We start from the raw sequence: 57,671 nt of genomic DNA, 5'->3' as shown, positions 1-57,671 counted from the left end.
GGGAGGCCCAGCACACCGACCAGGGCTTTGGCCTGGGGCACACGCTGCACACCAATCAGCATAAGTTTTCGGGCATTCTCAACGGCATTGACCCAGAGGTGTGGAATCCGGAGAGCGATCGCTACATTCCCCATCACTACGGTCTGACCACCTTTGAGGATAAGGCGCTAAATAAGAAGGAACTGCGCGATCGCCTACTGCTGAGCCAGAGCGATAAACCCCTGGTGGCCTTCATTGGCCGTTTGGATGATCAAAAGGGCGTCCATCTCGTCCACCACGCCATGTACTACGCCCTGGAGCGGGGGGCACAGTTTGTGCTGCTGGGCTCGGCCACCGAGAAGAGCATCAACGACTGGTTCTGGCACGAAAAACTCTTCCTCAACGACAACCCCGACGTGCACCTCGAATTGAGTTTTAACGAAGAGCTGGCCCACCTAATCTACGCCGGGGCCGACATGATTGTGGTGCCCAGCAACTTTGAGCCCTGCGGCCTTACTCAGATGATCGGCCTGCGGTACGGCACTGTGCCCGTTGTGCGCGGTGTGGGCGGCCTGGTAAACACCGTCTTTGATTGGGACTATGACACCCTACATGGGCCGGAGGAGCGCAACGGCTTTGTCTTCTTCCAAAATGACACGGTGGCGCTTGAGTCGGCGATGAACCGCGCCTTTGACGTTTGGAACCAGGAGCCCGCGATTTTCAAGCAAATTGCTCAGCAGGGCATGGCCTACGACTTTTCGTGGAATCATCCGGGGCAGGCCTACGTCGACCTGTATGAGTACGTGCGCCATAAGTAGCGTAGACTACAAAGGCTCCTTCAAGCGGCATTGAATTGACGGTTGCTTGACGGATGTAAAGCTGATGTGTGGCAGCCCTGCTGACCTTAGCGATCGCCCTGCGGAAATGGGCAAGCTTGGGGATAGGTCTACCACTCAGCGCCCTAAACGGTGCCTGTTGAATGAATGTCTGCTGGATCTGACGCCACCCTACCTCAGCTCACTCGCGCCAAGCTCCTCCGCGGTCAGGGAGATGCCCTCTACGCCATCGGTCGTCATAGCGAGGCTTTGTCGCGGTTTCAGGCCGTGCTTACCCTTGACGACACCGACTATGAGGTGTGGACTCTGCACGGTTTTTGTCTGGCTGCCCTAAAGCAGTTTGAGGCCTCAATCGAAAGCTTTAACCAGGCGATCGCCCGCAGCCCCGACTACGGCTTGGCCTGGCACGGCAAGGGGCACGCCCTGGCCCGGCTCAGCCATTTTGAAGAAGCCGTTACCCACCTAGAGCGAGCGGTTAAGCTCAGCCCCGGCGACAACAAAGCCTGGTATAACCTCGGAACTGCCCAAAACCAGCTGCGCCGCTACCGCGATGCCGTCACCAGCTTTGAGCACAGCCTCAAACTCAGCCCCCAAGACCACCGGGCTCGCTATAACCAGGGGGTCGCCCTCTGCGGCCTGCACCGCTACGAAGACGCCCTTCAGGTGCTCCACCAGGCTCTGGGTCAGAAGCCCGATGCCCACTATATCTGGAACCAGCAGGGTACAGTGCTGATTCAAATGGGGCGCTATAGCGAGGCCATTCAAAGTTTTGATATTTCCCTCAGCCACCAGACCCACAACCCCAACGCCTGGTATGGCAAGGCCCGTGCCTATGCTATGGCCGGCGACCTAGAGCAAACCCTCAAAAACCTCTACCGCACCTTTGTCCTCAGCCCCTACATGTATCGGGTGATGGTGCAAATTGACGCCCATTTCGACACTATGCGCCACCACCCCCGCTTTAAACGGCTCGTGGATGGAGCCCAATAAGCCGCGCAGAATAGTCAGCCGTGGCAGTAACCCTGTACGCTTAGCGCTCTGGATCGGGGTGCTATAGTGGCCTGCGGACAATTACAGGACAGGCAAGGCGATGGGGCAAACACCGTCAACATCAGCCACCGGCGGCACGGTGGCTCTACGAGGGGCGCTATTAGACTGCGTAGGCGATCCTTTTTACGCCCCTGAAGCTCAAGCCATGCGGTATATCCCCGATGGGCTGCTAGTGGTGCAGGACGGTTACATTGCAGCCCTGGGTTCCTACGAGGAGTTGGCTCCGACTCTGGGCAATATCCCCATCCGCAACTACACCGGCAAGCTGATTACTCCCGGCTTTATCGATACCCACATTCATTACCCCCAAACGGGCATGATCGCCGCCTACGGCGAGCAGCTGCTGGAGTGGCTGAATCGCTACACCTTTCCAACTGAGGGCAAGTTCGTGGATGCTGACTATGCGCGATCGGTGGCCGAGTTGTTCCTCGATGAATTGCTCAAAAACGGTACGACTACCGCTCTGGTATTTGCGGCCGTGTTTCCCCAGTCGGTGGATGCATTTTTTGAAGCTGCCGAGGGCCGCCATCTGCGCATGATCAGCGGCAAGGTGATGATGGATCGCAACGCTCCCGACTATCTCTGCGATACGGCTCAGTCCTCCTACGATGAGTCGAAGGCGCTGATTGAGAAATGGCATAACCGGGGGCGGCTGCTCTACGCCGTCACCCCTCGGTTTGCGGCTACCTCTACCGAAGCCCAGCTGAAGCTAGCGGCCCAGCTGCTCGATGAATTTCCCGACGTCTACTTACATACCCATCTATCTGAAAATGTCAGCGAAGTGGCCTGGATTCAAGCGATGTTTCCCCAGTATTTGGGCTACTTAGATGTCTATGACCAGACCGGGCTGGTGCGGGAGCGATCGCTATTTGCCCACGGGGTGCAGCTTACCGATGCGGAGTTTCAGCGGCTCTCCGAGGCTAAGGCAGCAATTTCCTTCTGCCCGACCTCTAACCTGTTTCTCGGCAGCGGCCTGTTTCGCATCGAGCAGGCCAAAAACCCTGAGCACCCGGTCAAATTAGGCTTGGGTACCGACGTGGGCGCAGGGACTAGCTTTTCCATGCTGCAAACCACCAACGAGGCCTACAAGGTCGCCCAGCTGCGCGGGCAGAAGCTTTCAGCCTTTAAGGCGTTGTTTCTCGCTACCCTAGGCGGAGCCAGGGCGCTGTGTCTGGAGGACAAACTGGGCAGCTTTGACCCTGGCAAAGAGGCCGATTTTGTGGTGCTTGACCCCCAGGCTACATCCCTGCTGGCGCTGCGCAATGAAAAAGGAATCCCTGAAACCCTGGAGGAACTGGCAGATGTGCTGTTCTCGCTAGTGATTATGGGGAGCGATCGCGCCGTCACCGCTACCTACATCATGGGAAAGTGTGCTTACAGCAGTAGCGCCAGCCAAGGTTAAGCATCTCTGACTCTCCAAGCGGGAGGGGCACTGTAGTTACAGCATTTAACGGTTCAGCTGAACGGTTGTAAGCCCTTTTCCGCTACGTGAAGCATTTAGAAAGTTGCTCCAGCTCAATTGTTAGACAGCGCCTATCAACTGCAAAATCTCAGTACAAGTTTCCTCAGGCGTTTTTGCTTTCGTGTATACCGTAAACTTTGCAAGCTTATAGTTTGAGGGATGTTTTACAAAATGTTCGTTAATGTTAAGGCTGCCGTCAGGTGCATACCCATTGCGCTCATTCAAAATCTGTACTGATTCATCTAAATCTGACGACGGCAGCAAAAGAATAACATTGGAGTAAGCCGCTAAGATTCGCTGAACTTTTTGGAACAGAAGATTGTCCTTGTATACAGAATGACCAGCCCCAAAGTCAATGACGCAATTCCTGTGCTCTGACAGTAATCGCTCTACTGCATGGGCTTCAAAAGGTTTCCAATATTGATAGATTCCCCAAAAGCCTTCGATTTCTCGTTTGTGTCTTGCTAGGTCTTCATCGTATCCAATCTCTTTGTAATAGTTCCATCAATATTCGTCCATGGAGCATTGGACCAAGCCAAGCTGATTGGCCAAAAGCAATCCAACCGTGGATTTGCCAACACCTATAGGGCCAATCAGGATAATGTCTGTTGACATGACTCTTTTAAATAGTAGTCTGCTTGAGCATTCGTGTCGGCAACGACAATATCAACGGGAGCAATAGGTGAAGTGAAACAACACCCATTTCGTCAGGTCATCGCTCTATAACTCCGAGTCTCCCTGTACCCCCTGAATAATCCGCGATAGCTCACTCTTTTCATCCACCGCGATTCGGGTGGGCGAGCCGCTGATAATCCGCTCCAGGTTGCGGAAGGAGTCTTTGATATCTGGCCCCTGGCTGTTGATGGTGTACTCACGAATGCCCTTGTCGTGCCACGAGCCGCGCATTTTAAACACGTTGATCGCGCGCGACAGCTCGCCGCGCACCTCGACGTATTGCAGCATCAAAATCGTGTCGGTAATGGTCGAAATATGGGACTCAGTAATTGAGTGCAGCCCCATGAACTGCTCGGTGGTGTTGGTGAAAAAGCCCGTGATCTCCTCCTGTTTGGCAAAGCCTGTCACCCCAATCACAAACTGCCGGAAGGAGTTGTTGCTAACGCCGCGATCGAGGGCTGACAGCGAGTCGATCGCCACCCGCGACGGCTTGAACTGCGAAATCTCGGTCTTAATAATTTGCAGGTGGTCTTCTAAGCCCGCCGACTCGGGGTAGGCGCAGATGATTTTCAGCAGCCCCTGCTCCTCCATCGCCTCAAAGTCGACCCCCCAGGAGTAGGCGTTGCGGGAGAGCTGGGCACGCGACTCCTCGTAGGCAAACAGGATCGCTCGTTCGCCGCTCTTGCAGCCGTCCACTAAGAACTTGCTCACCAGCAGAGTCTTGCCCGTGCCCGTGGCTCCGGTCGCTAAAATGATGGAATCCTTGAAGAAGCCGCCACCACACATTTCGTCTAGGGTAGGTACCCCCGACGACACCCGCGCGTTGGAGGATCGCTGGGTTAGCTGCATCGCTCCCAGTGGGAAGATGTTGACGCCGCCGTTGGTGATGGTAAACGGGTACTCCCCCTTCATGTGGGTGGTGCCCCGCAGCTTGAGAATCTCGATAGTGCGACGGCGGCGCTCCCCCTCTAGGGCGTTGCGCACGATCACCACGTTGTCTGAGACAAACTCCTCAACACCAAAGCGTGCCACCGGGCCGTACTCATCGAGGCGCTCGGTGGTCATCACCGTAGTCACGCCCATCAGCTTTAGGCGGGCCACCAGCCGGAAGATCTCCCGCCGCACCACCGAGGCGGCATCGTACTGCTGAAACACCGCCGTTACCGAGTCGATGGAGACCCGCCGCGCCTTGTACTTGCGAATGGCGTACTGAATGCGCTCAATCAGTGCCGATAGGTCAAAGTTGCCCACCACATCCTGACCTTCGGGATCGGGGGAGGCGTCGAGGATAAACAGCTTGCCGTCGTCCACTAGGCGCTGCAAGTCCCAGCCAAAGCTGTAGGCATTTTGAATGATGTCTTCGGGGGATTCTTCGAAGGTGACAAACACCCCCGGCTCGTCAAACTCCGTGATGCCGTTGTAGATAAACTGCACCGCAAACAGGGTCTTACCGGTACCCGAGGTGCCGCTTACCAAGGTCGATCGCCCCGCCGGCATGCCTCCGTGACTGATGTCATCGAAACCTTCAATCAGGGTACGGATTTTTCGTACACCAGCCGGATGGGCGGAGGGCTGCAAATCAGTCTGGTCAGAATCTGTCATGGGAGATCGATAACGTCATGGGCAGAAAACTGCCCTTAATAAATTACAGGACATCTTACTGAGGATTAAGCATACCCCGAACCAGTTGTCCTACCGGATTTAAGCGAGTTGGGCACCAAAAATTTAGAGTTACCTCACGGGTCGCCGGGGGCGGAGCACAGCTGGTGATGTCTTCCAGCTGCTGAAGGCTAGAGCCGCTGGTTGACGGGCGTGGTGCTAGCCATAGATGTCGTCTTCGCGCAGCTCATCGTAGAGCAAGTCGAGGCCAATCAGCACGCGCTCGCGGTCCGACAGGTCGCCGATAATTTTGCGCACCGGCGGCGGCAGGATCTTGGCCAGGGTGGGAGTCGCCAAGATTTTGTCCTCCTCGGCTAGCTGGGGATTTTTCAGCACGTCGATCACCTTGAGGGCATAGACACCCTGAAACTCTTCCTCAAGAATGTTGTTGAGGGTTTTGAGGGCGCGAATGGAGTTGGGGGTATTGCCCGCGACGTAAAGCTTAAGGATGTAAGTCTTTTTGATGGAGCTCATAGAACCCTCTGGGCTAAACAGGAACAAGCATGATTGTATCGAGAGTTTTTGGGGCAAGGACCGCGATCGCCCTAGGGTTCACGGGGGATCGATCGCCGGTACATTTCGCACAGGTGGGCAATGACATCGATCAGGGTGAGGCGGTAGTCTAGCAAGATCTCTTCACTGCGCCCCTCTAGCTTGAGCTGTTTTGAAAAGTGATCCATCAGCTCCATATGAATTTCAACGATTTGAGCTACGGAAATATCGGCCATGAATGCCTGATCGACAAAGTCGTCGATCAGCTGATTGAGGTTGATTTTGGCATCCTTGGCAAAATAGCCTAAGACAATAGTGCGGTAGTCGGTCTTGAGCTGGCCCAAAAACGCCGTGCGGTCATCGGGGCTCATGTGGCGCAGAAAAGAGCTGGGGCTGCGTTTGTAATAGACTCCTAGGTATCCTAACCGGGCTTTAAGTTTTTCTGTCAAGCGATGTTGCTGGGCGCTGAGACTATGGGAGAGACCGCCAGCACTATTAGCGGCGGTTGGCGACGCAGCCTTGGGATTGGGCAGCCGTAAAAATCCTTGGATAGCGTTCTGAATGACTTGGTCAAGCTGGGGTAAGGCATCGACAGCGCGGTGTACTAAGGCTCCGGGGTAGGGCTCAGTCCCGGCAATAGGTACCGCGTTAGTCTCAAGCGACGGATCATCGCTGGAGTTTGGCAGATCGATTAGCACCACCACCGGCAGCGTCAGCCCTAGCTGCATCAGCGCCGGACGCAGAGCCTGTTGCCAAACCTCGCCATCGACCACCAAGCAATCGGGTAGATCGGGGCGACTCTGAAGCCAGTCTAGGACGTCACCGAGCACAGCCGTTTGATGCACCACGTAACGGCTAGGATCCAGACTTAACTCGGGACCTTGCTCGACCTGATCACCATGGGTCAGGATACAAATTTGAAGGGGAGCAACCAAGGGGCGACAGGGGTAAGCGGGATAGGAAAATGCCTGGAACCACGTTCAGGGCCAAACAGCCAGAACCCATTTGGCCAGAACGTACTACACCGGCCTAGGAGATATCAGGATATTGTCAATTGTAAAGGGTGGTTGTCAGAATACAGCCTGCCCCCTAAACCTGGAAGCAAACCCCTTGGGGAATAAGCCCATGGCGCTGCCGCCCCTCGACCATGTTTTGAGCCCTGTTCCGGCCTACGGTCTGACGACTCCCTTGGGCAAAATTGCCGATGACCTAGGGCAGTTAGGGGCAGTAACCCCTAGCCATATTGTTGTGGTCAACGACGAACAGCAGCCCTTAGGGGCGATCGCCGTCGGGCAACTGTGGGCGATCAGCCAGGGCACTTGGCTAGATAGGTCGAGGGAGACCGCTACCCTACAGCTGGCCGACTGCCAACCTTGGCTAGAACCCGTGGTTGAAATAATGGCCAGTGAGTGGGGCGATCGCGACACTAGCACCCGGCTTAGGTCTCTGGCCCTAGAAGCGACTGCTGCTATTTGGGTGGGCATCAGCACCGATGGTCAGTATTTGGGGGTGCTCGACTCCGCTAAGCTCATGGCCTGGCTGGCAGAACCCGAATCAGAGGGGGTCTCAGAGACCGGCGATCGCCCTGCCGCGCCGCTGGGGCTAGAACCGCAGGCCTGGGTGCTGGAACTCAGCCATGCCCTGAAGACCCCGATGACGACCCTGCTAGGGCTATCGACCCTGCTGCTCGACAGTCGGGTGGGGTTGCTCAGCGATCGCCAGTTTCGCTATGTCAGCCTGATGCGGCAGGCCATTCGTAAGCTGATGAGCCTGATCAACCTGCTGCTCGACTGGATGCGGCTCGAGTCTGGGCAGCTGAGTCTGAGCACCCAGCGCGTATACCTCCAGCCCTTGGCCAATGAGCTACTGCCTAGTTTTTTCAGCGCCCAGTCTGAGGGCGGCGGGGCAGTGGCCGCCTGGGCCGATGACTTTACGGTAAATTTAGCGATCGCGAAGGGCTGGGTACAGGCCGATCCCCTGCGCTTGCGACAGAGTCTTCACTATGGCCTAGGCTACCTAATTGCCTACGGTGCTACACCCAGCGGGCTGGTGATTGAGCCCTGGGGACCGTGGCTGGGAATCACTCTATGGAGTTCAACCTTCATCGTTGACCCTGGCCCACCCCTGGGAACAACAGTCGCCCCAGGCCTCGAAATTCAGCTTATCCCCCAGTCGTTAGAGGGGTTGGGGCTTACCCTGGCCCGTCGCTTCACTCAGCTCCAGGGCGGTGAACTTAGCGGCTTCAGTGCCCCTACCTGGGGCAGTCGCATTACGCTACTACTGCCCCAGACGGGGGTACCCCATGGGGGCGAAACCACGCTTATCCTGCTGGCTAGCGCCAGCCAACCCGTGATTGACCAGGTCTACGGCAATCTGCAGGGCAGCCCCTACCGCTTAGCGGTGGCCCTCTGCTGCCAAACCCTGGCGGCTATGCAAACTCGCCTTGCCCCCTGTTGTACGCTGATCCATTGGGAAGGGCTGGCCGACGCTCCGATCGACACGGCAGCTCAGATGACTCTGCTGCAGAACTTGGAGATCCCTGGAGCAGTGGCTCTGCGATCATCCCCAGAGGTCTTTGGCATCGCCACTTCTAACGCCACGACGCCAAAGACGCTGTACCTGGAAACCCTGGCTCAGAGGTTGCGGCCTACCCTCGATCAAATTTGCCTGGGGCCATCACCGTCGCTACCCCTGCCGGACGGGCTGACTATGCTTTTGCTGTGCCCGGCGGGAGGGGACAGCGCGCTGACTCCCCTAGTGCACACCTGGCTACAGCGCTACCACTGTCGCCTGTTGCAGGTAGACGATCTGCAACAGGCCAGCTTGCTCAGCCGGGTCTGGCAACCCAAGGCCGTAATTTTGGATGGGAAGGTACCGGTCTCTACCTCCTACCTTCAGGCTCTGGCCCGCCATCCAGACCTGGCCCGCCTGCCCCTAGTTGCCCTGACGTCCCTGCCTGAGTGGGATGCTGCGGCCCTGGGGCTATCCCTAGTGCTCTGCCCAGAGGTGCTAACCCAGCCGCCCGCCCAGGCGGTGGTGAGTTTAATGCGGGCGATCGCCCATGTCCACCTGGCCCCCGAAGGTTGATCAAAAGCAGTTAATTTTGGCCTGCGGTGGCCAAATTGCGCGTGCAGTATAGTTGAGCAACACTCTTAAGCGCGACTTTGGGCATATTGAAACCACTGCCATGGGCACTAAAACCGCCAAGCCAAGCCAATGACCTATGCACGACCCCGAGATCCATCGCGTTAACTCCGTAGTTTCTCCTCCATCGGTCGGCTCTTTCGCCTCCAACCCTGCCCTCTACTGGCTTACCCTGGCACTGCTGAATTTTCCTCACAAGGATGGGCAAACTGCTTTTCTGGCGCTGCCTTCAGGCATAGCGGCCCCTCAGCGGCTAATCGATGTGATGCCGGGTATTGTGTTTCAGGCCGATGGCGATGCTGGCTGGTCGATGCGCTACCTCAGCGCTGGCTGCCATGCCTTGACCGGATACCAGCCCGAAGAGCTGCTCAGCCCAGACTATCCAACGTCGTACAACACCATTACCCACGCTGCTGATCTGCCCCGAGTATTGGCAAAAATTCAGCAGGCGGTCAATTTAGGCCAGGCCTATGAGGTGGAGTACCGCATCCACACCCGCAGCGGCGAGGAGAAATGGGTTTGGGAGAAGGGATCGTCCATCGTTGATAGACAGGGCCAGGTCAACGGCATTGAAGGGTTTATTACTGACATCACCCCGCTGAAACAGTCGGAGGCGGCCCTGCGCCAGGTGGAGCAAGCCTTAAAAGCGCGGGAAGATCTGCTGGAGCTGGTGCTAGACAGTATTCCTCAACCTCTGTTTTGGAAGAACAGCCAGGGACGTTATCTGGGCTGCAACCAGGCTTTTGCCACCGCCATGGGGCTGACGTCACCGCTTGATATCCTGGGGAGCACCGACACCGCTCTGCCCTACCTAAACGCGGAGGAAGCCGCCTACCGAGCCGCCCGCGATCGCGTCGTGATGGCCGAGGGCGTCGCTGATCTCCAGACAATTGAGCCCCAAACCTATCCCGATGGTCGCCAAGGTTGGGTGAACTGTAGCCGTCTGCCTATGCGCGATGCCGATGGCACCGTGATGGGGGTGCTCTGCACCTTCGAGGACGTAACGGCGCAGCTTGCCTCCCAGCAAGCTCTCAAACGGCGAGAACAAACCCTGGCGACCCTAGCTGAGATTCAGCGCCTGCTGCTGGCCTGGCAGTGGGATTGGCAAGAACCCTCTATTTTGGCGATTTTTGCGGCCCTAGGAGAGCTAGCTGGCGCTAGCCGGGTCTACTATTACGAGCTGCAAGGAAGCCAGGGCAACTCCCCTTTTCTGCGCCAGCGGGTAGAGTGGTCGGCCCCGGGCATTGGGTCTACCGCTGGCGACTCCCGGTTTCAAACCCTGCCTTTAGACCCCTTCTTTAGCGATTGGCACGCCCAGCTGCGGCAGCAGCAGACTATCAACCAGCTGGAATCAGACTTTTCTGACCTGCAGCGCCAGCTGCTCACCAGCCCACCGAGCAATGTGAAGTCGATCCTGCTGCTGCCCCTCACCCTGCAAAACCGACTGCAAGGGGTGATGGGGTTTAGCAACTGTATTGCCGCTCGCCCCTGGGCCGAGGCCGATATTGATCTCCTTCAGGTGGTGACCGCTGACCTGGCCCTAGCCCTGGAGCGTCGCCAAACCGAGCTGTCGCTGAAGCAGGCCGAGCTGAAATATCGCAGCATGTTCGAAAACGCCGTTGAGGGCATGTTTCAAAGCACTCCTGAGGGTCAGTATTTGACCGTAAACCCGATGCTGGCCAGGCTTTACGGCTATGAATCGCCCCAGGATTTGATGCAGACTATGGTTGACATCAATCAGCAGCTCTACGTGCAGCCCGGCCGCCGTCAGGAGTTTACCGATCTGATTCAGGCCGGTGGAGCGGTACTGGGATTTGAATCGGAAATCTACCGCAAAGACGGAGCGATTATCTGGATTGCAGAATCGGCGCGGGCGATCTATGACGATCGCAACACGCTAATCGGCTATGAGGGCACCGTCGAAGACATTACCGATCGCAAGCGGGGAGAGGCGGCTATTTTGCGCCGCGATCGCCTGCTGCAAGGGGTGGCCGAGGCCAGCCAGTGTCTGCTCACCACCACCGATGTGCACCAGGTCATTCCCCAGGTGCTGGCCCGCTTAGGGGATGCGGCCACCGCCGATCGCGCTTATGTCTATACCCACCACCCCCAATCGATTACTGGGGAACCGGCTATGACCTTGCGCTACGAGTGGACCACCCCAGCCACGGCCTCTGGCATTGACGAGCCCCACTGGCAAGACCAGAGCTACCGCGCCCTGGGACTAGAGCGCTGGCACACCCTTTTACAGCAGGGCCAATCGATCTGCGCCCTGACCCGCCACATGCCCGCCGCCGAGCAGGAGGTATTGCTCAGAGACGGCATTTTATCGATTTTGATGGTGCCGATTTTCATTGATGCCCATCTCTGGGGCTACATCGGCTTTGATGCCTGTCAGCAGGAGTGGGAGTGGAGCGCCAGCGACGAGTCAATTTTGGTGGCAGTGGCGGCCAGCTTGGGGGGTGCCCTCAAGCGTCAGCAGACCGAAGCTCAGATGTGCTACCAGGTCTACCACGATGCCCTCACCGGGCTGCCTAACCGAGCCTTTTTTGACCAGCATCTGCCCCAGGCGATCGCTCGCACCAGCCAGGCCGAGCAGATGCTCGCCGTCATCTTTCTCGATCTCGACCATTTCAAAACCATCAATGACACCCTCAGCCACGCCGTCGGCGATCTGCTGTTGCAGCAGGTAACCCAACGGATCAGCGCGGCCCTGCGGGTAGAAGACATTGTCGCCCGCTGGGGGGGCGACGAGTTTACGCTAATTTTGCCCAACCTGACCACCGCCAGCGACGCCGCCAAGGTGGCCCAGCGCATTGCCGACCAGCTCACGCCACCCTTTTTGCTGCAAAACCATGAGCTGCATGTCACCGCCAGCCTTGGCATTGCCCTATTTCCCCAAGATGGCCAAGACATGACCACCCTGCTGCAAAACGCTGATGCCGCCATGTATCGGGCCAAGCAGCAGGGCCGCAACAACTACCAGTTCTATACCCAGAGCCTGAGCACCGAGGCCGCCCAGCGATTAAAGCTAGAAACCTACCTGCACCACGCTCTGGGCCGCGACGAATTCGTGCTCTACTACCAACCCCAGGTAAATGTTGTCACCGGAGTAGTGGTGCAAATGGAGGCCCTGCTGCGGTGGCAACACCCTACCCTGGGGCTGGTAGCTCCGAATCAATTTATTCCTCTAGCAGAGGAAAATGGCTTGATTGTGCCCATTGGCGAGTGGGTGATGCGAACAGCCTGTACCCAAGTGATGGCCTGGCACCGGACGGGTCTACCCCTGGTCAACCTGGCGGTCAACCTATCGGCCCGGCAGCTTCAGCACCCCAATTTGGTCAATGTGGTCACCGCCGTGCTCGATGAAACTGGCCTGCCCCCTGCCTATCTAGAGCTAGAAATTACTGAAACAGCGGCCATGGCCGATATGGCTGCCTCGATTGAGCGGTTGCGCGACCTGCGTCAGCTCGGCGTCAAAATTTCGATGGATGACTTTGGCACCGGCTACTCCTGCCTCAGCCACCTAAAGCAGTTTCCCCTCGATGGCATCAAGATCGATCGCGCCTTTGTTAAAGACCTGCCCCACAGTTCGGTTGACCAGGCCATGGTCAACGCGATTATTGCCATGGCTAAGGGGCTTTCCCTCAACCTGGTGGCGGAGGGGGTTGAGACCGCCGATCAAACCCTGTGTCTCTACGAACTGGGCTGTACCGAAATGCAGGGTTATCTGTTTGGCTACCCCCAGCCAGCGGCGAAGGCATCCCCCTTTTTGCAGGCTAGTCATGGTCAGAAATGGCGGCTGGAATAGATAGGGGAAGGGGTATTGGGTATTGGGTCTAAGGCCAACTTCAAACCTTAAACCTTACACCTTTCACCCCAGTGCCCCGGCTCCCAGCAAAAATTGTCGCCTAGGTGCCTAGACCAGGGCGGCCTTAAGGCTTTGGCAAAAGTCGGCAATGGTGTGCAGGGCGACCTCAGGGGTGTCGGCGGCCAATCGTTTGACAAAGGCGCTGCCCACAATTACGCCATCGGCTCCCCAGGCCTTGAGCTGCTGGGCCTGGTCGGGGTCAGAGACGCCAAAGCCAACGCCTACAGGCTTGTCGGTGGATTGTTTGAGATTATCAATTAGGTCTTTGACGCGGCTTTGCAGCTCGCTGCGGACGCCGGTAACCCCGGTGACGCTCACCAGGTAGACAAACCCCTGGGCTTGGGCGGCGATCGCCTGAATGCGATCGGGCGGAGAGGTCGGAGCCACCAGCAGTGTGACGTCAATATTGGCGGCAGCGGCCCCAGACAACAACGCATCGACCTCTTCGAGGGGCAGATCAGGTACCACTAGGCCCGCGACTCCAGCCGCCGCCAGATCGGCCATAAACTGGTCAATGCCCCGGTTGAGGATGGGGTTGTAGTAGGTAAACAAAATCAGCGGTGCCTGCAACGGCGGCTGCAGCGCTTTCACCATGCCCAGGACGGCGTCAAGGGTTACGCCATGGCCCAGGGCACGGGTGGCCGCCGCTTGAATTACCGGCCCGTCGGCCAAGGGGTCAGAGTAGGGCACCCCCAGCTCGATGAAGTCAGCGCCATTTTGGTCGAGCACCCGCAGGGCCGCAGCGGTGGTACCGAGGTCAGGATCGCCAGCGGTAATAAAGGGAATCAGGGCGCATTCGCCCCGCGCTCGCAGGTCACGGAAGCGATCGGAAACAAGGGCCATGGCAGGGTACCGAAGACTTAGTCCAAAGAGATTGAGCAAATCGCCCAATAGAGCACTCTAGGGCAAGAGGGGCACTACGTCTATGGTTGAGGGTTTAAGGTTCAGGGGATAGAGGCAAGATTTAAGGCTTTCACAGGTTTAACCCCCCGCAGAACACAAGTCATGCCTCACCCGTTGTTGCCTTCATCGAGCTTGTCTTGCAGGGCGGCCAGCTGCTCGGGGCTGAGCTCGTCAAGGCGTTGCTGCAATACCGCCGACTCGTAGTCTTCCATCTGCTGGTTAAGGGTCATGTTGTGGGTGACCACCCGCAGCAGATAGCTGGCCAACCAGGCCACTAGGCCGCCCACCATCACCACCTGGCTCCAAATGCCAGCGTTGATGCCGTCTAGGCCAAACAGCCGAAAGCCTAGGAACAGCCCGCCCCCAGCCAGGAATATGCCAATGCCAATGGCGATTACGTCAATCCGTCGCATAACCCCCTAAGCCTTGAGGTTGCGGGGCTGAGCACGAAAGTTTAAGAAGGGGCTAAACAGCAGCATGCCGGGGAAAAAGACAAAGACCAGCCCGTATAGCAGGGTGCGTTCGATCGACCCGGCGATATACCAGCGCTGCCGCGCGTAGAAAATCAGCGCCAGGGGAATTACCACTAGGTAGACCCCAGCAATGCCGGCGTACGCTCCTGCCGCCAGTAAAAAGTCGTTTGATAGCGCTGGTATTGTCATGGCAATTGTCTACTCACCTAACTGTAAAGCCTGAGGGCTTGGGTGCAGGGCTTGTTTAGCACTCCGCTTACCCCAAATCATAGTGCCTCTTCGATGATTGTAAAGGGAAAGCTGGTTTGCAGCTTTAGGTCACTCGCCCTTTGTCTGCACAGAGGCGCGATCGCCCGTTCTCACCCATCCCCCCTGGAGCACACGTGCGTACAGCCGGCTGCTGCCAGGATGATGCTTTTGGCTGATGCGGCTAAAGCGGCGATCGCTAAACCACCCCATGATGGTGCGGCAAGGAACGGCATAGTCGGTAATTTCGAGCCGCACTTGGTTGCCCAGGTACAGCTGGCTGCCTGGAGCCAAGCTGGCCCAGTTCAAGCCAGCCAGGGTGAAGTTTTCGCCGACGCTGCCAGGGGCGATGGGATGCCCCTCCTGCCGCAGTAGCTCAATCACCTCCAAAGACCAGAGGCAGAGGGCGCGATCGGGGCCACCGTGGAATTTGAGGTTGCGCTGGCGATCGCCCTCTAGCCCAGCCAAAGTCACCTCGCCAGCGGGCACCGGCAGCTTCGGCACCCCACCGGACGAAATATTGATCTGGACAACTCGACCGGTGGGCGGCATAGACTTAGCAGTCCTTCGTGGAAACAGACTTTACAAATTCCATATAACCTCGTGCTACCTTCTAGCTCAAATTTACGGCAGAGCATTTTTGTTACCTGCCTGATTTTTTAGCATCAAGGATTAAGCGGCGAACTGAGCGAAATCCGGATACCTTTACGAATCTTTACGGAATCTTTGTGGTATTCACGGATGACCTTGCTATGATTTGCCGAGATTTGACAGCTAATGTCCGTCTTTCGACTGTTGACACTAGCTGTTCAACCATTCAGGGGTGATGAGAGGTGTTTCTCTGGACTAGCCAGATAAACACCAGTGGTGTGAAGAGTGGTCTCAGAGGGGTGGTGTGAGACGTAATCAGCGACGACTGTACCGGGGGCTGCTGTTCTGGCTAGCCCTGGTTTTAAGCTATTTTCTAAGCCATGCCGTGCCGCCATCGACGGTGGCGCAGGCTCAAAGCCAGATTTTTGTTAACCAAGCTTCAGCTCAGTTTGTGGGTCCCAATGGGCCGGCCACTACCGTCTCTAACCAGACGCAGGTAGGAGCAACCCAGCCGCCACCAGGACCAGAGCTGCCGCTGCTGCAAATTACTAAAACCGCCGACCGTGCTGCTGCCGAGCCCGGCGATGTCGCGATCTACCGACTGCTGGTCACCAACCTCTCGACTCAGCCGGCCACACCGCTCACCATTACTGACCAGTTGCCCCTAGGGATGCTCTACGTGCCCAACTCGGTGCAGGCAACTCCGCAGCAGCCTACCCAGGCGGTAACCACCGACAGCAGCTTAACCCTGACCTTTGCCTCCTTAGGCCCTGGGGAGTCGGTGTCTGTAGCCTACGGAGTCTTGCTGACCCCTGACGCCGTACGCGGCAACGGGCGGAACATTGCCCAGGCTTCGGCCCCCGGCTTTACACCGGTGACCGCCGCTTACCAAATGACCATTCGTCCTGGCATTCTGGCCGACTGTGGCACCATTTTGGGTCGGGTGTTTGTCGACAAAAACTTCGACGGGCAGCAGCAGCCCGGTGAGGCTGGGGTGCCCAACGCCGTCATCTTCATGGACGATGGCAACCGCATTTTGACTGACCCTGACGGGTTATTCTCACTGGCCAACGTGCTGCCGGGCTACCGGGTTGGCACGCTGGATCTCTACAGCCTACCGGGCTACACCTTAGCTCCCAACCTTTACCGCATTGAAGAAAACAGCGCCTCCCGCTTTGTGCGGTTGTCGCCGGGTGGGTTGGGTCGAATGAACTTTGCCGTTACGCCAACCTTTGGGGAGGAGCAGTCATGACGCCTCTGTCTTCTCGTTCGCTGGGGTTGGGCCTGTTAACAACCCTGGCTGGATCGTTCGGTTTCTTGTTGCCTAGCTATGCCGCCCCTGGAGAACTGGGTACGGCAGCGGATCTGGAGATCTCTGGTGGCCCAGGTGCAGCGGTGCAATCCGTCGTTGAATCCACGGCAGTCGAACCTAGCGCCATCGAAACGCTAGAGTTACCCCTGCCACAGTCGCCACTGACAAACTCTGAGGCCGTTGTCGCGACGACTGCGGCCCAGCCCTGGGCCGATTCAACGGCGGCGATCGCCGCCGCCACCGTCCTCCCCTCAGGCGATCTCCCTACGCCTGAAACTCTGCCTGGGGAGGGTGGGGTGCCCCTAGCCAACCGCAGCGAAAACTCCGAGCGGTTTGAGTTTCGCTTTGGTGGCGACCAGCTGCCGCTCAACCCGCCACCTACCCAGCCGCTGCGGCCGGTTGTGCCCCAGCCGGAGGTAGCCGCTTACAGCATCACCGTCGAGCCCGAGCGCGATATTCAGATACCCGCCAACGGGCGATCGGCGCTGACCCTGGTAGGGACCGTCACTGCCGCCGAGGGCAATCCTCTAAATGACAATGTGGTCGTGACCCTGACCAGCAGCGCTGGCGAATTTATTGGGGCTGACTACGACAGCGATCGCAGTGGGTTTCAGGTGCTGGCGCGGCAGGGGTTATTTGAGGCGCGGCTGCGATCGACCCTCGATGCCCAGTCTGTTACCGTGCGGGCCATGGTTGACTCTCGCACCCTGCGCGAGCTTGACCCCACGCTGCGAGACGGTTACCCCGCCCTAGAGGCCACCACGCAGGTGAGCTTCGTTACCGATTTGCGTCCCACCATTATTTCTGGGGTCGTCGATTTCCGCATTGGCCGGGGTGGCACCAACCTGCTGGGCAGCTTCAGAGACTTTCTCAGTGTCGACTCCCTCAATCAAGACGTTGAGGTGAGCTTTACCACCGGGTTGTTTGCTACGGGTGCCCTGGGCGATTGGTCCTTTACCGGGGCCTACAACAACACCCGTGGCCTCAACGATCGCTGCGATGGCAACAGCCTTTACCGCGATGTGCAGGCTTGCGATCAGACCTACCCCGTCTACGGCGACAGCTCCACCACCGACTTTCTCACGGAGTCAATTGACAGCCTCTACCTGCGCTTTCAGCGCGACTCCCTGGCTCCTGATGCCGACCCCGACTACTTCATGTGGGGCGACTATGGCACCCAGGAGTTTGCCGGCGAGTCACAGCAGTTTACGGCTACCGTTCGAGAGCTGCACGGCTTTAAGGGCAACTATACCTTTGGCAACGGCCTCCAGCTGACCGCCATGTATGGCGACAATGTGCGGCCCTTCCAGCGCGACACCATTGCCCCAGACGGCACCAGTGGCTACTACTTCCTGTCGCGGCGGCTGGTGCTGCGGGGCAGCGAGAACGTGTTCATTGAGGCCGAGGAATTTAATCGTCCCGGCACAGTGCTAGAGCGCACCCCGCTCTATCGCGGCGTCGACTACGACATCGACTACGATCGCGGCACTCTGCTCTTTCGCCAGCCGGTGCGGGCCGTCGATCTCAACCCCCTGGGCACCACCCTGGTGCGACGCATTGTGGTCACCTACCAGGTCGACGATGCCTCGGTGCGGGGCAGCCTCTACGCGGGGCGCTTGCAGTACCGCCCCCAAGGCGACAACGGCGGCGTAGTCGGGGCCACCCTACTGAACGAAAACCAAGGAGCCCAAGACTTTACCCTTTACGGCTTTGACTTCCAGTGGCCCCTGGGCGATCTGGGCCAGGTCACAGGCGAATATGCCCGCTCCTCCTTTAATACCGGGGCAACCAATAACCAGGGCAATGCCTATCGCGTTGAGCTGAGCGCCACCCCCTTTGAGGGCATCACCGGCCAAGCCTACTACCGCTCTACCGACAGCGGGTTCAACAACACCGCCACCAGCAGCTTTAGCCCCGGCCAGACCCGCTGGGGTGCCCAGGTGCAGGCCCAGGTGGGGGCACAAACTCGGCTGCGGGCCCTGGTCGATCAAGAGCGCAACGTGGGCAATGCCGTAGCCGTGCAGACCACGGCTATAGGTCTGTTCCAACCCGGCTTTAACCCGGTGCGGGGCGGGGTGGTTGACAACACTCTCACCGAAATTCGCGCCGGTGTTGTGCAGCAGATCGGCAGCGCCACTCTGGGAGTGGACTTTGTTAATCGCTCCCGCGAAGACCGCCTGACCAACTTCTCCACTGATGCCAACCAGCTGGTGTCACGACTCAACCTGCCGCTGACCGCTACTTTGAGTGCCCTTGCTCAAAGTGAAATCAACTTGAGCGCCGGTGACCCCCTCTACCCGACCCGCAATACCGTTGGTCTAGAGTGGGCCGTGCAGCCCGGCGTCAGCCTGCGGCTAGCCCAGCAGTTTTTGTCGGGGGTGCAGGGGCCGAGTTCGATCACCAGCCTCGACACCATTGTTGACTACCAGCTCGACGACAACACCACCCTGACCAACCGCTACTCGCTGTTGGGGGGCTACAACGGCATTACCGGTCAGGGGGCGGTTGGCCTGAACCACCGGCTGACGCTGGCCCCTGGACTGCGGGCCACCTTTGGCTTTGAGCGTATCTTTGGAGATGCCTTCAACCTGACTGGGCTCGGCCAGCAGTTTGCCCAACCCTTCGCCGTGGGTCAAGGGGCCTCGGGTCTCGGGCTCCAGGCCTCTACCGTGTATTCGGTGGGGCTAGAGTACACCGACAACCCTGACTGGCAGGCTAGCGGCCGCATTGAGTATCGCGATTCGCCGGGTTCGAGCAATCTGGTGCTGGGGGCCGCCGCCGCCGGACGCATTACCGATGCGCTCACCGGTTTGGCCCGCTTTGAGATGGGCAATTTTGCCAACCAGACGATTACCGATCAGCTGGGGGATTCGAGCACCCTGCGGCTGGGTTTGGCCTACCGCAACCTGGTGAGCGACCAGTTTAACGGCCTGCTGAGCTACGAGTTTCGCAACAATCCCAGCAGCACCCCTAACAGCATCTTGCAGGGGGTCAGTTCAGAGGCCCAAGACCACACCCTGTCGCTGGAGGGTATCTACGCCCCCAACTACCGGTGGGAGTTTTACGGCAAGTACGGCCTGCGCTACAGCACCGCCAACCTCGCCCAGGACATTGGCTTCTCGAATAGCATTCACCTAGCCCAGGCGCGAGCCACCTATCGCTTTGCCTACCGCTGGGATGTGGGGGCCGAGGTGCGCTGGCTAGGACAGCCGGTGGTCGGCTACAACGAAACCGGCTTCGCTCTGGAGGCAGGCTACTACCTGACTCCCGATGTGCGGCTGGGGCTAGGCTACAGCTTTGGCGGTGCCAGCGACGGCTCCTTTGTGGGTGGCGGTGGCTATCGGTCGGCCAGCGGCCCCTACTTTGGCATTACCGCTAAGGTCAACCAGCTGTTCAACCGCTTTGGGGTACAGCCGGTGTCGCCACCCCAGCAGCAAGAGTCTTATGTGGATGAGGCGGCCCTGATCAACAGGCCCGAGGCCGACGCAACGGGCACTGCCCCAGGAGGTGAGGAATGAATCAGCGGTGGTGGATCGGATATGGTGCGATCGCTCTGGGCCTGCCAGCGGTGGGTTGGGCGATCGCCCCGGCCTTAGGGCAGTCGGCCCTGGCGACCTACAGCATACGGGTGACCAGTGGTGACGATGGGCCAATGCAGCCCGACCAAGGACTGACGCTGCGAGAGGCGATCGAGCTGGCCAACGGCACCCTTACCCCTGAGCAACTGAGTGAGGCCGAGCAAGCCCTAGTGCAGCCTCTACCGGCGGGGCAAGGCTCGCGGATTGGCTTTGACCTACCGGTGGGGCAGACCACGATCGCGCTGATAGACTTGCTGCCCGAGATTGTCGCTCCAGAGCTGGTGATCGACGGTACTACCCAGGCAGGCTACGACGGGTCAGCCACCTATGACCCCAAGTTTCCGGCTGCGCCAGCGGTGAGCCTGACCGTGGCAGAGGGCAGCGAGGTAGCTCGCGGCCTGACCATTGCCGCCGATGGGGTGACGGTGCGGGGGCTGAGTTTGTATGGGTTTAGGACGAGCGATCGCGCCACCAAAACCACGCCACCTTCGGATATTTTTGTCAGCGCCCTGGCGCCCCCGGTAGACGCCAGCCCCCTCAGCCCGGCCCTAGAGCTGTTTCGTCTCGATCAGCCTGATCTGGCTCCGCGCGGGGTCGTGATTGAGCAAAACTGGCTGGGGCTACCGCCCGACGGCGAGTTCCCCGCCGTGCCTTCGGCCTTTGGGGTGACGGTGTTTAACGCCGTGGAGACCACGATTCGCAACAACCGCATTCAAAACCACGACGGCAGCGCCATCATTACGGGTTTTCGGGCCGATGGATTGCAGGTGAGCGAGAACGCCATCATCGGCAACGGTTTAGCCGGTATGCCCGACGCCATTCGCCTAGAGGGCACCATCGCCGCCAGCGCCATCACCGATAACTTGATCTGCGCCAACGACGGCAGCGGCATCTATTTGTTTAAGCCGGAGGGGGCCACCCAGATCTCGGGCAACGCCATTCAGTACAACGGGCGGCGGTTTGAGCGAGCGGCGGTGTATTTGATGGGCAGCGACCACCAGCTCAGCGATAACTTTATTGGCTACCAGCCCGGGCCGGGGGTGGCGGTGACGGCCTACCCCCTCAGCCACCGCAACCAAATTCGCGGCAACCGCTACGCTGAGCTAGATGGCCTGGCCATTGACCTCAACACCCAGGGCAACACGGAGGTCCAAGACTTTCAAAAGGGGGATGGGCCTAACCCGCCGCGCAACTCGCACCACCGCCGCCGCGAGACTGGCAACGCCGCCATCAACGCTCCTCAGTTTGACGCCTACAGCTTTGCTAGCGGTGCAGCGGAGGTCACCCTCACCGGCACCGCCGACCCCGGCAGCGAAATCGATCTTTACCGAGTGGCGGAGCCGGGCTCTCCCTACAGCCCACTGACTGAGCCGTTGGGAACCGTGACTGCCAGCCTAGAGGGCACCTTTAGTGCCAGTCTGGCGCTGCCGCCAGGGACGCGAGTGAGCGCGATCGCCACCGACCCCGAGTGGGGCACCTCCGAACCCGCCGCCGTGGCATCCGTGCTCGCCGCCGACGGTACCCAGCCTGATCTGCCTGCTACCCCGGTGGAGCCGCCCAGCTGTGATCCACCCACGCCGCCGCCTGCGCCCGTTGAACCACCGCCGCCGCTGGAGCCCCTGCGGCTTGAGATTCCGCGCAACGTTCACTTTGCCCTCGATCGCTCCAACATCAGCACCGAGAGCGCTGGGGTGCTCGACCAAATTGCCGCCGCCCTGCTGGAATATCCCTTCCTCACGGTGGAACTGCACGGCCACACCGACCCCCGTGCCAGCAATGCCTACAACCTGGCTCTCAGTGAACGCCGCTCCTTAGCCGCCCGCGAGTACCTGATTCGCAAGGGGGTGCCCCTAGAGCGCATGCGAATTGTGCCCTTTGGTGAGACCCAGCGCCGCAGCCAGGGCAGCGGCCGCGTAGACTATGCCCGCGATCGCCGAGTTGAGTTTGTCTTCACCGACGTGCGCGGCCTCGATATCATCTTCGTGAACCAAGAGGCCGACCTCCAGCTTGAGTAGAACCCGAGCCATGGATGACCCACAATTGCCGTATTCGTTTTTAACCGTGTTTGTCATGCCGCAGTTTGCTATACCCCAGATGCAATCGAGGATCGCTATGACACTTCTGCCTTGGGTGGTTCGCTCAGCTGGCTTGATGGTCTGGGTCGTGCTGGCCCTAGCGACTGTGTTTGGCGGGGCAGCCCCGGCCTTGGCTCAGCTTGCTCCCCCAGTGGGGGTTGATCAGCTGATCTTCACTGAACAACCGGCTGTTCCCAGCCCCTTCCCAGGGACGTCCTACACCACACCGTGTGATCCCAACTCCTTCAACAATTGCGACACACTGGGGGCTGTTACCAACCTCACCTTTGGGGCTGAGAACAACGTTGTGCTCAACGCTGTGATTGCTGCCGGCACTCGATTTGAGCCTGCCACAGATCTGCTGCCGCCGGTAGGGTTAGCCCAGCAGATTGTGTTTCGTCGCAATGTTGATGCCGACCTACCCGACCGTCAACTGCTCTTCTTTGAGCAAACGACCGCTACCCCCACCACGCTCACCCTAGCCCCTGGTCAGGTCGGAGGCATTGAAGAGGCCATGCTGAGCAATATCATTAACCGGGGTATTGACAACGTTTTTAACAATGTGCCGGAGGTGGCTCCTGGGGGTACCGGCCAGGAAACCGCCAACAATATCGAGAGAATTGACTACATCATTACGGCTCCCGGCATTACGGTTCCCGTTGCCGACCAGGGAAATGTAGGGTTTTTGATTCTAGAGCGGGGCGGCAATGATGCCTTTAAAATTGCGGCGATCACAGCTCTAGACGGTAATGGGGCTCCAGCCGCCTATGGCCCTTTAATTGATATTGGTACCGGCACTTGGGGTGCCAGTAACGACGTTCAGGTAGCATCGGCCGTGATGCGGTGGGATGATCAAAGCGATTCTACGCAACCGTTGTTTAGGCCGTCTCACCTGGTAGGGACCCAGGCGGTGGAGGGTATCTTTTTCCCCATCAATTCCCTGGTAACAGCCCCTGACAATGCCAACCCCATTTTTGGGTATTCGCTGTTTGCCGTTGATGTGAATGGGTCAGGCGCACAGCTGGTCAATTTCAACGACACGACCATTTTCCCTACTAACACTACAGGGTTAAGTGCGGTCGGTGGTCTCGACCTAATTGCCGGTGGCTTTGGTTTAATTCGGCGAACTGGAGGCTTCTCACTAGTGAAGCGGGTCACCGACTTGCTGGGGCCGGCTACTCTGCCTGACTTTACCCAGGTTTTGGGCACCGGCAGCGCCATCGACCTGTTGCGCAACAACAACCTCGGTCAAGGACAAATTACCATTGCCGATCCGCCCGTGCAGACTGGTAACGGCATTGAGTACACCATTTACTTGACCAACACCGATACCGTTAGTGTCGCCGACGTAGTAGTGTGCGACCAGATTCCAGCTGGGACGACCTTTAACCCCGACGGCTACGGGCCGGGGCTAGGCATTGAGGCGATCGCCTCCTCTAGCCCAGCGGGGCCGACGGTTACCTACACCAGTGCTGCTGATGGCGACCCTGGGACTTTCTTTCCGCCGGGAGCAGCTCTGCCTGCGGTCTGCGGTGCTAACCAAAACAATGGCGCTGTGGTGGTAACGGTGGGGCCTGTAAACGCTAACCAGGTTGGATTGATTAGCTTTCAAACCACCGTGAACTGATCATTCTCACCTCACCCTATGCAGAACGGCTGGCCAGTGCGGTCAGCCGTTTTAGTATGAGGGCCAGGTCGTGGGCAAAAACGGGTCGCGTTGCCGGCGTTAGGGGTGGAATGTGAACAAAGAGGGCTTGGGTAGGCCAGCGGTATTGGGCGATCGCCCCCAACACCCGGTAATACAAGTGATTGCACACGTAGGTGCCGGCGCAGTCGCTAATCACCGTCAGGTGAGTGTCCGCCATCAAGGCTTCCAGCGGTAGAGAGGTGGGTACTGCTAGATCATCCCGTTTACCGTAGCGCTCTAGGTTGAGGTGGGTGCGCCCCTCAGCCATACCGCAGCAGACGACCACCGACGGCCGCAACTCGGCCACCTTAGCGATGACCCGAATCGGGGCCAGCTCAAAACTAACGGGAATGTGGCGCAGAACAGTGGTGCCCAAAGGAATCTGCTGTTGCTGTTGCAGGTAAGCAATCAGATCATCGGCGGCGTTAGAGAGCTGGTGGGCCCGCCAGGGAGCGAAGGTGGTGAGGAGCATGGGGGAGTCGAGGGTGAGGGGATGAGGAAGGTGAGGGAGGTGAGGGAGTGGGGGAGTAATGAGCTAGTTTTGAATTTTAAGGGTTGAGTTTTGCATGCTTTCCGTACATCCAAAACTCAAAACCCAAAACTCAGCCCTCAAAACTTTCCTCCATCCCCACCCATCTACCCATCCACCCCCTACCCCCTACTCTCCCACTCTCCCCCCCATCCCCAGGTAAGATAGAGCCTGTAGAAACCCCGACGCCAGAGGGCAGGAGCATGTATGGCTAATATTGCCGTGATTGACTACGACATGGGCAACCTGCACTCGGCCTGTAAGGGGTTGGCGCTGGCGGGGGCGACACCGCAGATCACGGACGTAGTGGCAGATTTAGAGGCTGCCGATGCTCTGGTGCTGCCCGGTGATGGGGCCTTTGACCCGGCGATGCGGCACTTGCGAGAGAAGGGGTTGGTAGAGCCAATTCGGGCGGCGATCGCATTGGGCAAACCGTTTCTTGGCATCTGTCTGGGCCTACAGCTGTTGTTCGACGGCAGCGATGAAGGCATAGAGCCAGGGCTGGGCATTATTCCCGGACGCATTAAGAAGTTTCAAAAAGAGCCGGACATTGCCATTCCCCACATGGGTTGGAATCAGCTAACACTGACCCAGCCCCAGTGCCCCCTGTGGCAGGGGGTGAGCGATGGCGACTGGGTGTACTTTGTGCACTCCTACTATGCTGAGCCCAGCAACCCAGCGGTGAATGCGGCGACGACAACCCATGGGACTCAGACGGTGACGGCGGCGATCGCCCAAGACAACATCCTGGCTATGCAGTACCACCCCGAAAAGTCAGCTCCAGCCGGCTTGGTCATGCTGGCCAACTTTGTCGCTCTGGTCAAAGCCCAAACCCCTATGGCTGTGGCCTAACCCATGCTGCGCATCTACGGCAATCGCGCCCTCAAAACCCTGCCCGGTCTAGACACCCGCCCCACCTCGGCGCGAGTGCGCGAGGCGTTGTTCAACATTTGGCAGGGTCGTATGGCCGACTGCCGCTGGCTCGATCTATGCACGGGCAGCGGGGCGATGGGGGCCGAGGCGCTGTGTCGCGGTGCAGCAGAAGTGGTAGGAATTGAGAAATCGCCAGAGGCCTACGCCATTACCCGCGAAAACTGGCAAAAAGTGGCTCAGCCTGACCAAACGTTTAGCCTGTTTCGAGGCGATGTGGTGAAGCAACTGTCGCGGCTGCACGGGCAACCTTTCGACTGCATTTACTTCGATCCGCCCTACGACAGCGAGCTGTACCTGCCTGTTCTCGAACGGGTGGCGAGCCTAAGTCTGCTTCAGTCCACGGGCGAAATTGCCGTGGAGCATCGCCCCGATGCTTGGGCTCCGATCGCCATTCCTGGGCTGGAGCTGGTGCGCCAAAAGCACTACGGCACTACCCACCTGGCATTTTATGCTTCTGATAGGTCTTTGGTTTAACCCTCTGCTCCGGACGCGCAATCGCCTCATGCACTTTTCACCGGCCAATGGCAAGGAAATTGGATTGGGGCTTACTTTTTGTCAGCTTGAGAAAAAACACGCGTCATTTATTGTCAACTGGCGCTACAGTTCCCCATACGACTATTACAACTTTAATGCTGATACGGTTCAGGGGGATTTGCACTATTTAATTGATGCAAAAAACAACTTTTGGGCGATCTTGAACCGACAAGGAGAACTCGAAGGCTATTGCTCCTTTGGGTTAGATGGTCAAGTACCAGGTGGCGACTACAGCACTGAAGCCCTTGATATTGGAATAGGAATACGTCCAGACTTAGTTGGGCAAGGACGCGGTAAGCAATATGCCCAAGCTGTAATAGAGCACGGGGCGAGTCAATACAGGACGAATCAGCTGCGGGTAACGATAGCAGAGTTCAACAAACGGGCTCAGCGGGTGTGGGCACAGCTAGGATTTGAACAGGTGGAAAGGTTTATCAAAATTGGTTATGGAGAAGAGTTTGTGGTTATGACTTGCACAGTACAAATAGTTAATTAATTGTTCGCTGCTGGTGCGGGCGACACAAAATTATCTATAGAAGTTCAAGTCATTTGCAGCCGCACAACCTCACTGTCAAAGCCAGTGTTTGGGGTAAGGGCGGTCTGGCATCCAATGGCTAAAGGCCACCGTACAGGCCACTAGCAAAACCGCCCCGGTCAATACGGGGGTAAAAACAAAATCCCAAGAGGCATTACTCATAACGCCTACTAGGGCAACGGCTCCCCCAGGGGGATGCAGGGTGTGGGTGAGCTGCATCAGCTTAATCGCGGTGGCTACGGCTAGGGCCATTACCCAAGGCGCGGTGCCAAACAGACTAACGCAGGCGACGCAGACCAATCCCCCGATCACGCATCCTCCAATCACGTTGCGGGGCTGGGCCAGGGGGCTTTCGGGCACGGCAAACACCAGCACCGCTGTGGCTCCAAAGGGGGCCGCAATTAGGGGATAGCCGGTGTAGGCCGTGAGGTAGGCCAGGACGGCAATGCCCACAAAGCTGCACAGGTAGGAGGTGAAAATTTGCCCGTGGGTGAATCGAGGTTGATGGGATGAGGGGCGCCATAGCCTAAGGGTTCGAGGCGCAGGTCGATAGTTAAGCTGTCTCATGGTGGTGTCCGCTATTGGCCCTGAACCGCCCGACTGCTTGACGCAGTCGATAAGCAAAAATACTTTGGAAGTATTTTGTCACATTTTGCTGACATGGTCACATAAATGTAGCTAAAGGCACAGAAATTAAAGGCTCTTGAGCGGACTGAGTTGGGCGATCGCACCCTCTCCCCCTTGCAATCCCAATTTGGCCAAAGCGGGCTCCAGCCGCGATCGCACGACAAAACAGCGCAGCAGCCTCAGCCCCTGCGCTCAGCAAATTATGGTGTCCTTAAGTTGTCAGCTCAATGCTTGGCAGCAATTAGCCCGCGATCGCTGGCACCCGCAGTGGTTCGCCAGTCAGGCTAAAGGGGCGCACTTCGGTGATCTTGACCGGCACCAGTTCGCCTTTCAGCACTGCAATATCGCCGGGGAAGAAGGCGAGGCGGTTGCCCCGGGTACGGCCCATCACCTGGGTGGGGTTTTTGGGGTTGGCGGCTTCGACGAGCACTTCTTCGATGCGGTCCTGGTAGCGCTGCGATCGCTCCGCCGCCTTCGTATTCACCAGATGATTTAGCCGCTGGAGGCGATCGGCCTTCACCTCCTCAAACAACTGGTTTTCCCACAGGGCGGCGGGGGTGCCGGGGCGGGGCGAATAGGCCGCCGTGTTGAGCTGATCAAAGCCAATGTCATTGACTAAATCCATCGTGCGCTGAAACTGCTCCTCGGTTTCGCCGGGGAAGCCGACGATCGCATCGGCACTGAGGGCGGCGTCGGGCAGGTAGCGCCGCACGGTGTCGATGATGCGACGATATTTTTCGTGGGTGTAGCCCCGCGCCATGGCTTTCAGTACATCGTTGTCGCCCGACTGAAAGGGAATGTGGAAGTGCTCGCACACCTTGGGCAGCTCAGCACAGGCGCGAATCAGCCGCTCGGTAAAGTAGCGGGGGTGGCTGGTGGCAAAGCGAATGCGCTCAATGCCGGGCACATCGTGGACGAAATATAGCAGGTCGGTGAAGGTGTGCTGGTGCCTGCCGTCGGCGGTGGAGCCGGGCAGGTCGCGGCCATAGGCGTCGATGTTTTGACCCAGCAGGGTGACTTCTTTGAACCCCTGGCGGCCCAGTTCTTCCATCTCGGCGCGGATGGCCTCGGGGGTGCGCGACTGCTCAACGCCGCGCACGCCGGGCACCACACAGTAGGTGCAGCGCTCGTTGCAGCCGTAGATCACGTTCACCCAGGCGGTAATGGTGCTGTCGCGCCGGGGCTTGGTGATGTCTTCCATGATGTCCACCTCTTCGGTGGCGACGACCTGGTTGCCGTCGAACACCTGCTCCAGCAGGTCTTGCAGGCGGTTGGCGTGCTGTGGCCCCATCACCAGGTCGAGTTCGGGCACCCGGCGCAGCAGGGCTTCGCCTTCTTGCTGGGCGACGCACCCGGCCACAATTAGCGTCAGGTCGGGGTTTTCGTGCTTGCGTCTGGCTTGGCGACCCAGGTAGGAGTAAACCTTTTGCTCGGCGTTGTCGCGAATGGTGCAGGTGTTGTAGAGCACCACGTCGGCGTCGTAGGGGTCGTCGGTCCAGGTGAGGCCCATGGTGTCGAGGATGCCCGCCATGCGTTCGGAGTCGGCCTTGTTCATCTGGCAGCCGAAGGTGGTGATGTGATATTGACGAGCAGAACCGGCCATAGGTCTAGGCTTTGGGTATAGCAACAACGCAGCTTCCCATTTTAGCGCTATGGCTCTGCATCCTTTCGCCTGTGAGAGCGATCTGAGGCAACAAGAGTGCTTATGATGCCTGAACCGGGTCGCCATCAGGCAAATGCCAACAAGCTTGTAGGGTGCATTCGCGCAGCAATGCACCACTGAGAGTGTCTTTGAACTGAGCGAATTCCTCCCCGATTACCGCTCCTCCCGCAAATACCGATGCACACTTGAAAACGCCCAATCCGTTGGGCACTCAACCAATCTATGCTTCACCGGATTGTTGTGAATATACTCACAATGGCTCACAAAATCCTGCTCATCTCGAATGCAGCTCTCCCAATAGCGCCGTTGCCACAAATTCCCTTCCCTACGCCGCTCCCCCGATGGGCTTTTCTCAGACGGCAGCGCTAACTCCTGGCCGCAAGCTTTTGTCACCATCAGCTTGATCAGCCGCCACCGCTTAGCGTAATCGACATCCTTCTCAGGCAATGTCCAAATGCAATGGAAATGGTCGGGTAAGAGCACAAAGGCATCAATGGTAAAAGGATACTTTTTCCGTACCGTGATGATGGCATTGCGCAAGGACTGCCTGCCTAAATTGGTACAGAGCCAGGGATAGCGTTGATAGGTAACGTGGGTGAAGAAGAAGCTGCCGCCGGGTTGGTAGCAACGTCGGTAGTTGGGCATGGAAACGAGGGATGCACTTTGTATCAAGGTGCCCAACGGTGGGTGAAACCTCAAAGTGGTGCATTGCTGCGCGAATGCACCCTACGGTTGTTGGAGATCGCGGAGCCTCGCCTGAGTGCTACGCACCCTAAAGCTGATCTTGGTCTTGGTTTTTGAGCATATTGCCTAGTCGAGAGAATAGGCGATCGCTCCAATGCAACCTGCTAAACTTGCCTGGTTTCTAAAAAGATTGGGCTCACTAGGGCAGCATAAGTTTTAATAATGATTAATGACCACTTTGCCACCCAGAGAATATTTGTAGTTGGCTACTTGATGATTCCTGACGCTGCCGCAACCACACTCGCGGCTTTGTATATAGACTCGTTAGGATAGGCCTTTTCTGCTTCAGATAAAACTAAAGTTAAGTCGGTAATAATTTCTTGCTCTTCTTCAAGAGTTAGAGATTTAGATGTTTTGCCTTCTACAATCCAAGAATTAAGTATTGTCATCATAACAAAGCCCTTTCCTAAAGCATCTAATTCTGCAAAGTCGCCTAGTGTGCCATGATCGGCAACGTGGGCTGTAAGAGCTATGATTTCGTTGACCTCTTTGCTAGATTCGTTCACAAAACTAGCGAGGACTTTTGAAAAAGCTTTTGCCTCTGGCTTAGAAGCGCTACTTGTTTGAATTTTCTGATTTTGATTAGCATACGCAAGATTGGATTGATATTCAGATACTTTCTGCTGAGCTGCCTGGTAGTTCTGGCTAGTCTCTGGGACAGCTCTCATCAATTCAATAGCTGTAGTCCAGAGGTTTGATACATTTTTCCAATCATCAGAATTTTGAGCTGTTTGGGCAGCCCCTGCCGCTGCCATTGCCTGATTAACTGCATCTGCAAACACGCGATCTTGAACAGAATCAGAAGTTTCCGCTTGTTCTTCTGCTGCTACTGCTAGTTCTGTCGTTGGCGCTTGAGAATCTTCTTGGGCAACTCTTGGCTGTGTCTCAGGAACCAATTGTGTAAGGAAGGATAGTAAAAGCCAAAGCCCGCTAGCGGTCGATGCGCCAATTTTATTTCTCCTAGGCCATTTACTTATCCAAGCAAGGGGAATGCCAGCGATAGGAAATAGTATCAGCAGACTAATAATCAGCCAATTCTTTTGATACCAAAGCTTTGACTTTTTGCTGCTAGTTAAGACTTTTACAGCTGGCTTAGGTGCAGGTAATGAGGCAGAGATAGCAGCATCAGGTGGCGATTCTGCTTGTCTCTCTCTAGGCAATTCCCACTTATGAGACCAAGCATCAGCTTTTCCAATGACTCTTGCCGTAACAATAGCTTGCTCAAAGCCCTTAGGGGAAATACCTGCCAGTCCTTTCTGAATAGTGGGTAGCAGTGCTTTATCAAGTGTCTCCTTGCCCCGCACAACTATCTTGAGTAAAGCCCCTGAACTGGTCACTCGAACTGTAACCCCCTTCGACTCAAAGGATTTGTTCATCAAGGCTTCGAGTGCTTTGATGTCCCCTGCTTTTGCAGCGGCTTTGAGAGAGTCTGTCATAGGGGCCACCGAGTAAGCCTGTTTACTACTTCATCTAGGGTGCCCAATCTCAGGAGTTTTACGGATTTGGGACGTCCTATTGGCGTAGTATGCGTGCTTACGAATCTGAGAGTACGTCGCCCAGGTACAGCTTTACGAAATCTTCGGCAGCCTGAGAATTTAGGCTCTTCAACGCTTCTGTAATATCTACAACTGTTTCCGCTGTAGGATCGCGTTCTTCGTGAAACCATTTGTAGATAGCCGATCGCTGCAAGCCCATTTTGACGGCAAGACTATTTTGGCTAATGCCGTACTGTGTGAGGACTTCTCGTAGCGCTTTGCCTGCTCTTCCCATGCTCCCATCGTCCCAAAGGAGCAGAGCATCGTAAATGTAATCGCAAGAGATGACATCTTTGCGAGGGATGCTGTATGATGCGCTTGTCATCTTAAGCGATTACATGAAGGTGTCCCTATGCAACAAGCGTTTATTCCTTCAGCACTGTCTAGCCCCACACTGCAAGTCACCATCGAACCCGCTGCCGAGCCGGGGCGCGAGGTCATTCGCATATTAGTTGTCGGCAGCGCCCACGGTGTAGAGCGCATCATCCACGAACTATATCGCCTCGGCTTTGCCGAAGTGCGCGAATGGAGTAAACCCCAGCCCACTGGGCGCATCAACGAAATCATGCGCGTGCTCACCCGCTACGTATTAGCGGAGTAGAGCCAGTGAGCTGTGGTCAGCGTTGCTCACCCCAACGCCCTAGCTCATTTGCTCAAAGTAGTTGTCGAGGAACCCGAGGGCGTGGTTGCGGAGTTCATAGTACTCTTTAGATTCGCGCAGGGCCGTGCGATCGCGCGGGTGGTCAAACGGCACTTCCAAAATTTCGCCGATGTGGGCATTGGGGCCATTGGTCATCATCACAATGCGATCGGCCATATAGATCGCCTCATCTACATCGTGGGTAATCATCATCACCGCCTGGGGGTTGCGCTCCCAAATGTCGAGCACCTGACGCTGAAGGTGGCCCCGGGTCAGAGCATCAAGCGCACCAAAAGGTTCATCCATCAGCAGCATCTTGGGCCGAATCGCCAGGGCGCGGGCAATGCCCACCCGCTGTTTCATGCCGCCCGACAGCTCGTCGGGGTATTTTTCGGCGGCGGCGGTCAGGTTCACCATCGCCAGGTGTTCTTCCACCAGGTCAGTGCGATCGCGGGGCGAGAGATGGTCACACACCTCATTCACCGCCAACCGCACGTTTTCGCGCACCGTCAGCCAGGGCAGCAGCGAATACTGCTGAAACACCATCATGCGATCGGCCCCCGGTTTTTTAATCGGTGAACCCTCCAAAAACACTCCGCCAGAGGTGGCCTGCTCCAGGCCGCTGACAATTTTGAGCAGCGTCGACTTGCCGCAGCCCGAGTGGCCAATAATGGCAATAAACTCGTTGGCCCCAACGGTGAGGTTGATGTTGTCGAGCACAACCGTAGGGTCGCCGCCAGCACTGGGGTAAGCCTTCACTAAGTCTTGAACGACCAAAAAATCCGTTTCAAATTCAGCCTGCCGATGCTCAGAGGGCTGCGAGTATTGACTTGACTTGACCATGGTTTTCTCCTAAATAATGCATCTAGAGCAAGGAAGACTGCTTGAGGGAAAACGGGCTTGACTGAGGGTTAAAAGCTAGAAAGTTAGCCGCTCTAAAGATCTTGACTTGTCAGCCCTTCTACCTGTCATCCCTCACCCCATATAGATTCGCTGGGGACGGTTAGCGCGAATCTCAAACCCGTTCAAATAGCCCACTGGATCGCTGGGGTCATAGGCAATGCCATCAATAAACAGCTCTCCAGGCTCTACCTTGTAGTCATCCGCTGGGCACTCAATGCCCATTTCATTGGCGATGTCTCGATACAGATCGGTGCGCCAGGCTTGCTTAGCTTTGGCCTCCGCATCGGCTGGAAACTCCTCGATCTGCCCCCAGCGAGTGGCCTGGGTCATCAGCCAGATCGACTGAGACTGCCACATAAAGGTGGAGTGATCTCCGGCTGGGTGGGGCAGGCTCTCGGGCAGGTCAAAGAAGATGGTGCTATCTGGCATCTGAACCGTGCGATCTTTGCCGTCGAAACCGCCGTAGTTGTAGTTACCCACTAGGGCGGGTTCTGTAAACTTGGGCTTTGCCCCAGTGAACGATCGCTCCGCAATAATCTCTGCAACTTCGGTTCGATTGGCCGGGTCGTCGCAGTAGCGGCAGGCCTCGATCATCGCCTTGACGAGGGAGCGGTAGGTCTTGGGGTTTTCGTTGATAAAGTCTTCCATCACCGCTAGCACCCGGTCGGGGTGGCCTTGCCAGATCTCTTTGCCATGGGCAAAGGTAAAGCCAACATCCTCGTTGCCGGAAATGGCACGAGTATTCCACGGTTCGGCGACCATATAGGCCTGCATCGCTCCAATTCTGATGTTGGAGACCATCTGCGGCGGCGGACTAATAATGATGCGGAACGCTTCTATTGGATCGACCCCTGCCGCCGCCGAGAGGTAGCGAATGAAGTATTCGTAGATGGCTGAACTGAGTACCGCAGCCCAGACCCGTTGAGATGGGGGTATTCCATCAAAATAGCCCCGAAAATCGCGACCAAAGGCCTCTAGGTCGCCGCCATATTCTCGCCAGGGGCGTAGGCCAGACTCCCACATGGCGCGGTTCATGGTCATGGCGTTGCCGTGGCGGTGAATGGTTAGGGCAGCACACATGGGAGCTGGGGGGGCACCCTCAGCTCCAACCCGGGCGTTGGTGACGGCCCCAGAGACTACCGGGGATGCGTCGAGCCGCCCAAAGATGACGGCGTCGCGGGAGGTACCCCAGCTGGCCTCGCGGTTGAGGGTGACCGTCAGCCCGTATTTGTGAAAAAAGCCTTTGGCCTGGGCGATCGCAAAGGGAGCGCAGTCGTTGACGGGCACGTAGCCCACTTTGATGTGGGATCGCTCCAAGCTGGCCGGGTCGACAACCTGCTCAATGTTGGCAGCCTGAGCCGCCGCACCACTGCTGGGTGCTGAACCGCTCGGGCGCAACGCCTGACTACAGGCCGAAGCGGCAAGCCCCGCCGTAAACCCAACCGCCCCCTGAAGGAGCGATCGCCGATTGATCCTCGTCATGGCTTTAATCCTTTTGTCTGTGAGGTGTCAGGAAGTGCTTTAGACCGGCCAGCAGTGTTTGAATGCTTACTCAAACCTGCCGTTGAGGGAATCTGCCAGTCAAGTTACAGGTTACATAGCCTTGGCGGGGCGATGGGTCGCCCATCGCTCGATTAGGGTAATGGCGTAGTCTAGCAACAGGCCAGTAAGGCCGATGACAACCACTGCTAGAAATACCGAGCTGAGGCTAAGTCGGTTCCATTCATCCCAGATAAAGAAGCCAATGCCAATACCACCCGTGAGCATTTCAACGGCCACAATCACTAGCCAGGCAATCCCCAAACTCAGCCGTAGGCCGGTAAATATATAGGGCAAACTTGCAGGCCAGATAATCTTGGTCATCTGCCGCCAGCGTGGCATTTCTAGCACCTGCGCCACATCTAAATAGTCTTTAGGAACGCTGGCTACACCCAGGGCGGTGTTGATTACCGTGGGCCACAGTGAAGTAATAAAAATCACGAAAATGGCCGACGGGTTAGCCAGGTTAAAGATTGACAGGGCAATGGGCAACCAGGCTACCGGAGACACCGGGCGAAACAGCTGCACTATGGGGTTGATAGCCGTCATGGCGCGAGGCGAGAGACCGATCCAGAAGCCGACGGGAATAGCGACTAAAGTCCCCAGCAAAAACCCGATCAACACCCGCCGTAGACTGGCCAATAGCAGCCAGCCAATGCCCAAGTTGCCCGGCCCGCGTCGGAAAAAGGGGTTAAAAATGTAGTCGAGGTTGTCGACGAATGCTTGCCAAGGGGTAGGCATCAGTGTGGTGAAGAATTCGGCAACTACCCACCAAACCAGCAGCACGACGAGAAACGCGATCGCCGGCAAGACAATCTTTTCCAATGGCAGGCGAAATGACGGCTTGACAGACTTAGGCTGCCCCGAACGAGCAGCCGCCCTAGTGCGCAACTTACGCTGCATGAGACCCTCCTAGAGGTTAATCATGGACAGCGAACAAGCCGTGTTAACACGACTTAGGATACTGAAACAGCCAAGCATTGATCAAAAATGCTGACGATTCAATCTCTCCTCAATGCCGACGAGGTTAGCTGACGGGCTAGGACTGAGAAATGTCCTCTTCCGATTACCCTCAATTGGGTATTAAGAACTCGGAAATACGCCCCTTTACTGGTTCCCCCGCTCTGACAGCACAGGCAATTAAAGGCGTAAACCTATAAGGCACAGGGCTAGCAGACTAGGCTGACTTGTTCGATTTACTGAGTTTAAGCGCAAGAAACTGAGCCTGTCAACTAAAAATTTAGACAGAACTCAATGTATCTACCCCAAGTAAAGACCCAGTTTCTTCCGATAGCTTGATTTATCCCTATTTTAAAACTGCCATGAAGACTAGACCGCAACTTATTCCGTTAACAATGGTGATTCGCCAGCGCTAAGCATTTGCTATGAGTAATTACTTATTGACTAAAGAGGCCAAGACTTTAGTGCTTCTATTATGAGTAATTACTTATTGATTGAAAAGGCAAAGCCTTCGACAACGCGCAGTCATCTAATCAATTAGAGAAATCCGAAGCCTCGGGTTTTTGAGCAGCATTGGGCTATTCTAGCTACCGTGCAAATTGCCAAACAGTCGCTCAGATCTTCTTTGCCCTATGGCTCAGTCAAGCCTTACTCCTAAAGCCATTGTGCTACTTTCGGGCGGTCTCGATTCCGCTACGGCCGCTGCCCAGGCGATCGCCGATGGCTATGATCTAATTGCTCTTTCCTTCAACTATGGCCAGCGGCACCAGCGGGAGCTAGAGGCAGCGAAGGCAGTGGCAAAGCATTTTGCGATCGCCGATCACCACTTGATTGATGTCAATTTAGCCCAGTGGGGCGCGTCTTCTCTCACCGACCTGGCTCAGCCGCTGCCTCAGGACGGTCTTGAGGCGGGCATTCCCTCCACCTACGTGCCGGGGCGCAATACGGTGTTTATTGCTCTGGCCCTGGCTCTGGCCGAAGCTAAGGAGGCCGAGGCGATCTACCTGGGCATCAACGCGGTGGATTATTCTGGCTACCCCGACTGTCGGCCCGAGTATTTGGCCGCATTTCAGCAGCTAGCTCAGCTCTCATCTAAGGCGGGGCTAGAGGGCCATGCTCCCAAGCTGGTCGCTCCCCTGGTGCTGGATTCTAAAGCGGATATTGTGCGCCGAGCAGTAAGGCTGGGGGTGCCGATCGCGCAAACCTGGTCGTGCTATCAGGGCGGGGCAGAGCCCTGTGGGCGGTGTGACTCTTGCCGAATTCGCGATCGCGCCTTAATAGAAGCAGGCTATCCCCAGCTTGCCACTCCTATCGGCCAGGGCTAGGCCTAACCGCGCGGGCACCTTACCGCTAACCTCCTGTCTTGGTTTCCTAGCGGGGACTCTAGGGGAATGTGGCACAGTGTAATAAGCTGCATGACAGTTGCTGCCTCATAACTAGGGGCAACCCTCTGTTCACCCCCTCTGCACTCCACCTATGCCCTGGCCTCGAATTATTAGCGGAATAGTTGCGATCGTCGTCGCCCTGGCCATGATTTTGCTGGGGGGTTGGTACTTTACCCTGGGTTTTGGGGTGCTGATTTTCTTGGGGCAGCTCGAAATTTTTGCCCTGGTCAAAGCCAAAGGCATCTTGCCAGCGGCCAAAACCACCCTAGTAGTGAGCCAGCTGCTGCTGATTACCGCCCATCTGTCGCCGCCTTTGGCCGACGCCCTGCTGCCGCTGAGCGGCACGTTTATCTGCTTTTATCTGCTGTTCCAGCCCCAGGTGGCCACCATTGCCGATGTAGCCGCGTCTATTTTGGGCCTGTTCTACGGCGGCTATCTACCTAGCTTTTGGGTGCGGCTGCGCGATCTGGGCGACACCGCTACCACCCTGCCCCTAGGCGGCTTCTGGCCTGCAACCTGGCCCCCCGTCCTCGACAGCTTACCCTACGGTCTTGTTGTCACTCTGCTAGCCTTTGCCTGCATTTGGGCTTCAGATATTGGCGCCTATATCGCTGGAAAAATGATTGGTCGCACCCCGCTGTCTAACATCAGCCCCAAGAAGACGGTTGAAGGGGCAGTCTTTGGCATGCTGGGCAGTATGGTGGTGGCCTTGATCGGTAGCCACTGGCTGCAATGGCCTCTCTGGCCCGCTACCGGAGCTGCCCTGGGCCTAATGGTGGGCACCTCCAGCCTGCTCGGCGACCTCACCGAATCGCTGATGAAAAGAGATGCCGGGGTCAAAGACTCTGGAGCCCTCATCCCCGGCCACGGCGGCATTTTAGACCGCACCGATAGCTATGTGTTTACGGGGGCACTGGTGTACTTTTTCGTCACCCTGCTGCTGCCCCTGCTGTCGGCGGGCTAGCGACCCCGCTGCTCCCAAAAGTTTAGCTCTTGGCGAATGCGATCGCGCTCTTCCACACTGGCAAATCGCAGCTGGTGGCGCAGCTCTCCGATCACCTGGCGACGCTGGCTAGACGATTGCTTATCCATAATTTCCTTGCAAAAACTGTAGCTATAACTACAGTTTAGAGAATAGGATTCCAGATCCTACCTCCCATCACAAATCTTTGAATGGTCAGCCAAAGCCAACATTTGCTGATTAGCTGACCACCACCACCGAATTACCAGGGCTAGGGTCGGGCAACTGCGTCGTAATCAGCGCCGCTGCCAGCACAAACAAGCTCGATACCCACAGGCACCCCACCAGCCCAAACCATTGGTAGACCAGTCCTGAGGCGATCGTTCCCACCAGCCGCCCGCCCGAGTTGGCCATATAGTAAAAGCCCACATTGAGGCTGACATCGCGATCTTCGGTGTAGGCCAGCACCAGATACGAGTGCACCGCCGAGTTAAAGGCAAACACCACGCCAAACACTACGAGTCCGCCGGTCACGGCAATGTCGCCCCGCACCCCAGCTATCAGCGTCAGCGCAATCAGTGCCGGAATTGCAGTCAAACTTGAGGTCCAAAACAAAATCGTCTTGGCCTTGGGCACCACCTTACCAGTGCCATCTTTGCGCAACAGCTGCGGTGCCAAAAACTGCACCATGCCGTAGCCAATTACCCAAAGGGCCATGTAGCTGCCCACCTGCATAAACCGCCAGCCCAGCACTTCATACAAAAACACTGGCAGCGCCACCACAAACCACACATCCCGCGAGCCAAACAAAAAGAACCGCGCCGCCGACAGCACATTGATCGCTTTGCTCTTAGAAAACAGCTGCTTGAAGGGCACCTTTTTGCCGATTTTGCCCATACCTGCCGGCAGCAGTGCCCCCGACAGCAAAATCATCCCTAGCATCGCTGCCTGGCTCAGCAGGGCTGGGCGAAAGCCTACCCATTCCAGCAGCGCCGCCCCGGCGAAAAACCCCGCCCCTTTCAGCGCGTTTTTTGACCCCGTCAGCACCGCTACCCACTTAAACAGGCGCGACGCCGCTTCCTTTGGCACCACTAGGCGAATGGCGCTCTTAGAACTCATCTTGGTAAGGTCTTTGGCAATGCCCGAGCAGGCCTGGGCCGCCATCACATAGCTCACCTGTACCGGCACTCCCCAGTCGATGTTCAAGCCGCTCAGCATTACCAGGGCAAAAATTTGCAGGGCGATGCCGCCGTAAAGGGTTTGCCGAATGCCCACCTGGGACCCAATCCAGCCACCGAAGAGGTTGGTCACCACGCCAAACACTTCATAGAAGAGAAACAGCATGGCGATCGCCAATGGACTGTAGCCCAGCTGGTGAAAATGCAGGAGCACCATCATGCGCAGGGCACCGTCGGTGAGGGTAAAACCCCAGTAGGCGGCGGTGATGATGGCGTAGTTGCGCAGGCTCTCGGGCTTGAAGGAAGAGGACATGGAGAGTGGGGGAGATGGGGGAGTGAGGGGAGTGCGTAGGGTGGGCACTGCCCACCATCTAAAGGATTTTGTCCAGAGTTCACCCCAAGGCGAGAGGGAGACTCTGGGCCACCTTACGGGCTAGTTCGGCCATGCGGCAGGAGTAGCCCCATTCGTTGTCGTACCAGGCGAGAATCTTCACCTGGGTATCATCCACAACCATGGTGGAGAGGGCATCGACGATCGCAGAGCGGGGATCATCCTTGTAATCCACGGACACCAGGGGTCGGGTTTCGTAGCCTAAAATTCCTTTGAGGGGGCCATCGGCGGCAGCTTTGAGGAGAGCATTGACTTCCTCGACGGTGGTTGGGCGATCGACCTCAAACACGCAGTCGGTCAGGGAGGCATTCAGCAGCGGTACCCGTACTGCCAACCCGTTCAGCTTGCCCTTGAGTTCGGGGTAAATCAGCGCGATCGCTGTTGCCGACCCCGTTGTTGTCGGAATCAATGACATACCCGTAGCGCGGGCGCGGCGCAGGTCGTTGTGTGAGGTATCCACAAGGGTTTGCGTATTGGTGTGGTTGTGGATGGTAGTGATCACCCCGTGGCGAATGCCCAACCCTTCGTGGATGACTTTGACCACCGGAGCCAGGCAGTTGGTAGTGCAGGAAGCGGCTGTCAGCAGGTGATGTTCTGCTGGGTTGTAGAGATGATCATTAATGCCGTAGACCACATTGAGCGCGCCCTCTTTGACTGGAGCCGCAACAATCACCTTTTTCACGCCATGGTCGTAGTAAGGCGCAAGCAGCTCTGGTGTCCGAAATTTGCCGGAGCACTCTAGCACTAGGTCTACACCATAGTCATCCCAAGGTACCTCGCCGGGGGCAGCACCACTGCTAAAGCTGAGGGGTACGCCGTCAATAGTGATTTTTTCAGAACCAACGGCTTCGACTTCCGGTGCCCAGCGGCCGTGGACTGAATCGAACTTGAGCAGATGAGCCGCCGCCTTGGGGCCACCCTTGACCTCGTTGATGTGAACAAATTCCAGCTCAGGAAAGGCCCAGCCTGCTCGCAGCACCAGTCGCCCGATGCGACCAAACCCGTTGACAGCGACCTTCACCATCTCTAAACCCTCTCCAACTTGGCGGCACAAACGCAACAACTAGCTGTGACGCAAGCACCACAGCTTCATTTCAAAAAATATTGATGCTTCATTATTTCAAGAAAAATTGATGTGTCAAGTTGTACAGACTACATCCCTATGGGCCTGAATCAAGCTCCGTGCCGCTGACGAAGCAGCACGGCTAGGGTAGCTGGCAAGTACGGTAAGCTGTAGTCACATCTGTTCTAAATTACGGCGGGTGTCTAGATGGTGCAGGCCACAGCGCAACCCCTCAGTTTTGAAGACTTTCTCGATCAATACCCCAGCGATGGTGGGCGCTACGAGCTGATTGAAGGCGAGGTGGTTGAGGTGCGGCCCACAGGTGCCCATGAAGACATTGGTGGGTTCATCGCCCTCAAGCTTGGTGTTCTAATTGACCAGTCGGGGTTGCTATTAACGATTCCTCGCACCTGCGTGGTGAAACCTCTGCGGCCCAATGCGGGCTACATTCCCGATGTGGCAGTGCTCGATCGCACCCAACTCCAGCACGAACCCCTGTGGGAAAAATCGTCTACTGTCTGCGATGGAGCTACGGTCAAACTAGTGGTAGAAGTGGTCAGCACCAACTGGCGCGACGACTACGGCCTCAAACTAGCCGACTACGAGGCCATGGGCATCGCAGAATACTGGATTGTAGATTTTCGCGCCTTGGGGGCCGCACGGGTGATTGGCCAACCGAAGCAGCCCACGATCACGCTCTGTACTCTAGGGACCGATGGCTATCAGCTAGAGCGATTTACTGGAAATGATCTCCTGGTTTCACCGACCTTTGAAGGGTTAAGGCTGACCGCGCAGGACATCTTTAGGGCGGGCGCAGAATAGTCGATTTCCTTTGCACCCTACTCTTTTGCGTTGCCAAAGCCGCCGCCGCCTGGTGTAGCGATCCGAATGCAGTCCCCCTCATTTAGGGCTACGGTAGCCTGCCCAGGTAAAGGATCAACCTGGCCATTGGCACGAATTACAGAGTTCTCGCCTACCTGCCCTGGCTGACCGCCCGCCAAGCCAAAGGGCGGCACTAGTCGATGGTTTGAAAGAATGGCGGCCGTCATCGGTTCGCGAAATTCCACGGTGCGCACAATGCCGTTGCCGCCAGTATATTCCCCCGCGCCGCCGCTGCCCTGGCGAATGCAGAATTCTCTCAGCAGCACCGGAAAGCGCCATTCCAGCACTTCGGGATCGGTCAATCGCGAGTTGGTCATGTGGGTGTGCACCGCATCGGTGCCGGGGAAGCCGGGGCCAGCACCGGAGCCGCCGCAGATGGTTTCGTAATACTGGTGGCGATCGCTGCCAAAGGTGAAGTTGTTCATGGTGCCTTGGGAGGCGGCGATCGCACCTAGCGCCCCATACAACGCATCGGTCACCGCCTGAGACACCTCCACATTGCCCGCCACCACCGCCGCTGGATACTGAGGGTTCAGCATTGATCCCTCTGGGATCACTATTTCCAGCGGTTTGAGGCAGCCCGCGTTGAGGGGAATGTCGTCATCCACCAGCGTTCTAAACACATACAGCACCGCCGCTTTGCACACCGCTGCCGGAGCGTTGAAGTTGCTGGGCCGTTGGGGAGATGTTCCAGAAAAATCAATTGTGGCGCGGCGTCCCTCGCGGTTCACAGTGACCTGCACCGCAATTTGGCTACCGTCATCCATGGGGTAGGTGAACTGCCCGTCGTGGAGGCGATCGATCACCCGCCGCACGCATTCTTCAGCGTTGTCTTGCACATGCTGCATATAGGTCTGCACCAGGGCCAAACCGTAGTGCTCCACCAGCTTTTGCAGCTCTTGCGCCCCCTTTTCATTGGCTGCGATCTGGGCTTGTAAGTCGGCGATATTCTGCGTTGAGTTCCGTACGGGATAGGGAGCAGTCGTCAGGAGTTCCAACAATTCCGTTTCCAGAAACCGGCCCTGATCAACCAGCTGCACGTTATCGAGCAGCACGCCCTCTTCCTCAATTGAGGTGCTGTTCGACGGCATAGAGCCAGGGGTGATGCCGCCAATGTCGGCGTGGTGGCCGCGAGAGGCGACGTAGAAGAGTGGATGGGTGGGCGGGTGGATGGGTGGATGGGTGGATGGAGTTTGAGAGGGTTTTGGGTTCTCCTCTGTCTCCGACCGGGCGAAATAGGGGTGGGGCTCGGTCAAAAAGACCGGGGTGATGACGGTGATATCGGGCAGGTGGGTGCCGCCGTTGTAGGGGTTGTTTTGCAGGTAAACATCGCCGGGTTTGAGGTCAGCGCTCTTAGCCTCAATCAAACTCCGCACGCTTTCGCCCATCGACCCCAGATGCACAGGAATATGGGGCGCATTGGCCACGAGCTGTCCCTGCTGGTCAAACAGCGCGCAGGAGAAATCTAGCCGCTCTTTGATGTTGACCGAGTAGCTGGTGTTTTGTAGTGTGATCCCCATCTCTTCGGCCACAGCGCGGAAGAGATTGTTGAAAATTTCAAGCAGCACAGGGTCGGGTGGGGTTGGGGCAGAATTGGTGTCTGTGGCAGAGAAATTTTGAGTTTTGAATTTTGAATTTTGAGTTCTTGACTTCTGACTTTTAGCTTTCTTGTTTAATATCAAATGCCCCTTTGCTGTCAGCGTTGCGCTCCATCCGGGTTCTACAACATTGGTTCCAGTCGATTCGATGATCAGGGCAGGGCCGGCGATCGCATTCCCCGGGCACAGATCATCGCGGTGGTAGACCGGGGTGTCATACCATGTGTTGGCGGTGTAGATAGACACGCTGGTTTTAGGAATGAGCGGCGTAGTGCGGGAGCCGTGGATCTCGGGCTCGTCGGGGCTGTGGGTGTGGCCGATGACTTCGACCGCAGCGGTATCGACAATGAGAGTTTTGTCTTCTTGGGCGAAACCGTAGCGCTGACGGTGCAGGGTGGTGAACTGCGATCGCATCGCCTCTACCCTAGCAAAATCTACCGCCAGCACCGAATCGTTACCTTCGTATTTCAGCAACAGCCGAGGCAAAACCTGGGGCAATTTTGACTTCTCCGGTTCCCCTCGCCCTCCGGAAGAGGGGCTAGGGGAGAGGGCCTCAAACCCCTGCTGCCGCAGTTCTTCCAATCCCTTATTGGCCAAAGACTCCACCACCTGCTGAATTTGGGGCAGAGTGTCTTCGCTCAGCGGCAATTCGACGGATTGCTCGTTGAGCGATCGTACGTCCGCCAGTCCCATGCCGTAGGCCGACAGCACCCCCGCGTAGGGGTGTAGAAACACCTCCGTCATGCCCAGAGCGTCGGCGATCAAGCAGGCGTGCTGACCCCCGGCCCCACCAAAACTGCACAGCACATACTCCGAAACGTCATAGCCCCGCTGCACCGAGATTTTTTTGATCGCGTTGGCCATTTTCTCCACTGCAATGGTGAGAAACCCAGCGGCGACCTGCTCGGGGCTGCGAGTATCCCCAGTGGCCTCGCGAATTTCTTCTGCTAGGGCCGCAAACTGCTCGTGCACCACCGCCGCATCTAACGGCAAATCTCCCTCCGGCCCAAACATGTGAGGGAAAAACTCGGGCTGAAGTTTGCCCACCATCACGTTGCAGTCGGTCACCGCCAGCGGCCCGCCGTGGCGATAGCAGGCCGGTCCCGGATAGGCCCCCGCCGACTCTGGCCCCACCCGGTAGCGGCTGCCGTCAAAGCTGACGATTGAGCCGCCCCCCGCCGCCACGGTGTGAATCGCCATCATCGGTGCCCGCAGCCGCACCCCCGCCACCTCAGTTTCAAAGGTGCGCTCGTACTCGCCCCGGTAGTGGGAGACATCGGTCGAAGTGCCGCCCATGTCAAAGCCGATAATGCGATCGTACCCGGCTTGGCGGCTGGTCTGCACCGCTCCCACCACGCCCCCAGCGGGGCCAGAGAGAATGCTGTCCTTGCCCTGAAACAGCGCCGCATCCGTGAGGCCGCCGTTGGACTGCATGAACATGAGGTGAGGAGGGAGTGGGGAGGAGGGGGAAGGTGAAGAAGTTTGGGACTGCTTGTTCTCCCCCATCCCCCCCATCTCACCCACTCCCAATTGCCCCGCCACTCGATCGACGTAGCGCCTGAGAATCGGCGACAGATACGCATCCACTACCGTCGTGTCACCTCGACTGACCAGCTTGATTAACGGGCTCACCTGGTGAGAGAGGGAAACCTGGGTAAAGCCAACCTGACGGGCGAGGTCTCCCAGACGCAGTTCGTGGACAGGGTAGCGATAGCCGTGCATCAGCACGATCGCACAGGCCCGAATCCCAGTTCCGTAAGATCGCTGAAGTTCCTGGATCAGCCGTTCTTCTTCCTCTGCACACAAAGGAACCAGCACCTCGCCCTGGGCGGTGAGGCGTTCGTTGACCTCGATCACCTGCTCGTAGAGCATTTCGGGCAGCTCGATGTGGCGGGCAAAAATGTTGGGGCGGTTTTGGTAGCCAATGCGCAGAGCATCTCTAAAGCCCTGGGTAGTGACCAGGAGGGTGCGATCGCCCTTGCGCTCCAGCAGCGCATTGGTGGCCACAGTTGTCCCCATTTTCACCGCCTCGATTAGCTCAGCAGGAATTATTTCCTCTGGGCCAAGCCCCAGCAGATCGCGCATACCTTGGATAGGAGCATCGGTGTAGCGATCGGGGTTTTCGGACAGCAGCTTATGAACGATAATTTGCCCATCGGGGCAGCGGGCCACAATGTCGGTAAAGGTGCCGCCGCGATCGATCCAAAATTGCCAGCGGTTGGGCAGGGGCGGTAGGGTCATGGCGCAAAGGAGTGGGAAACTGGAGATGGGCCTCAGTTCTTATTGTGAACTACGGCTAAACTCGGCGAGCGGGCAGTTGTCGTTGGCGGTTCCTCGGTGCCAGACTCGTGACAATGGGGATAGGCCATCTACATTTAGTTCTTGTGTAATTTTTATCTAAGCTCAACCCTATGGATACTCAATCTAAGATCTATGTAGCGGGTTCCCGTGGCCTGGTCGGTAGCGCCCTAGTAAGAACCCTCAAGGCCCAGGGCTATGAAAACTTAGTGCTGCGCTCTAGCCAAGAGCTTGACCTGCGCAGTCAGGCAGCGGTAGATGAGTTCTTCGCCCAAGAAAAGCCCGACTACGTCTTTCTAGCGGCGGCAAAGGTGGGCGGCATCCACGCCAACAACACCTATCGGGCCGAGTTTCTCTACGACAATTTGATGATTGAGGCCAACATCATCCACAGCGCTTACCAGCACGGCGCGCAAAAGCTGCTGTTCCTCGGGTCATCCTGCATTTACCCGAAGCTTTGCCCGCAGCCCATGAAAGAAGACTACCTGCTGACGGGTTTTTTAGAGCCGACCAATGAGCCCTATGCGATCGCCAAAATTGCCGGCCTCAAGCTCTGCGAAAACTACTGCCGTCAGTACGGCGTGAGCTTTATCTCGGCCATGCCCACCAACCTCTACGGCCTCAACGACAACTTTGATTTAGCCAACTCCCACGTGCTGCCCGCGCTGATGCGCAAGTTTCACGAAGCCAAGGTGAATGGTGATCCCACGGTCACCGTGTGGGGCACCGGCACCCCCCTGCGCGAGTTTTTGTATGTGGATGATTTGGCCGACGCCCTGGTGTTTTTGATGAACAACTACAACGATGTAGATTTCGTCAACGTCGGCACCGGGCAAGAGGTTTCGATCAAAGAACTGGCCCTCACCATGAAAGCTGTGGTCGGCTATGAAGGTGACCTGGTGTTTGATACCACCAAGCCTGACGGCACCCCGCGTAAACTGCTCGACGTCTCACGCCTCAACGCAGCAGGCTGGCAGGCCAAAACCGACCTCAAAACTGGTATTGAGCAAACCTACGCCTGGTTTTTGCAGAGCTACGACTCACTGCGAGGCCGAACTACCGCCTAGGGTTGTAGTGCCTCATCAGGCGGGCTCGCATTTGCCGCTGCGAATCAACCCCACCCGGCGGGCAATGGCTTCCTGCTGGGTGGCGTAGGGGCCCCACATGGGGCGACGCTCTTGAAGTCGCTCTCGGCTGATGCTCTCGGCGGACAGCACGTTGCAGGTGCCGTCTTCGGCCTGAACGACGTACCACCCCTCATTTTTTTCTGACATTCACTCACTCCTAACCATGTCATGGCGCTAACCTATTAAACTCGGTTTTGCTCCAAGTGGGGGGAGAGGTTAATAACAGAAGCGATCGTTGCTATTAACTTGGGTGTGCCCTTTGCCCTTGCGCATCGCCCCAATCATGGTAGAAACCACCACACAGCGGTGAGTTTGTTGGCTACCACCCGTTGAGAAGGTTACGGTGCTGAGCCCGGCCTTGACATTGCCGTACATGTCAAACTTGACATAGTAAGTGCCGCCTGAGCTCAGCATGGTGTTGTCAATAGCGGCAAAAACGACGCCCTCAACCAGAGGAGTCCAAGCGGCTGCTTGACTCGATAACGTCGTTTCGGGATGGCTGGCCCACTCGATACGCCCGTTGCGATCGCGAATACTGAAGCGGCGATCGTGGCGCTGCTGCATCGCATCAGCCTGGGTAGCCCGCATGGCCTGATACACCATGTCTTGGCTAATGTTGATTTTGCGCTGCTGCACCAGTTGAAACCATGAAGGGGCTGCGATCGCCGCCATCAACCCCACAATCACCACCGCAATCAAGCTTTCAATCAGCGTAAACCCAGCAGAATTAGCTTGTCCACAGAGCGGTTTACGCGATCGCTGCAAGAGTTGAGTCATATCGTAGATGCAGATAGCCTGGTGCGCCTAAGATGCCCCTGTGCTAAGGCGTATGGCAACTATTTACCCTCACATCGGCCATTTTGCCGAGTTATGTCTGAGAAAGCTGACAGATGGCCTAAGCGGCGCAAAGTCGCTAAGCTGACTAAGGTGTTGCAACAGCTCAGTTGAACCGGTTTCAACCCCTTGCTCAACCAGCCAAATTGTAGATTCGGATTACATGCGCTGGTGTCGAGCAACAGCCTATAGGGCTGTTGCTCGACACCAGCGCCACAGTTTCAATTGACCAAAGGAGAACTTCGCCCGTGGATGTTAGAGCCGCCGTTGCCCTTGGCCCTGGCCAACCCCTGACTATCGAAACCGTCCAGCTAGAGGGGCCTCGCGAGGGTGAAGTGTTAGTCGAAATTAAAGCCACCGGCATTTGCCACACCGATGCCTATACCCTGTCTGGCAAAGATCCCGAAGGGTTATTTCCGGCAGTTCTGGGTCATGAGGGAGCCGGGGTGGTGGCCGAAGTCGGCCCTGGCGTTACCAGCCTCAAACCTGGCGATCACGTGATTCCGCTTTATGTACCTGAGTGCCGTCAGTGCGAATACTGCCTCAGCTTTAAGACTAACCTCTGCCAGGCTATCCGCCTCACCCAGGGGCGGGGTCTCATGCCCGACGGCAGCAGTCGATTTTCTCTAGGTGGCGAGCCGCTGTTTCACTACATGGGCACCTCCACCTTCTCGAACTACACGGTGGTACCCGAAATCGCCCTGGCCAAAATTCGCTCTGACGCACCGTTTGAGAAAGTCTGCTACATCGGCTGCGGCGTCACCACCGGCCTAGGCGCGGTGATTAACACCGCCAAAGTTGAACCCGGTGCCAACGTAGTGGTGTTTGGCCTCGGCGGCATTGGCCTCAATGTGATCCAGGGCTGCCGCATGGTGGGGGCTAACAAAATCATCGGCGTTGACATCAATCCCAACCGTCAAGAATTGGCCACCAAGTTTGGCATGACCCATTTCGTCAATCCGAAGGAGGTGGAAGGCGACCTGGTGGCTCACCTGGTGGAATTAACGGGCGGCGGGGCCGATTACAGCTTTGAGTGCGTGGGCAATGTCAACCTCATGCGCCAGGCGTTGGAGTGCTGCCACAAGGGCTGGGGCGTCAGCGTCATTGTCGGTGTCGCCGCCGCAGATGAAGAAATTAGCACCCGCCCCTTTCAGCTGGTGACCGGGCGGGAGTGGAAGGGCACCGCCTTTGGTGGAGCCAGGGGTCGCACCGACGTCCCCAAGATTGTCGACTGGTACATGGACGGCAAGATCAACATCGATGACCTGATCACCCATGTCATGCCGCTAGATGAAATCAACACGGCCTTTGACCTCATGCATCGAGGTGAGAGCATTCGCAGCGTGGTGACGTTTTAGGGCACCTAGATGATCTTTTCTGTAGAGAAAGGGTCTCATGCCATTGCGTCTTTAATGGTGGGCAGTGCCCACCCTACGAGTCCTTGGGTTAAATACTCTCCTCGCGTGATGCGGGGCAGACACGTGGGTTGGTCTCACCCATCCACCCCCTACCCATCTACCCCCTTACCCATCTCCCCATGTCTTCCCTAACTCTCCATAACCAACATGCCTGCTTTGGCGGCACGGTCGGCTACTACAGCCATCCGTCGGCTGTCTGCAACTGCGAGATGCGATTCGCGGTGTTTGTGCCACCCCAGGCGCAGAATGGTCTGGTGCCGGTGCTGTTTTACCTCTCGGGTTTAACCTGCACCGAAGACAATTTCACCTCTAAAGCTGGGGCGCAGCGCTATGCCGCCGAGCACGGGCTGATGCTGGTAGCCCCCGACACCAGCCCTCGCGGCGAAGGGGTGCCCGATGAACCAGAGGCCTGGGATTTTGGTATTGGAGCCGGGTTTTACGTGGATGCCACGGAAGCACCTTGGAGCAAAAACTACAACCTGTACAGCTATGTGGTGCAGGAACTGCCCGATCTGATCGCCGAAGAGTTCTCAGTGCGGCGCGGTCGCATGGGCGTTTTTGGCCACTCCATGGGGGGCCATGGGGCACTGGTGTGCGGCTTGCGCAATCCCGACTTGTTTAAATCGATCTCGGCCTTTGCGCCGATCGCCGCTCCTTCCCAATGTCCCTGGGGTCAGAAGGCATTCTCGGGCTATCTGGGCTCAGACACGGATAGCTGGAAGGCCTACGATGCGACGGAGCTGGTGAAGGTCCACCCTCAGCCCGATCGCACCATCTTGATTGACCAGGGTACCGCCGATAATTTTTTGGCTCAGGGCCAGCTGCTGCCCGACCTGTTCGCAGACGCCTGCAAACAGGCCGGACAACCCCTAGTTCTACGCATGCAGCCAGGTTACGATCACAGCTACTTTTTTATGGCGTCCTTTATGGCTGACCATCTGCGCCACCATGCCGATGTGTTAACAAAGGGCTAGGCTAGGGAAGATTGTCCAAGCCGACTCGCGTTATCAGGAGACTCCACTATGGTGAGATATTGTGTTGCCGCTCTACTAATCGTGCTGGCATGGTTGACCCCTGGGGCAGCTTGGGCTGGCCCATCATCCTCGCTGCTCGCTCAGGCCACCGGGGTAGATGTGCCTGAGGTTGACGCCACTGCACCCATTGACGATGCCGACATTGCCACCTTTGCCAAGGTGTACCAGCAGGTGCAAACCCTGCGCCTCCAGGCCGAGCGAGAGATGGCCAAGGCCGTAGAAGACGAAGGACTGACCATTGAGCAGTTTAATGCGATCGCAGAGACCCAGCTCGGCGGTGCAGCTGACAGCCCCGAAGACATGGCTAAAGTCGTTGAAAAAGCCAAAATTTCTAAAAAAGACGACAAAAAGTTTAAAGCTGCTGTAGACCGCATCATCGCTATTCGTCAGAGCACCGAAGGCGACATGGAAAAAGCGATCGAGGCCGACGGACTCTCAATTGATACGTTTAACAGCATTCTGGAGCGCTCCGCCGACGATACTGCCCTCCAGCGGCAGATCAGCGATGAGATCGTCAAGCAAACTCTGGCCGCCGCCGAATCGGTAGACTAGCTCTGGTCAGAGCAATAACCAAGACCCTTAAGAGTAGTTATCTCAGGTTTTATGAGGTTATGTGAACCCAGCCCCGGCCTTTAGGGGAATGGGGTCACAATGGGCCACAGAAGCCGATCTGTGCTTACTCTTGAGGGTTTTTGTGATGGTGCCTTTCTTCAAAACCGCCCCTGCGGAAACCGATACGGAGACTAAGATTCTAAAAGCGGCCCTAAAGCTGTTTGCCAAACATGGTTACGGGGGGACAACTACCCGTGAGCTAGCCCAGACCGCTGGAGTAGCTGAGGGCACTCTGTTTCGCCATTTTGAGAATAAGAAAGCAATTCTAGTGGCGGTGGCCAGCCAGGGCTGGGTTGAAATTCTCACCGACTTGCTGACTGAGCTGAGCGAAATGGCCAGCTATAAGGCGATCGGCCAGGTCATGCAGCGGCGCATGCTCAATCTGCAAAAGAACTCGGCTCTGATGCGCGTGTGCTTTATGGAAGCGCAGTTTCACCCCGAGCTGCGGGAGCAGATTCAAACCGAAGTGATTGGCAAAATGATCGACGTCGCCGAAGCGTTCTTTCAAACCGCTATGGATCGCGGCGTCTACCGACCGATGAACGCTCGCATGGTGGCGCGAGTCTTTTTAGGCATGTTTACGGTCGCGGGCTTTAGCCAAGACACCCTCGGCGACGAAGCCGCCTCGCCCCAGGCGATGAAAGACCTGGCGGAGTGTTTGACGGATATTTTCTTAAACGGCGTGCTGGCCTAGGGGACTGGGAAAGTTTTGAGTGTTTAATTTTGAGTTTTGAATTTGGGCTCTCAACTTAAAACTCAAAATTCAAAATTCAAAACTTTTCCTTGCCGCTCCTACCTTCTTCCCTGACCAAACAAAATCGCCTTGGCCTCGTCGCTCATGGTCGACTCGGCGCGCATTGACTCGGCGATCGCATAGGCCCGCTCCACCGCTGGCCGCGCTTTGATCGCCTCAAACCAGCGCTTCACGTTGGGGAAATCCTCCAGGTTTTGCTGCTGGGTTTCGTAGGGCACAATCCAGGGGTAGCAGGCCATATCGGCGATGGAGTAGTCGCCAGCAATAAAGTCTTTGCCCTCAAGCTGCCGATCTAGAACGCCGTAGAGGCGCTCGGTTTCTTTGACGTAGCGGTTGATGGCGTAGGGAATTTTCTCAGGAGCGTAGCTGCCAAAGTGGTGGTTTTGGCCCAGCATTGGCCCCAGCCCGCCCATCTGCCAAAACAGCCACTGCATGACGTTGGCGCGATCGCGCAGCCCCGACGGCAAAAACTGCCCGGTCTTTTCGGCTAGATACTGCAAAATTGCCCCCGACTCAAACAGGCTCAGGGGTTCGCCACCATCGGCTGGCTCGTGATCGACGATGGCGGGAATGCGGTTGTTGGGCGCGATCGCCAGAAAGTCGGGGTTAAACTGATCGCCCTTGCCGATGTTGATGGGTTTGATGGTGTAGTCTACATCAGCTTCTTCGAGAAAAATGGTGACCTTGTGGCCGTTGGGGGTCGTCCAATAATAGAGGTCAATCATGGCGAGCATCCTTGGGGGCAAAGCACGGGAGCAGACCCAAATAGCCTAAACCAAGTCCTCCGCTATTGTGAAAAATTTAGTACAATTGAACTATGTAATAACGATAGGCACAGCGCTTAAAGCAGCAACTGAGAGAAAACGCGCTGATATTAGTTCAAAACCCCAGCTTCTAGGGCGTTGTAAGCCCTAAGTTGTGCGGAGCTCAACATTTCTTTCGATTTTGTTCCCATCCAAATCTCGATCTGGCCTTAGAATCAAGCGATATTTCGGACTCGCGCCCGAGCAGACCGGCCCTTAGGGCCAGCCCACCGCCCCAAAGGATGACTCGTTATGGCCATTATTGCCCTGAAAGCCTGGTATCTCGAAGCCTACGAGCCGGTTCGAGATTTAGAGCAGCGGCCCCACGACCTGCGGCTGAGCAAAAACAGCCTGTTGAAGTCGGCACTGCGCGCCGACTTTCTAGACGACAGCGCCGATGTGAAGCAGTCGGCCTGGTTTCAGCGGTATCTCGATGGCGAAACCGTGGAGTTTTACATCGAGGGCAGCGGTGGCTACGGCATTGCTAACATCGACCTGATCAGCCACGAGATCTATTTCACTAAGCTAGATGTCATGGCCCGTCTAGAGCCGATTGTTTACTTCTGCTATCAGCAAGAGTACAGCGAGTCGGGCGAGGCTCTGCACCAGGCCCTCACCGATGCGATCGCAAGCTTCAACAAAAAATCTCGCATTGCCCTCACCCTAGAGGTGTCCCAGCGGCTCAGCGACGGCCCGGCCCGGCTCAACAGCGCGCTTACCCGCAAAATTCGCAAGTCGCTGCTGTTTGTGGCCGATGGCACCCCGATTACAGCCGTAGAAGGCAACACCACGCTGCTGGTGCCCAGCCCTCATGTGTGTGTGGAGATGGGCTATGCGCTTCAGGCCAAGCCCGCCGAGCAGATTTTACTGGCCCAAATGGAGCGAGCCGATATTGTCGGACAGTACCCCTTTGACCTGCCTGCCCAAAACCGGTTGACCTTTAAAACCAAAACCGACATTGTCAAGCAGATTCCCAAGGCCCTTGAGCAGCACTTATCTCGCTTTAATCTTTGGGCTTAGCGGCATCGATAAGATAACACCTGTAAACGCGTGGGGCTGGTCTTTGACCATTGCTTTGGTACCAACATCCGAGATTGTGCGGCGAATCACCGTGCCGGTCGAGGGCTGTGCCCTAAAGTAAGAAAAACTTAGCCCAACCACGCTCTCTCTTCAGGAAACCCCATGCTCGATGCCCCCGATCTGCTCAGACTGCTGCACCCGTTTTTAGCCGTCACGGTAGTGATGCCGCTGATAGGTGTAGCCGTTTATTTTGCGGTGCAGACTCGCCAGCGGCGCTTGGCCGTGGCCGACAAAACCAAAACGACCATCTCTCCGGTGGTCGGCAAAGAGCATGTGCGGGTTGGGCAATGGCTGTCTGGGGCAGTGGTGAGTTTAGTGCTTTTGGGTTTAGCCCATCCGATTTTCAAGACCCTCACTCAGGAAAATGTTTGGGCTGAAGACCCCTTTCGAGGTGTGTTTGTGGTGGCTATGTACGCGTTCACCTTGGGGGCTTTGGTATTGCTATATCGCTCCAGCAGCCAGGTTTGGCGGGGCACCTTTGCAACGCTGACCGGCATGGGGCTGTGGCTGCTGGGAATGCAGCCGGGGGTGTTTCGGCGCGGCTATGAGTGGCCGGTGTCTCACTTTTATTTGGGCATGACGGCGGCCATGCTGATGATCTTTGCCCTCGCCACCCTGCCCGAAATTTATAAGTCTAAGCGCTGGCGACTGACCCACGCCGCCCTCAATACCGTGGCGGTGCTGCTGTTCATTAGCCAAGGCATTACCGGCGTGCGCGATCTGCTCGAAATTCCGCTGCACTGGCAAGAGCCCTTTATTTACCAGTGCGATTTTCAGAATAAGACTTGCTGAGGGCGGCGTAGGGCGATCGCCCCTGGCCTGCTTGCTCCCAATCTCTCTGGGCCGCCCAGCGGTAAGCGGTTGCCGCTTAGGTTAGCAGGATGGTTTTGACTGAGCGATGCTCCGTTGGGAGGCGCCTTGCAAGCGATGCCCCCCCGGGGGCGCACCTTTTTAGAATTTAGGGCTTGAGGTTGCAGTTGCCTGCCTGGCGCTAAATTGCAGGGTGAAATTGCCAAACAGCTGTGCCAGTTTAACGATCAGCGGACTGTGTTTAACGATCATTGCCCACTGATCGCTAAACAGCTGTGCCACTTTAACGATCAGCTATGCCAGTTTAACGATCAGCGGGCTGTGTTTAACGATCAGCGAGTGCAATACGTTAAACAGCTGTGCCAGTTTAACGATCAGAGGTCTGACAATAGCGATCGCAGGGCGCAGATTACGAATAGGGTTAGTAAGGTACCAGGTTCCTGGTGCGGCCGCCCAAACCGGGTTACAGGTAAAGGAGCCCGGTACCTATGACAACAACGAGACTTACTGAATCAGTACCGTTTTGGTGAGAATAGCCATCCAGGTTTGGGGCTCGCCTGGGTGCCCTGGCTCAATGCCACTGGGTGGTGCGGGGAAGTTAAAATCTCGTAATTGTGAAGAGGCTGGTAAGTCGAGACTGTCAATAGAGTATCCAGCATGAATGTTGAAGTCTTACCAGCTTTAATTACGGAAAAGTCAATTATCCAGCGGATGATGGAGCTTTATCAGTATGACTTTTCAGAGTTCGAGAACATCGATTTAGATGAGCATGGATGCTTTGGCTATTTGTATCTAGATTACTATTGGGTTGAAGCTGATCGCCATCCGTTTTTGGTGCGAGTGGATAGCAAACTTGCTGGCTTTGTGTTGGTGAATCAATACACGTACCTTCCAGGTAGCCAATACTCAGTGGCGGAGTTCTTCATCTTACGAAAATACCGTAAGTATGGAATTGGTCGCCAGGTTGCATTTCACATTTTTGATTTATTTTGTGGTTGTTGGGAAATCCATCAAGTTCATACAAACAGTGTTGCCCAACAGTTTTGGCGAAGTGTTATAAGAGCATACACAGAGAATAACTATGCCGAGACAGTAATGGAAGATACAGATTGGACAGGCATTGTTCAATGTTTTGACAATACAGCTAAATTGAGGTCTTGAGTAAAATGGTGTCAGCAATCGCAGCAGAACAAACCTGTCGGAGCGGACTATCAAGGTTGATTTGGTGTAATAGCAAAGTTGGTCGATAGCCGCTCAACAGAACCGTTAGACATTGCTACCTGGCTCTCGTCTATAACAGACTGTCACGGTGCCTCGGCACTGAGCCGCTACAATCTAGGCACTGCTGGGGTAGGTGTCGATCTGTAGGGCCCATGATTACTAAAGCATTTGCTAAAAGTTTGCCCCGGTGGGGGTGGCTGGGGCTAGGGCTGCTAACGCTGCTCTTTTTCGATGCGGTTATCAATCTTCAGGCTGAGCAACTTTGGTTTGAGGAGGTCAACTACCTGGCGATGTTTTGGCTGCGGCTCAGGTCGCAGCTGATCCTCGGCATTGTGCCTATTCTGTGCACCCTGGGTTTTACCTGGGGCAATCTGACCCTGGCCGATCGCGCTCAACCGCTCGAGAAACCGGGCGATCGCCGGACTCACGCCAGCAGTTTAGGCCTTGGTGGACTGCTGCTGTTAGGAGGCACCCTGAGCTTTTTGCTGGGCCTACAGCTGATTTACCAGGGACAAATTGCCGGCGAATTTTGGCAGCAGACCACTACCCTCTATGACTCCACCACCCCCCTGGCCCTGTGGCCTAAGCTCCAGCTGTTCAAGGTTATTGGGCAATTTTTTATCACCCAGCCCTGGCTGCTGATTGCCTTAGGCATTAGCACCGTGGCCTTTTTGCTCTATCCTCGACAGCTAGGGCGGCTGGCGGCAATGCTCATGAGCCTCGGCTACGGGCTGATTTTGGCCAAGCAGTGGCCCACAGTGCTGCTTTCCCTTGACCCGGTGCCCTACGGACAGACAGAGCCGATCTTCAACCGAGATATTGCTTTCTATATTTTTCGGCTACCGGTGCTGCGCCTGCTCGAATTTTGGGTGGTTGGCGGCCTCTTTTTCACTCTGGTCAGCGTGTATCTGGTCTATTTGCTCAGGGATAATACCCTCAGCCAGGGGCGTTTCTATGGCTTTTCAAATGCTCAGCAGCAGCACCTCTACAATCTGGCCGGGCTGCTGTTTTTGGCTACCAGCGTTAGTCACTGGCTAGGGCGCTACGACGTGCTCTACTCCGGCGAAGGCGTAGTGTATGGCGCTGACTACACCCACGTCAACGTGGTGCTGCCCGCCAACTGGTTGCTGTCGCTCTTTACCTTGGGGTTGGGGCTGGTCTTTCTCAGCCGAGGGCTGCTGTGGGCTCCGAATTACATCAACCCGATGCGCAAAGTTCCTCCCGCTGGTGTCGCTAAAGCTCCTCAGGGGTGGTGGGCGGGGATGGGGCGTACCAGTCTGTTGATCAAAGGCATCTGTGGTTACTTGGTGTTAACGCTATTGGGCCTGGTGCTGGTGCCCGCTATGGTGCAACGGCTGGTGGTGCAGCCCAACGAACTCCAGCGTGAGCGTCCCTACATTACTAATTCTATTGAGCTTACCCGCGCCGCCTTTGATCTGGAGGCCATTGAGTCAGAACCCTTTGACTCTAGCGGTGACCTCAACGCCGAAGACCTTGAGCAAAACGATCTCACCCTCGAGAACATTCGTCTATGGGACTCACGGCCGCTGCTCGACAGCAACCGTCAGCTTCAGCAAATTCGCCTGTACTACGAGTTTAAAGACGCCGACTTCGATCGCTATAACATTTTGAACCAGGAGCGCCGCTCTGAGCGCCGTCAGGTGATGATCTCAGCGCGGGAGCTCAACTACGAGCGGGTGCCCGACATTGCTAAAACCTGGGTGAACGAGCACCTGGTCTATACCCACGGCTACGGCTTTACCCTCAGCCCGGTGAATACCGCCGGCGCCGATGGGCTGCCGACTTACTTTGTTAGCGGCATTAACAACTTGCCCAGCAGCGACGAGGTGCGCCAAAGCATTCCCATTGGGGAGCCGCGCCTGTATTTTGGCGAACTCACCGACACCTACGTCATGACCAACACCCAGGTGCTAGAGCTCGACTACCCTAGCGGCAACGAGAATGTCTATACCTCTTACCTAGGACGAGGCGGCATTAACCTGGGCAGTATTTGGCGGCGGCTGTTGTTTGCCCGCTACCTGCTCGACTGGCGCATGCTGTTTACCGAAGACTTTACCGGTGATACGCGGCTGCTGTTTCGCCGCAATATTGCCGATCGCGTGCGGGCGATCGCTCCCTTTTTGCGCTTTGACACCGACCCCTACCTGGTCGCCGCTGACATTGGTAACGCCTCGCGGCAGTGGGGCACTGGCTCAGCCCACGGTAGCCGCCCCCCCAGCACGGTTAGCTTTGAAGGTTTTCGCGATCGCGACCCTAACCTCACCGTCGAAAACTACGACTCCCAGGACACTGAAGGCTATCTCTACTGGGTGATCGATGCCTACACTGTCAGCGGTCGCTACCCCTACTCTGACCCCGGCGACAACGATTTTAACTACATTCGCAATTCGGTCAAGGTGGTGGTCGACGCCTACAACGGGGCGATTAGCTTCTTTGTCGCTGACCCCAACGACCCCATCATTCAAACCTGGAGCCGGCTGCTGCCCGCCATGTTTGAATCATTGGATGCCATGCCCGACAGCCTGCGCGCCCACATCCGCTACCCGCAGGATCTGTTTTCGGTACAGGCCGACTCGCTCATGACTTACCACATGACCGATCCCCAGGTGTTTTATAACCGGGAAGACCAGTGGCGCGCCCCTAGCGAAATCTACGCCAGCGAGTCGCAACAGGTCGATCCCTACTACCTAATCATGAAGCTGCCCGAGGAGGACACCGAGGAGTTTGTGCTGCTGCGGCTGTTTACCCCAGCCCAGCGCAACAACCTGATTGCCTGGCTAGCGGCAAGATCAGACGGCGATCGCTATGGGCTGCGGCTGCTCTACCGCTTCCCTAAGCAGGAGCTGGTGTTTGGCCCCGAGCAGATTGAGGCCCGCATCAACCAGGATCCCGAAATTTCTCAGCGCATTTCCCTCTGGGATACCCAGGGATCCCAAGCCCAGCAGGGCAATTTGCTGGTGATTCCCATTGAACAGTCGCTGATCTACGTAGAGCCCTTGTACCTCGTGGCTGAGCAGAATCAGCTG

At 56.8% G+C, this 57,671-nt stretch carries 48 protein-coding genes and 1 riboswitch (2 of these 49 cut by a window edge); of the genes, 25 read left to right on the top strand and 23 right to left on the bottom strand.

What is annotated here, in order from left to right; genetic code table 11:
• The 3 genes from glgA to guaD form a co-directional block, all read left to right on the top strand.
• Positions 1-797, top strand: partial view of a glycogen synthase GlgA gene (gene glgA, locus H6F75_RS14330; RefSeq protein ID WP_190753151.1) — the 3' portion only. 679 nt of this gene lie to the left of the window's left edge; the window shows 797 of its 1,476 coding nt (coding positions 680-1,476); the start codon falls outside the window, past its left edge; its stop codon occupies positions 795-797.
• Between the two features lie 165 nt (positions 798-962).
• A complete protein-coding gene (locus tag H6F75_RS14325; protein WP_190753150.1) occupies positions 963-1,805 on the top strand; it encodes a tetratricopeptide repeat protein in 843 nt (280 codons plus the stop codon).
• Between the two features lie 100 nt (positions 1,806-1,905).
• Complete coding sequence (gene guaD / locus H6F75_RS14320; RefSeq protein ID WP_190753149.1) at positions 1,906-3,267, top strand: guanine deaminase; 1,362 nt, start codon at positions 1,906-1,908, stop codon at positions 3,265-3,267.
• A gap of 780 nt (positions 3,268-4,047) precedes the next feature.
• On the opposite strand, the gene kaiC is transcribed toward guaD, so the two are convergent.
• From kaiC to H6F75_RS14305, 3 genes are all read right to left on the bottom strand, one after another.
• Complete coding sequence (gene kaiC, locus H6F75_RS14315) at positions 4,048-5,604, bottom strand: circadian clock protein KaiC (RefSeq protein WP_190753148.1); 1,557 nt, start codon at positions 5,602-5,604, stop codon at positions 4,048-4,050.
• A 216-nt stretch (positions 5,605-5,820) separates the two neighbouring features.
• Positions 5,821-6,135: a circadian clock protein KaiB gene (kaiB, locus tag H6F75_RS14310; protein ID WP_073609295.1), complete on the bottom strand. Its 315-nt coding sequence runs from the start codon at positions 6,133-6,135 to the stop codon at positions 5,821-5,823.
• Between the two features lie 71 nt (positions 6,136-6,206).
• Positions 6,207-7,088: a circadian clock protein KaiA gene (locus H6F75_RS14305; RefSeq protein ID WP_242020016.1), complete on the bottom strand. Its 882-nt coding sequence runs from the start codon at positions 7,086-7,088 to the stop codon at positions 6,207-6,209.
• Between the two features lie 190 nt (positions 7,089-7,278).
• On the opposite strand from H6F75_RS14305, the gene H6F75_RS14300 reads away from it, so the two are divergent.
• Positions 7,279-9,240 carry a histidine kinase dimerization/phospho-acceptor domain-containing protein gene (locus H6F75_RS14300; protein ID WP_190753147.1) on the top strand — a complete coding sequence of 654 codons (1,962 nt, stop codon included), beginning with the start codon at positions 7,279-7,281 and terminating at the stop codon, positions 9,238-9,240.
• A gap of 136 nt (positions 9,241-9,376) precedes the next feature.
• Positions 9,377-13,108 carry an EAL domain-containing protein gene (locus H6F75_RS14295; protein WP_190753146.1) on the top strand — a complete coding sequence of 1,244 codons (3,732 nt, stop codon included), beginning with the start codon at positions 9,377-9,379 and terminating at the stop codon, positions 13,106-13,108.
• A 108-nt stretch (positions 13,109-13,216) separates the two neighbouring features.
• Here H6F75_RS14295 and trpA read toward each other — a convergent pair whose 3' ends face one another.
• From trpA to H6F75_RS14275, 4 genes are all read right to left on the bottom strand, one after another.
• On the bottom strand, positions 13,217-14,011 hold the full coding sequence (gene trpA, locus H6F75_RS14290; protein WP_190753145.1) for a tryptophan synthase subunit alpha: 795 nt from the start codon (positions 14,009-14,011) through the stop codon (positions 13,217-13,219).
• A gap of 167 nt (positions 14,012-14,178) precedes the next feature.
• Positions 14,179-14,484, bottom strand: coding sequence for a DUF3007 family protein (locus tag H6F75_RS14285; protein WP_190753144.1), 306 nt, complete (start codon positions 14,482-14,484; stop codon positions 14,179-14,181).
• 6 nt (positions 14,485-14,490) lie between these two features.
• On the bottom strand, positions 14,491-14,733 hold the full coding sequence (gene ndhL / locus H6F75_RS14280) for an NAD(P)H-quinone oxidoreductase subunit L (RefSeq protein WP_190753143.1): 243 nt from the start codon (positions 14,731-14,733) through the stop codon (positions 14,491-14,493).
• A gap of 129 nt (positions 14,734-14,862) precedes the next feature.
• A complete protein-coding gene (locus tag H6F75_RS14275; protein WP_190753142.1) occupies positions 14,863-15,342 on the bottom strand; it encodes an MOSC domain-containing protein in 480 nt (159 codons plus the stop codon).
• A gap of 343 nt (positions 15,343-15,685) precedes the next feature.
• Here H6F75_RS14275 and H6F75_RS14270 point away from each other — a divergent pair, with 343 nt between their 5' ends.
• The 4 genes from H6F75_RS14270 to H6F75_RS14255 all read left to right on the top strand — a co-directional run bounded on the left by H6F75_RS14270 (position 15,686) and on the right by H6F75_RS14255 (position 23,973).
• A complete protein-coding gene (locus tag H6F75_RS14270) occupies positions 15,686-16,633 on the top strand; it encodes a hypothetical protein (protein WP_347710652.1) in 948 nt (315 codons plus the stop codon).
• Positions 16,630-20,211: an Ig-like domain-containing protein gene (locus H6F75_RS14265; protein WP_190753141.1), complete on the top strand. Its 3,582-nt coding sequence runs from the start codon at positions 16,630-16,632 to the stop codon at positions 20,209-20,211. Before H6F75_RS14270 ends, H6F75_RS14265 begins: the two co-directional genes overlap by 4 nt.
• Positions 20,208-22,286, top strand: coding sequence for an OmpA family protein (locus H6F75_RS14260; RefSeq protein ID WP_190753140.1), 2,079 nt, complete (start codon positions 20,208-20,210; stop codon positions 22,284-22,286). The genes H6F75_RS14265 and H6F75_RS14260 overlap by 4 nt, the downstream gene beginning before the upstream one ends.
• Before the next feature lie 97 nt (positions 22,287-22,383).
• On the top strand, positions 22,384-23,973 hold the full coding sequence (locus H6F75_RS14255; protein ID WP_190753139.1) for a DUF11 domain-containing protein: 1,590 nt from the start codon (positions 22,384-22,386) through the stop codon (positions 23,971-23,973).
• Positions 23,974-23,989: 16 nt separating this feature from the next.
• On the opposite strand, the gene H6F75_RS14250 is transcribed toward H6F75_RS14255, so the two are convergent.
• Positions 23,990-24,505: a peptidase C15 gene (locus H6F75_RS14250; RefSeq protein WP_190753138.1), complete on the bottom strand. Its 516-nt coding sequence runs from the start codon at positions 24,503-24,505 to the stop codon at positions 23,990-23,992.
• A 264-nt stretch (positions 24,506-24,769) separates the two neighbouring features.
• Here H6F75_RS14250 and hisH point away from each other — a divergent pair, with 264 nt between their 5' ends.
• The 3 genes from hisH to H6F75_RS14235 are packed head-to-tail and all read left to right on the top strand — an operon-like array spanning position 24,770 to position 26,525.
• The gene (gene hisH, locus H6F75_RS14245) at positions 24,770-25,414 is read left to right on the top strand and encodes an imidazole glycerol phosphate synthase subunit HisH (RefSeq protein ID WP_190753137.1); all 645 of its coding nucleotides are present in this window, start codon (positions 24,770-24,772) and stop codon (positions 25,412-25,414) included.
• A 3-nt stretch (positions 25,415-25,417) separates the two neighbouring features.
• Entirely contained in the window at positions 25,418-25,969 is a 552-nt protein-coding gene (gene rsmD, locus H6F75_RS14240) for a 16S rRNA (guanine(966)-N(2))-methyltransferase RsmD (RefSeq protein ID WP_190753136.1), read from the top strand.
• Between the two features lie 28 nt (positions 25,970-25,997).
• Complete coding sequence (locus H6F75_RS14235; protein ID WP_190753135.1) at positions 25,998-26,525, top strand: GNAT family N-acetyltransferase; 528 nt, start codon at positions 25,998-26,000, stop codon at positions 26,523-26,525.
• Between the two features lie 75 nt (positions 26,526-26,600).
• Here the strand turns inward: H6F75_RS14235 and H6F75_RS14230 are convergent, their stop codons facing one another.
• The 5 genes from H6F75_RS14230 to H6F75_RS14210 form a co-directional block, all read right to left on the bottom strand.
• Positions 26,601-27,131, bottom strand: a complete 531-nt coding sequence (locus tag H6F75_RS14230; RefSeq protein WP_190753134.1) for an HPP family protein — start codon at positions 27,129-27,131, stop codon at positions 26,601-26,603.
• Positions 27,132-27,432: 301 nt separating this feature from the next.
• The gene (gene miaB / locus H6F75_RS14225; protein ID WP_190753133.1) at positions 27,433-28,794 is read right to left on the bottom strand and encodes a tRNA (N6-isopentenyl adenosine(37)-C2)-methylthiotransferase MiaB; all 1,362 of its coding nucleotides are present in this window, start codon (positions 28,792-28,794) and stop codon (positions 27,433-27,435) included.
• A 213-nt stretch (positions 28,795-29,007) separates the two neighbouring features.
• Positions 29,008-29,499 carry a transposase gene (locus tag H6F75_RS14220; protein ID WP_190753132.1) on the bottom strand — a complete coding sequence of 164 codons (492 nt, stop codon included), beginning with the start codon at positions 29,497-29,499 and terminating at the stop codon, positions 29,008-29,010.
• A 305-nt stretch (positions 29,500-29,804) separates the two neighbouring features.
• Positions 29,805-31,034 (bottom strand): hypothetical protein, encoded by a 1,230-nt coding sequence (locus H6F75_RS14215; protein WP_190753131.1) that lies wholly within the window; start codon positions 31,032-31,034, stop codon positions 29,805-29,807.
• A 97-nt stretch (positions 31,035-31,131) separates the two neighbouring features.
• Complete coding sequence (locus H6F75_RS14210; protein ID WP_347710651.1) at positions 31,132-31,458, bottom strand: helix-turn-helix transcriptional regulator; 327 nt, start codon at positions 31,456-31,458, stop codon at positions 31,132-31,134.
• A 27-nt stretch (positions 31,459-31,485) separates the two neighbouring features.
• Between H6F75_RS14210 and H6F75_RS14205 the strand changes: the two genes are divergently transcribed.
• The gene (locus H6F75_RS14205; protein ID WP_190753130.1) at positions 31,486-31,734 is read left to right on the top strand and encodes a hypothetical protein; all 249 of its coding nucleotides are present in this window, start codon (positions 31,486-31,488) and stop codon (positions 31,732-31,734) included.
• Between the two features lie 39 nt (positions 31,735-31,773).
• Here H6F75_RS14205 and H6F75_RS14200 read toward each other — a convergent pair whose 3' ends face one another.
• From H6F75_RS14200 to ntrB, 3 genes are all read right to left on the bottom strand, one after another.
• Entirely contained in the window at positions 31,774-32,616 is an 843-nt protein-coding gene (locus H6F75_RS14200; protein WP_190753129.1) for an ABC transporter ATP-binding protein, read from the bottom strand.
• A gap of 132 nt (positions 32,617-32,748) precedes the next feature.
• Positions 32,749-34,158, bottom strand: coding sequence for a CmpA/NrtA family ABC transporter substrate-binding protein (locus H6F75_RS14195; protein ID WP_190753128.1), 1,410 nt, complete (start codon positions 34,156-34,158; stop codon positions 32,749-32,751).
• 111 nt (positions 34,159-34,269) lie between these two features.
• A complete protein-coding gene (gene ntrB / locus H6F75_RS14190) occupies positions 34,270-35,118 on the bottom strand; it encodes a nitrate ABC transporter permease (RefSeq protein WP_190753127.1) in 849 nt (282 codons plus the stop codon).
• Between the two features lie 98 nt (positions 35,119-35,216).
• Positions 35,217-35,364, bottom strand: a riboswitch (cyclic di-AMP (ydaO/yuaA leader).
• A gap of 443 nt (positions 35,365-35,807) precedes the next feature.
• Between ntrB and queC the strand changes: the two genes are divergently transcribed.
• Both queC and H6F75_RS14180 read left to right on the top strand, forming a co-directional pair.
• Positions 35,808-36,500 carry a 7-cyano-7-deazaguanine synthase QueC gene (gene queC, locus H6F75_RS14185; protein WP_190753126.1) on the top strand — a complete coding sequence of 231 codons (693 nt, stop codon included), beginning with the start codon at positions 35,808-35,810 and terminating at the stop codon, positions 36,498-36,500.
• A gap of 151 nt (positions 36,501-36,651) precedes the next feature.
• Positions 36,652-37,524, top strand: coding sequence for a phosphatidate cytidylyltransferase (locus H6F75_RS14180; protein WP_190753125.1), 873 nt, complete (start codon positions 36,652-36,654; stop codon positions 37,522-37,524).
• Here the strand turns inward: H6F75_RS14180 and H6F75_RS28515 are convergent.
• The 3 genes from H6F75_RS28515 to H6F75_RS14170 all read right to left on the bottom strand — a co-directional run bounded on the left by H6F75_RS28515 (position 37,521) and on the right by H6F75_RS14170 (position 40,114).
• Positions 37,521-37,652, bottom strand: a complete 132-nt coding sequence (locus H6F75_RS28515; RefSeq protein ID WP_255524884.1) for a hypothetical protein — start codon at positions 37,650-37,652, stop codon at positions 37,521-37,523. The genes H6F75_RS14180 and H6F75_RS28515 overlap by 4 nt on opposite strands.
• Before the next feature lie 109 nt (positions 37,653-37,761).
• Positions 37,762-39,012: an organoarsenical effux MFS transporter ArsJ gene (gene arsJ, locus H6F75_RS14175; RefSeq protein ID WP_190753124.1), complete on the bottom strand. Its 1,251-nt coding sequence runs from the start codon at positions 39,010-39,012 to the stop codon at positions 37,762-37,764.
• Positions 39,013-39,091: 79 nt separating this feature from the next.
• Positions 39,092-40,114: an ArsJ-associated glyceraldehyde-3-phosphate dehydrogenase gene (locus H6F75_RS14170; protein WP_190753123.1), complete on the bottom strand. Its 1,023-nt coding sequence runs from the start codon at positions 40,112-40,114 to the stop codon at positions 39,092-39,094.
• Between the two features lie 246 nt (positions 40,115-40,360).
• On the opposite strand from H6F75_RS14170, the gene H6F75_RS14165 reads away from it, so the two are divergent.
• Entirely contained in the window at positions 40,361-40,975 is a 615-nt protein-coding gene (locus tag H6F75_RS14165) for a Uma2 family endonuclease (RefSeq protein WP_190753122.1), read from the top strand.
• Positions 40,976-40,992: 17 nt separating this feature from the next.
• On the opposite strand, the gene H6F75_RS14160 is transcribed toward H6F75_RS14165, so the two are convergent.
• Positions 40,993-44,874 (bottom strand): hydantoinase B/oxoprolinase family protein, encoded by a 3,882-nt coding sequence (locus tag H6F75_RS14160; RefSeq protein WP_190753121.1) that lies wholly within the window; start codon positions 44,872-44,874, stop codon positions 40,993-40,995.
• A gap of 170 nt (positions 44,875-45,044) precedes the next feature.
• Here H6F75_RS14160 and H6F75_RS14155 point away from each other — a divergent pair, with 170 nt between their 5' ends.
• A complete protein-coding gene (locus tag H6F75_RS14155; protein ID WP_190753120.1) occupies positions 45,045-45,998 on the top strand; it encodes a GDP-L-fucose synthase in 954 nt (317 codons plus the stop codon).
• 15 nt (positions 45,999-46,013) lie between these two features.
• Here H6F75_RS14155 and H6F75_RS14150 read toward each other — a convergent pair whose 3' ends face one another.
• The gene (locus H6F75_RS14150; protein ID WP_190753119.1) at positions 46,014-46,205 is read right to left on the bottom strand and encodes a hypothetical protein; all 192 of its coding nucleotides are present in this window, start codon (positions 46,203-46,205) and stop codon (positions 46,014-46,016) included.
• Positions 46,206-46,274: 69 nt separating this feature from the next.
• Positions 46,275-46,835, bottom strand: coding sequence for a type II secretion system protein (locus tag H6F75_RS14145; RefSeq protein WP_190753118.1), 561 nt, complete (start codon positions 46,833-46,835; stop codon positions 46,275-46,277).
• Between the two features lie 305 nt (positions 46,836-47,140).
• Here H6F75_RS14145 and H6F75_RS14140 point away from each other — a divergent pair, with 305 nt between their 5' ends.
• From H6F75_RS14140 to H6F75_RS14125, 4 genes are all read left to right on the top strand, one after another.
• Complete coding sequence (locus tag H6F75_RS14140) at positions 47,141-48,250, top strand: S-(hydroxymethyl)glutathione dehydrogenase/class III alcohol dehydrogenase (RefSeq protein WP_190753117.1); 1,110 nt, start codon at positions 47,141-47,143, stop codon at positions 48,248-48,250.
• Between the two features lie 179 nt (positions 48,251-48,429).
• On the top strand, positions 48,430-49,284 hold the full coding sequence (gene fghA / locus H6F75_RS14135) for an S-formylglutathione hydrolase (protein WP_190753116.1): 855 nt from the start codon (positions 48,430-48,432) through the stop codon (positions 49,282-49,284).
• Between the two features lie 48 nt (positions 49,285-49,332).
• Positions 49,333-49,896 carry a DUF4168 domain-containing protein gene (locus H6F75_RS14130; protein WP_190753115.1) on the top strand — a complete coding sequence of 188 codons (564 nt, stop codon included), beginning with the start codon at positions 49,333-49,335 and terminating at the stop codon, positions 49,894-49,896.
• 145 nt (positions 49,897-50,041) lie between these two features.
• Entirely contained in the window at positions 50,042-50,650 is a 609-nt protein-coding gene (locus H6F75_RS14125; RefSeq protein WP_190631972.1) for a TetR/AcrR family transcriptional regulator, read from the top strand.
• Positions 50,651-50,748: 98 nt separating this feature from the next.
• On the opposite strand, the gene H6F75_RS14120 is transcribed toward H6F75_RS14125, so the two are convergent.
• Positions 50,749-51,435, bottom strand: a complete 687-nt coding sequence (locus H6F75_RS14120; protein ID WP_190753114.1) for a glutathione S-transferase N-terminal domain-containing protein — start codon at positions 51,433-51,435, stop codon at positions 50,749-50,751.
• A gap of 330 nt (positions 51,436-51,765) precedes the next feature.
• Between H6F75_RS14120 and H6F75_RS14115 the strand changes: the two genes are divergently transcribed.
• The 4 genes from H6F75_RS14115 to H6F75_RS14100 all read left to right on the top strand — a co-directional run.
• Positions 51,766-52,533: a hypothetical protein gene (locus H6F75_RS14115; RefSeq protein ID WP_190753113.1), complete on the top strand. Its 768-nt coding sequence runs from the start codon at positions 51,766-51,768 to the stop codon at positions 52,531-52,533.
• A gap of 162 nt (positions 52,534-52,695) precedes the next feature.
• Complete coding sequence (locus H6F75_RS14110) at positions 52,696-53,385, top strand: DUF4079 domain-containing protein (RefSeq protein ID WP_190753112.1); 690 nt, start codon at positions 52,696-52,698, stop codon at positions 53,383-53,385.
• Between the two features lie 675 nt (positions 53,386-54,060).
• Positions 54,061-54,564, top strand: coding sequence for a GNAT family N-acetyltransferase (locus H6F75_RS14105; protein WP_190753111.1), 504 nt, complete (start codon positions 54,061-54,063; stop codon positions 54,562-54,564).
• 212 nt (positions 54,565-54,776) lie between these two features.
• A protein-coding gene (locus tag H6F75_RS14100) for a UPF0182 family protein (protein ID WP_190753110.1) crosses the window boundary here: on the top strand, positions 54,777-57,671 show its 5' portion. 240 nt of this gene lie beyond the right edge of the window; the window shows 2,895 of its 3,135 coding nt (coding positions 1-2,895); its start codon is at positions 54,777-54,779; the stop codon falls past the right edge of the window.

The sequence above is a fragment of the Nodosilinea sp. FACHB-131 genome (assembly GCF_014695395.1).
GTDB lineage: Bacteria > Cyanobacteriota > Cyanobacteriia > Phormidesmidales > Phormidesmidaceae > Nodosilinea.
This window is presented reverse-complemented; position numbering and strand designations above follow the sequence as displayed.

What these genes read in the sequence shown, in the direction of transcription:
- H6F75_RS14220 (WP_190753132.1), bottom strand. Translation starts at nt 29,499, where the DNA reads ATGCCCAACTACCGACGTTGCTACCAACCCGGCGGCAGCTTCTTCTTC.
- H6F75_RS14180 (WP_190753125.1), top strand. Translation starts at nt 36,652, where the DNA reads ATGCCCTGGCCTCGAATTATTAGCGGAATAGTTGCGATCGTCGTCGCC.
- H6F75_RS14260 (WP_190753140.1), top strand. Translation starts at nt 20,208, where the DNA reads ATGAATCAGCGGTGGTGGATCGGATATGGTGCGATCGCTCTGGGCCTG.
- H6F75_RS14160 (WP_190753121.1), bottom strand. Translation starts at nt 44,874, where the DNA reads ATGACCCTACCGCCCCTGCCCAACCGCTGGCAATTTTGGATCGATCGC.
- H6F75_RS14170 (WP_190753123.1), bottom strand. Translation starts at nt 40,114, where the DNA reads ATGGTGAAGGTCGCTGTCAACGGGTTTGGTCGCATCGGGCGACTGGTG.
- H6F75_RS14235 (WP_190753135.1), top strand. Translation starts at nt 25,998, where the DNA reads ATGCACTTTTCACCGGCCAATGGCAAGGAAATTGGATTGGGGCTTACT.
- H6F75_RS14165 (WP_190753122.1), top strand. Translation starts at nt 40,361, where the DNA reads ATGGTGCAGGCCACAGCGCAACCCCTCAGTTTTGAAGACTTTCTCGAT.
- arsJ (WP_190753124.1), bottom strand. Translation starts at nt 39,012, where the DNA reads ATGTCCTCTTCCTTCAAGCCCGAGAGCCTGCGCAACTACGCCATCATC.
- H6F75_RS14215 (WP_190753131.1), bottom strand. Translation starts at nt 31,034, where the DNA reads ATGACAGACTCTCTCAAAGCCGCTGCAAAAGCAGGGGACATCAAAGCA.
- H6F75_RS14250 (WP_190753138.1), bottom strand. Translation starts at nt 24,505, where the DNA reads ATGCTCCTCACCACCTTCGCTCCCTGGCGGGCCCACCAGCTCTCTAAC.
- H6F75_RS14285 (WP_190753144.1), bottom strand. Translation starts at nt 14,484, where the DNA reads ATGCGACGGATTGACGTAATCGCCATTGGCATTGGCATATTCCTGGCT.
- H6F75_RS14295 (WP_190753146.1), top strand. Translation starts at nt 9,377, where the DNA reads ATGCACGACCCCGAGATCCATCGCGTTAACTCCGTAGTTTCTCCTCCA.
- H6F75_RS14145 (WP_190753118.1), bottom strand. Translation starts at nt 46,835, where the DNA reads ATGACTCAACTCTTGCAGCGATCGCGTAAACCGCTCTGTGGACAAGCT.
- H6F75_RS14205 (WP_190753130.1), top strand. Translation starts at nt 31,486, where the DNA reads ATGCAACAAGCGTTTATTCCTTCAGCACTGTCTAGCCCCACACTGCAA.
- H6F75_RS14125 (WP_190631972.1), top strand. Translation starts at nt 50,042, where the DNA reads ATGGTGCCTTTCTTCAAAACCGCCCCTGCGGAAACCGATACGGAGACT.
- H6F75_RS14200 (WP_190753129.1), bottom strand. Translation starts at nt 32,616, where the DNA reads ATGGTCAAGTCAAGTCAATACTCGCAGCCCTCTGAGCATCGGCAGGCT.
- guaD (WP_190753149.1), top strand. Translation starts at nt 1,906, where the DNA reads ATGGGGCAAACACCGTCAACATCAGCCACCGGCGGCACGGTGGCTCTA.
- H6F75_RS14255 (WP_190753139.1), top strand. Translation starts at nt 22,384, where the DNA reads ATGACACTTCTGCCTTGGGTGGTTCGCTCAGCTGGCTTGATGGTCTGG.
- H6F75_RS14130 (WP_190753115.1), top strand. Translation starts at nt 49,333, where the DNA reads ATGGTGAGATATTGTGTTGCCGCTCTACTAATCGTGCTGGCATGGTTG.
- hisH (WP_190753137.1), top strand. Translation starts at nt 24,770, where the DNA reads ATGGCTAATATTGCCGTGATTGACTACGACATGGGCAACCTGCACTCG.
- H6F75_RS14150 (WP_190753119.1), bottom strand. Translation starts at nt 46,205, where the DNA reads ATGTCAGAAAAAAATGAGGGGTGGTACGTCGTTCAGGCCGAAGACGGC.
- rsmD (WP_190753136.1), top strand. Translation starts at nt 25,418, where the DNA reads ATGCTGCGCATCTACGGCAATCGCGCCCTCAAAACCCTGCCCGGTCTA.
- trpA (WP_190753145.1), bottom strand. Translation starts at nt 14,011, where the DNA reads ATGGCCCTTGTTTCCGATCGCTTCCGTGACCTGCGAGCGCGGGGCGAA.
- kaiB (WP_073609295.1), bottom strand. Translation starts at nt 6,135, where the DNA reads ATGAGCTCCATCAAAAAGACTTACATCCTTAAGCTTTACGTCGCGGGC.
- H6F75_RS14120 (WP_190753114.1), bottom strand. Translation starts at nt 51,435, where the DNA reads ATGATTGACCTCTATTATTGGACGACCCCCAACGGCCACAAGGTCACC.
- H6F75_RS28515 (WP_255524884.1), bottom strand. Translation starts at nt 37,652, where the DNA reads ATGGATAAGCAATCGTCTAGCCAGCGTCGCCAGGTGATCGGAGAGCTG.
- H6F75_RS14325 (WP_190753150.1), top strand. Translation starts at nt 963, where the DNA reads ATGTCTGCTGGATCTGACGCCACCCTACCTCAGCTCACTCGCGCCAAG.
- ndhL (WP_190753143.1), bottom strand. Translation starts at nt 14,733, where the DNA reads ATGACAATACCAGCGCTATCAAACGACTTTTTACTGGCGGCAGGAGCG.
- fghA (WP_190753116.1), top strand. Translation starts at nt 48,430, where the DNA reads ATGTCTTCCCTAACTCTCCATAACCAACATGCCTGCTTTGGCGGCACG.
- H6F75_RS14210 (WP_347710651.1), bottom strand. Translation starts at nt 31,458, where the DNA reads ATGACAAGCGCATCATACAGCATCCCTCGCAAAGATGTCATCTCTTGC.
- miaB (WP_190753133.1), bottom strand. Translation starts at nt 28,794, where the DNA reads ATGGCCGGTTCTGCTCGTCAATATCACATCACCACCTTCGGCTGCCAG.
- H6F75_RS14105 (WP_190753111.1), top strand. Translation starts at nt 54,061, where the DNA reads ATGAATGTTGAAGTCTTACCAGCTTTAATTACGGAAAAGTCAATTATC.
- H6F75_RS14300 (WP_190753147.1), top strand. Translation starts at nt 7,279, where the DNA reads ATGGCGCTGCCGCCCCTCGACCATGTTTTGAGCCCTGTTCCGGCCTAC.
- ntrB (WP_190753127.1), bottom strand. Translation starts at nt 35,118, where the DNA reads ATGCAGCGTAAGTTGCGCACTAGGGCGGCTGCTCGTTCGGGGCAGCCT.
- H6F75_RS14115 (WP_190753113.1), top strand. Translation starts at nt 51,766, where the DNA reads ATGGCCATTATTGCCCTGAAAGCCTGGTATCTCGAAGCCTACGAGCCG.
- H6F75_RS14265 (WP_190753141.1), top strand. Translation starts at nt 16,630, where the DNA reads ATGACGCCTCTGTCTTCTCGTTCGCTGGGGTTGGGCCTGTTAACAACC.
- H6F75_RS14275 (WP_190753142.1), bottom strand. Translation starts at nt 15,342, where the DNA reads ATGCCGCCCACCGGTCGAGTTGTCCAGATCAATATTTCGTCCGGTGGG.
- queC (WP_190753126.1), top strand. Translation starts at nt 35,808, where the DNA reads ATGGCTCAGTCAAGCCTTACTCCTAAAGCCATTGTGCTACTTTCGGGC.
- H6F75_RS14110 (WP_190753112.1), top strand. Translation starts at nt 52,696, where the DNA reads ATGCTCGATGCCCCCGATCTGCTCAGACTGCTGCACCCGTTTTTAGCC.
- kaiC (WP_190753148.1), bottom strand. Translation starts at nt 5,604, where the DNA reads ATGACAGATTCTGACCAGACTGATTTGCAGCCCTCCGCCCATCCGGCT.
- H6F75_RS14155 (WP_190753120.1), top strand. Translation starts at nt 45,045, where the DNA reads ATGGATACTCAATCTAAGATCTATGTAGCGGGTTCCCGTGGCCTGGTC.
- H6F75_RS14195 (WP_190753128.1), bottom strand. Translation starts at nt 34,158, where the DNA reads ATGACGAGGATCAATCGGCGATCGCTCCTTCAGGGGGCGGTTGGGTTT.
- H6F75_RS14230 (WP_190753134.1), bottom strand. Translation starts at nt 27,131, where the DNA reads ATGAGACAGCTTAACTATCGACCTGCGCCTCGAACCCTTAGGCTATGG.